This window comes from Pseudomonas sp. SDO5532_S415 (assembly GCF_054071155.1).
In genome coordinates this window covers 1-55,421 of record NZ_JBSVWS010000018.1, presented here as the reverse complement: position 1 = coordinate 55,421, position 55,421 = coordinate 1, and the positions used below count along the sequence as shown (strand labels likewise).

At 59.3% G+C, this 55,421-nt stretch carries 43 protein-coding genes and 1 tRNA gene; 16 read left to right on the top strand and 28 right to left on the bottom strand.

Going from position 1 to position 55,421, the window contains the following annotated elements; genetic code table 11:
• Positions 1-67 precede the first annotated feature (67 nt).
• From ACW9HW_RS07800 to ACW9HW_RS07750, 11 genes are all read right to left on the bottom strand, one after another.
• Positions 68-1,564, bottom strand: a complete 1,497-nt coding sequence (locus ACW9HW_RS07800) for an aldehyde dehydrogenase (protein ID WP_457399256.1) — start codon at positions 1,562-1,564, stop codon at positions 68-70.
• On the bottom strand, positions 1,557-2,468 hold the full coding sequence (locus tag ACW9HW_RS07795) for a dihydrodipicolinate synthase family protein (protein ID WP_457399254.1): 912 nt from the start codon (positions 2,466-2,468) through the stop codon (positions 1,557-1,559). The genes ACW9HW_RS07800 and ACW9HW_RS07795 overlap by 8 nt, the downstream gene beginning before the upstream one ends.
• 31 nt (positions 2,469-2,499) lie before the next feature.
• The gene (locus ACW9HW_RS07790; RefSeq protein WP_457399252.1) at positions 2,500-3,828 is read right to left on the bottom strand and encodes an MFS transporter; all 1,329 of its coding nucleotides are present in this window, start codon (positions 3,826-3,828) and stop codon (positions 2,500-2,502) included.
• Positions 3,829-3,998: 170 nt separating this feature from the next.
• Entirely contained in the window at positions 3,999-5,318 is a 1,320-nt protein-coding gene (locus ACW9HW_RS07785) for an NAD(P)/FAD-dependent oxidoreductase (protein WP_457399251.1), read from the bottom strand.
• A gap of 107 nt (positions 5,319-5,425) precedes the next feature.
• Positions 5,426-6,148: a GntR family transcriptional regulator gene (locus ACW9HW_RS07780; RefSeq protein ID WP_095195229.1), complete on the bottom strand. Its 723-nt coding sequence runs from the start codon at positions 6,146-6,148 to the stop codon at positions 5,426-5,428.
• Between the two features lie 300 nt (positions 6,149-6,448).
• Entirely contained in the window at positions 6,449-7,459 is a 1,011-nt protein-coding gene (locus ACW9HW_RS07775) for a GlxA family transcriptional regulator (RefSeq protein ID WP_170948686.1), read from the bottom strand.
• A 293-nt stretch (positions 7,460-7,752) separates the two neighbouring features.
• A complete protein-coding gene (locus ACW9HW_RS07770; RefSeq protein ID WP_095195227.1) occupies positions 7,753-8,604 on the bottom strand; it encodes an ABC transporter permease in 852 nt (283 codons plus the stop codon).
• The gene (locus ACW9HW_RS07765; RefSeq protein ID WP_095195226.1) at positions 8,601-9,449 is read right to left on the bottom strand and encodes an ABC transporter permease; all 849 of its coding nucleotides are present in this window, start codon (positions 9,447-9,449) and stop codon (positions 8,601-8,603) included. Before ACW9HW_RS07765 ends, ACW9HW_RS07770 begins: the two co-directional genes overlap by 4 nt.
• A complete protein-coding gene (locus ACW9HW_RS07760) occupies positions 9,446-10,564 on the bottom strand; it encodes a quaternary amine ABC transporter ATP-binding protein (RefSeq protein WP_457399248.1) in 1,119 nt (372 codons plus the stop codon). The genes ACW9HW_RS07765 and ACW9HW_RS07760 overlap by 4 nt, the downstream gene beginning before the upstream one ends.
• Positions 10,565-10,733: 169 nt before the next feature.
• Entirely contained in the window at positions 10,734-11,585 is an 852-nt protein-coding gene (locus ACW9HW_RS07755) for a glycine betaine ABC transporter substrate-binding protein (protein ID WP_457399246.1), read from the bottom strand.
• 184 nt (positions 11,586-11,769) lie between these two features.
• Complete coding sequence (locus tag ACW9HW_RS07750; protein ID WP_095195223.1) at positions 11,770-12,456, bottom strand: GntR family transcriptional regulator; 687 nt, start codon at positions 12,454-12,456, stop codon at positions 11,770-11,772.
• 449 nt (positions 12,457-12,905) lie between these two features.
• On the opposite strand from ACW9HW_RS07750, the gene leuC reads away from it, so the two are divergent.
• Positions 12,906-14,327: a 3-isopropylmalate dehydratase large subunit gene (gene leuC / locus ACW9HW_RS07745; protein ID WP_457399244.1), complete on the top strand. Its 1,422-nt coding sequence runs from the start codon at positions 12,906-12,908 to the stop codon at positions 14,325-14,327.
• A 3-nt stretch (positions 14,328-14,330) separates the two neighbouring features.
• The gene (gene leuD, locus ACW9HW_RS07740; RefSeq protein WP_457399242.1) at positions 14,331-14,939 is read left to right on the top strand and encodes a 3-isopropylmalate dehydratase small subunit; all 609 of its coding nucleotides are present in this window, start codon (positions 14,331-14,333) and stop codon (positions 14,937-14,939) included.
• A gap of 116 nt (positions 14,940-15,055) precedes the next feature.
• On the opposite strand, the gene ACW9HW_RS07735 is transcribed toward leuD, so the two are convergent.
• On the bottom strand, positions 15,056-15,973 hold the full coding sequence (locus ACW9HW_RS07735; RefSeq protein ID WP_095195220.1) for a LysR substrate-binding domain-containing protein: 918 nt from the start codon (positions 15,971-15,973) through the stop codon (positions 15,056-15,058).
• Positions 15,974-16,160: 187 nt separating this feature from the next.
• On the opposite strand from ACW9HW_RS07735, the gene ACW9HW_RS07730 reads away from it, so the two are divergent.
• Both ACW9HW_RS07730 and ACW9HW_RS07725 read left to right on the top strand, forming a co-directional pair.
• Positions 16,161-16,973, top strand: coding sequence for an AraC family transcriptional regulator (locus ACW9HW_RS07730; protein WP_457399239.1), 813 nt, complete (start codon positions 16,161-16,163; stop codon positions 16,971-16,973).
• Positions 16,974-17,070: 97 nt separating this feature from the next.
• A complete protein-coding gene (locus tag ACW9HW_RS07725) occupies positions 17,071-17,457 on the top strand; it encodes a cupin domain-containing protein (protein WP_457399237.1) in 387 nt (128 codons plus the stop codon).
• A 138-nt stretch (positions 17,458-17,595) separates the two neighbouring features.
• Here ACW9HW_RS07725 and ACW9HW_RS07720 read toward each other — a convergent pair whose 3' ends face one another.
• The 6 genes from ACW9HW_RS07720 to ACW9HW_RS07695 all read right to left on the bottom strand — a co-directional run bounded on the left by ACW9HW_RS07720 (position 17,596) and on the right by ACW9HW_RS07695 (position 34,207).
• Positions 17,596-18,147, bottom strand: a complete 552-nt coding sequence (locus ACW9HW_RS07720) for a DUF6990 domain-containing protein (protein ID WP_457399236.1) — start codon at positions 18,145-18,147, stop codon at positions 17,596-17,598.
• A 2-nt stretch (positions 18,148-18,149) separates the two neighbouring features.
• Positions 18,150-29,552, bottom strand: a complete 11,403-nt coding sequence (locus ACW9HW_RS07715; protein WP_457399235.1) for a two-partner secretion domain-containing protein — start codon at positions 29,550-29,552, stop codon at positions 18,150-18,152.
• A gap of 24 nt (positions 29,553-29,576) precedes the next feature.
• Positions 29,577-31,283 (bottom strand): ShlB/FhaC/HecB family hemolysin secretion/activation protein, encoded by a 1,707-nt coding sequence (locus ACW9HW_RS07710; RefSeq protein WP_457399233.1) that lies wholly within the window; start codon positions 31,281-31,283, stop codon positions 29,577-29,579.
• 270 nt (positions 31,284-31,553) lie between these two features.
• Positions 31,554-32,186: a Vgb family protein gene (locus ACW9HW_RS07705; RefSeq protein ID WP_457399231.1), complete on the bottom strand. Its 633-nt coding sequence runs from the start codon at positions 32,184-32,186 to the stop codon at positions 31,554-31,556.
• A gap of 36 nt (positions 32,187-32,222) precedes the next feature.
• Entirely contained in the window at positions 32,223-33,443 is a 1,221-nt protein-coding gene (locus tag ACW9HW_RS07700; RefSeq protein ID WP_457399229.1) for a helix-turn-helix domain-containing protein, read from the bottom strand.
• Between the two features lie 200 nt (positions 33,444-33,643).
• Entirely contained in the window at positions 33,644-34,207 is a 564-nt protein-coding gene (locus tag ACW9HW_RS07695) for a MarR family winged helix-turn-helix transcriptional regulator (RefSeq protein ID WP_457399228.1), read from the bottom strand.
• Between the two features lie 125 nt (positions 34,208-34,332).
• Here ACW9HW_RS07695 and ACW9HW_RS07690 point away from each other — a divergent pair, with 125 nt between their 5' ends.
• Genes ACW9HW_RS07690 through ACW9HW_RS07680 form a run of 3 tightly spaced genes read left to right on the top strand, consistent with a single transcriptional unit; the run spans position 34,333 to position 35,616 of the window.
• Entirely contained in the window at positions 34,333-35,073 is a 741-nt protein-coding gene (locus ACW9HW_RS07690; RefSeq protein ID WP_457399226.1) for a hypothetical protein, read from the top strand.
• On the top strand, positions 35,073-35,333 hold the full coding sequence (locus tag ACW9HW_RS07685) for a DUF2024 family protein (RefSeq protein WP_095195214.1): 261 nt from the start codon (positions 35,073-35,075) through the stop codon (positions 35,331-35,333). Before ACW9HW_RS07690 ends, ACW9HW_RS07685 begins: the two co-directional genes overlap by 1 nt.
• A 4-nt stretch (positions 35,334-35,337) precedes the next feature.
• On the top strand, positions 35,338-35,616 hold the full coding sequence (locus ACW9HW_RS07680; RefSeq protein ID WP_137805181.1) for a Rho-binding antiterminator: 279 nt from the start codon (positions 35,338-35,340) through the stop codon (positions 35,614-35,616).
• 8 nt (positions 35,617-35,624) lie between these two features.
• Here ACW9HW_RS07680 and ACW9HW_RS07675 read toward each other — a convergent pair whose 3' ends face one another.
• Positions 35,625-36,374, bottom strand: coding sequence for an SDR family oxidoreductase (locus tag ACW9HW_RS07675; protein ID WP_457399224.1), 750 nt, complete (start codon positions 36,372-36,374; stop codon positions 35,625-35,627).
• Positions 36,375-36,473: 99 nt separating this feature from the next.
• Between ACW9HW_RS07675 and ACW9HW_RS07670 the strand changes: the two genes are divergently transcribed.
• The 7 genes from ACW9HW_RS07670 to ACW9HW_RS07640 all read left to right on the top strand — a co-directional run bounded on the left by ACW9HW_RS07670 (position 36,474) and on the right by ACW9HW_RS07640 (position 43,466).
• Positions 36,474-37,430: a LysR family transcriptional regulator gene (locus ACW9HW_RS07670; protein WP_457399222.1), complete on the top strand. Its 957-nt coding sequence runs from the start codon at positions 36,474-36,476 to the stop codon at positions 37,428-37,430.
• Positions 37,431-37,632: 202 nt separating this feature from the next.
• The gene (locus tag ACW9HW_RS07665) at positions 37,633-38,085 is read left to right on the top strand and encodes an Ohr family peroxiredoxin (RefSeq protein WP_095195211.1); all 453 of its coding nucleotides are present in this window, start codon (positions 37,633-37,635) and stop codon (positions 38,083-38,085) included.
• A 79-nt stretch (positions 38,086-38,164) separates the two neighbouring features.
• The gene (locus ACW9HW_RS07660; RefSeq protein ID WP_095195210.1) at positions 38,165-38,617 is read left to right on the top strand and encodes an Ohr family peroxiredoxin; all 453 of its coding nucleotides are present in this window, start codon (positions 38,165-38,167) and stop codon (positions 38,615-38,617) included.
• Between the two features lie 152 nt (positions 38,618-38,769).
• Positions 38,770-39,228, top strand: coding sequence for a MarR family winged helix-turn-helix transcriptional regulator (locus ACW9HW_RS07655; RefSeq protein WP_457399220.1), 459 nt, complete (start codon positions 38,770-38,772; stop codon positions 39,226-39,228).
• Positions 39,229-39,454: 226 nt separating this feature from the next.
• Positions 39,455-39,961 carry a sigma-70 family RNA polymerase sigma factor gene (locus ACW9HW_RS07650; RefSeq protein WP_457399218.1) on the top strand — a complete coding sequence of 169 codons (507 nt, stop codon included), beginning with the start codon at positions 39,455-39,457 and terminating at the stop codon, positions 39,959-39,961.
• Positions 39,958-40,938 (top strand): FecR domain-containing protein, encoded by a 981-nt coding sequence (locus ACW9HW_RS07645; protein WP_457399216.1) that lies wholly within the window; start codon positions 39,958-39,960, stop codon positions 40,936-40,938. The genes ACW9HW_RS07650 and ACW9HW_RS07645 overlap by 4 nt, the downstream gene beginning before the upstream one ends.
• 86 nt (positions 40,939-41,024) lie before the next feature.
• Complete coding sequence (locus ACW9HW_RS07640; RefSeq protein ID WP_457399214.1) at positions 41,025-43,466, top strand: TonB-dependent siderophore receptor; 2,442 nt, start codon at positions 41,025-41,027, stop codon at positions 43,464-43,466.
• 128 nt (positions 43,467-43,594) lie between these two features.
• Here ACW9HW_RS07640 and ACW9HW_RS07635 read toward each other — a convergent pair whose 3' ends face one another.
• Together ACW9HW_RS07635 and ACW9HW_RS07630 are read right to left on the bottom strand one after the other, a co-directional pair.
• A complete protein-coding gene (locus tag ACW9HW_RS07635) occupies positions 43,595-44,695 on the bottom strand; it encodes a polyamine ABC transporter substrate-binding protein (protein WP_095195205.1) in 1,101 nt (366 codons plus the stop codon).
• A gap of 569 nt (positions 44,696-45,264) precedes the next feature.
• Positions 45,265-45,339: transfer RNA gene (locus ACW9HW_RS07630), tRNA-Gln, on the bottom strand.
• A gap of 334 nt (positions 45,340-45,673) precedes the next feature.
• Between ACW9HW_RS07630 and ACW9HW_RS07625 the strand changes: the two genes are divergently transcribed.
• Entirely contained in the window at positions 45,674-47,386 is a 1,713-nt protein-coding gene (locus tag ACW9HW_RS07625) for an amidase (protein WP_457399212.1), read from the top strand.
• Between the two features lie 117 nt (positions 47,387-47,503).
• On the opposite strand, the gene ACW9HW_RS07620 is transcribed toward ACW9HW_RS07625, so the two are convergent.
• From ACW9HW_RS07620 to ACW9HW_RS07590, 7 genes are all read right to left on the bottom strand, one after another.
• Positions 47,504-48,394, bottom strand: coding sequence for a SphA family protein (locus tag ACW9HW_RS07620; RefSeq protein WP_457399211.1), 891 nt, complete (start codon positions 48,392-48,394; stop codon positions 47,504-47,506).
• Between the two features lie 155 nt (positions 48,395-48,549).
• A complete protein-coding gene (locus ACW9HW_RS07615) occupies positions 48,550-49,611 on the bottom strand; it encodes a 2Fe-2S iron-sulfur cluster-binding protein (RefSeq protein ID WP_457399209.1) in 1,062 nt (353 codons plus the stop codon).
• A gap of 10 nt (positions 49,612-49,621) precedes the next feature.
• A complete protein-coding gene (locus ACW9HW_RS07610) occupies positions 49,622-49,981 on the bottom strand; it encodes a phenol hydroxylase subunit P4 (RefSeq protein ID WP_457399207.1) in 360 nt (119 codons plus the stop codon).
• Between the two features lie 135 nt (positions 49,982-50,116).
• A complete protein-coding gene (locus tag ACW9HW_RS07605) occupies positions 50,117-51,649 on the bottom strand; it encodes an aromatic/alkene/methane monooxygenase hydroxylase/oxygenase subunit alpha (protein WP_137805192.1) in 1,533 nt (510 codons plus the stop codon).
• Between the two features lie 47 nt (positions 51,650-51,696).
• A complete protein-coding gene (locus ACW9HW_RS07600; protein ID WP_130210668.1) occupies positions 51,697-51,969 on the bottom strand; it encodes an MmoB/DmpM family protein in 273 nt (90 codons plus the stop codon).
• Positions 51,966-52,961, bottom strand: a complete 996-nt coding sequence (locus tag ACW9HW_RS07595; RefSeq protein ID WP_457399205.1) for an aromatic/alkene monooxygenase hydroxylase subunit beta — start codon at positions 52,959-52,961, stop codon at positions 51,966-51,968. The genes ACW9HW_RS07600 and ACW9HW_RS07595 overlap by 4 nt, the downstream gene beginning before the upstream one ends.
• A gap of 42 nt (positions 52,962-53,003) precedes the next feature.
• Positions 53,004-53,258, bottom strand: coding sequence for a phenol hydroxylase subunit (locus tag ACW9HW_RS07590; RefSeq protein ID WP_095195197.1), 255 nt, complete (start codon positions 53,256-53,258; stop codon positions 53,004-53,006).
• A 384-nt stretch (positions 53,259-53,642) separates the two neighbouring features.
• On the opposite strand from ACW9HW_RS07590, the gene ACW9HW_RS07585 reads away from it, so the two are divergent.
• On the top strand, positions 53,643-55,325 hold the full coding sequence (locus tag ACW9HW_RS07585; protein ID WP_457399203.1) for a sigma 54-interacting transcriptional regulator: 1,683 nt from the start codon (positions 53,643-53,645) through the stop codon (positions 55,323-55,325).
• Positions 55,326-55,421: the final 96 nt, after the last annotated feature.

The following is a 55,421-nucleotide window of genomic DNA, read 5'->3' as shown; positions in this document are numbered from 1 at the left end:
AATGCGCACACAGATGTTGTGGCCGCAAAAGTCCCCTGTGGGAGCGAGCCTGCTCGCGAAGAGTCAGTCAACGCTCGGAAACGTCGATCCAGATCGTCTTGATCTCGGTGTACTGATCATGCGCCCAGATCGACTTGTCACGCCCGCCGAAGCCGGATTCCTTGTAGCCACCGAACGGCGTTGATGCGTCACCCTCACCGAAGCAGTTGACCGTCACGATCCCTGCGCGGATTTCCCGCGACAGCTTGATCGCATTGCGCAGGTTATCGGTGTAGACCGACGCCGCCAGGCCATATACCGAGTCATTGGCCAGGGCGATGGCCTGGTCAATGGTGGTGAAGGTGGTCACGGCGAGTACCGGGCCGAAGATTTCTTCCTGGAACAGGCGGCTTTCAGCGCCCACACCGTCGACCACGGTCGGCTCGACGAAAATGTCGCTCTCGGTGTTGCCACCGAACACCACGTTGAGCTTCTCGACAGCAGCGTGTTCGAGGTAAGAGCGGACTTTCTCGAAGTGCGCCTTGCTGACCATCGACCCGATGCGATTTTCCGGGTCCAGCGGGCTGCCCATTTTCCACTCGCGCATTTGCACGCCGATGCGTTTGAGCAACTCGTCCTTGATGTCGGCATGGACAATCAGCCGCGACGACGCCGAGCAGTTTTCCCCCATGTTCCAGAACGCGCCGTTGACCACATGGCTCGCCACCAGATCCAGATCTTCGACGTCGTTCATCACCACCGCCGGGTTCTTGCCCCCGCACTCCAGCACGATGCGCTTGAGGTTCGAATCGGCCGCGTAGTTGAGGAAGCGGCGACCGGTCGCCGTCGACCCGGTGAAGCTGACCATGGACACGTCCATGTGCCGTCCCAATGGCTCCCCGACTTCACTGCCACCACCCGACAGCACGTTGAACACACCGGCCGGCACGCCCGCTTCATGGGCCAGTTCGGCGACACGCAATGCCGTCAGCGTGGTTTCCTTGGCCGGCTTGACGATGATCGAGCAACCGGCGGCCAGGGACGGGCCGATTTTCCACGCCAGCATCAACAGCGGAAAATTCCATGGCAATACCAGACCGACCACACCAATGGCTTCACGCACCACCAGGGTCATCGCACCGGAACCGACCGGGGCGGTGTTGTCGTAGATCTTGTCGATCAGCTCGGCATGCCAGCGCAGGGTGTGAATGGTTTCGGGAATATCGGTGAGCTGGCACTCGCGAATCGGCTTGCCGCTGTCCAGGCTTTCCATGACCGACAGTTCGTGGGCGTTCTGCTCCAGCAGATCGGCAAAGCGCAGCAGCACTTTCTTGCGCTCGCCGGGGCTGAGCTTGTGCCAACGACCGTCGTCGAAAGCCTCCTTGGCCTTGGCCACGGCGAAATCGACGTCCTTGGCATCGCATGCGGTGATCTCGGCCAGCACTTCGTTAGTGGCCGGGTTGGTGGTGGTGAAGGTCTTGCCTGAACCCGAGGTGTACGGCGCGCCGTTGACGAAGGATTCAGTGGGAAACTTCAGTGTTTGCGCGATGGCGGCATATTCAGCCGCGCTGAGAAGATCAGCCATTGTTCGAACTCCCGATCACTTGAACAACTTCACGCTTGAGGGTGGCGATGACGTCCTTCAGGGCCTGTTTTTCGTGCTCGTACAGCGGTTGCAGCGGCGAACGCACACTGCCGGTGCGCAGCCCGTTGAGTTCGCAGCCGTATTTGATCGACTGCACGAATTTTCCGCTTTCCAGGAAGTCCATCAGCGGCATGAACGCGCTCATGATCTTGCGCCCTTTTTCGAAATCCTTTTCGACCACGCAGGCTTCATAGAGCGCAACGTGTTCGCGGGGGATGAAGTTGGAACCGGCACACACCCAGCTGCGCGCGCCCCAGGCAAAGAACTCCAGTGCCTGGTCGTCCCAACCGCAGGACAAGGCAATGTTCGGGTGGTTGCGCGCCAGGCGATGGACTTGCGCCATGTCGCCGGAGCTTTCCTTGATGGCGACGATGTTTTTCGATTCGGCCACCGCCGCGAAGTACTCCTCGCCCATGCTGACGCCCATGCGCGCCGGGTAGTTGTAGAGCATGATCGGCAGGTCGGCGGCGCGGTCGACGGTCAACGCATGGATGGCGTTTTCCTTCTCGGTCGGCAGTGCATAGGGTGGCGAGCCGACCAGTATCGCATCGGCCTTGATGGCGCGGGCAGCCGTGGCGTATTCCACCGAATCTTCGGTGCGGATGGCGCCGGTGCCGATGACCAGCGGCAAGCGCCCGCCGATCACGTCCTTGGCCTGGGTCGCCAGTGCGATGCGTTCTTGCGCGGTGTGGGCGTAGTACTCACCGGTCGAACCGCCAATGATGATGCCGTGCACTTTGGATTCGATCAGGTACTCGAGCACGTCGGCGAAGGCCGATTTGTCGATCTCGCCATTGGCCGTCAAGGGAGTGATTGCCGGGGTATAGATGCCTTCGAACTTCATGATTGCCTCTCCATCAGTAAGGGATGTTTTTTCAACTCAGTGCCGCCGCATCGCGCAAGTTCAGCGAGCGTGTTTCAGGTGCCATGGCCCAGGCCGCCGTCAACCCGATAAAGGTGACGCCTGCTGCCACATACATGGTGTTGCCGATACCCAGTGTCTGCAGTGAAACCGGCACCAGGTAAGTACCGACCGCCGCCCCGACACGGGACAGCGAAGTGCCGATGCCGACGGCAAAGGCGCGGATTTCCGTGGGGAATAGTTCGTTCGGGTAGACCAGTTGCAGCACCTGCGCGCCACCGATAAACACCGCGTAGGCACCGAACAGAAAGAGCACGAGTAATTCGTTGCCGTTGGAAAACATTGCCAACAGCAACAACGAAACACCCGACCAGAGAAAACTATGAATCAACATGCTGCGCCGACCGATCGTATTGATCAGCCTGGTTGCAAGTACACAACCAACGACAAACAACAACGTAATGGCCATGGAGCCATAGGAAGCCCACTCGCCTTTCAGATTAAGTGCCAACAAAACTTTGGGCGCGAAGGCATAAACCGCAAATACCGGAATAATCGAACACGACCAGAATACCGAGACAAAGAACAAGCGCTTGCCATAACCGGAATGCAGCAAGTCCATGAAAGTCATCTTCTTTTCATCGGGTTGCTCGGGCAGGTCCCGCAATGAATAGTGCGAGCCATACACCTGCTTGATCACCCGCTCGGCCTCGCGGTCACGCCCCTTGCTCAACAGCCAGCGCGCGGATTCCGGTGTGCCGACACGCAGCAACAGCAGCACTGCGCCGATGACCGATGCGCTCGCCAATGCATAACGCCAGGCATCGTCGCCCCCTGCATTGAGGATGGCGTTACCCACTACGTAAGCAAATGCCGCACCGGCAAACCACAGAATGGTCAATGCCGCGAGTCGCGGGCCACGTTGTTTCTTGGGCAGGAACTCCACCAGCAACGACGTGGCCACTGGATATTCGATGCCCACGGCCAGCCCAATGATGAACCTGAAGGCAAACAGCGCCGCTGCCGACTCCACCCAGAATTGCGCCAGCGAACAGATGATGAACAGTGAAGGGCCGATAAAATAAACGGTCTTGCGGCCCAGCTTGTCCGTCAGCCAGCCACCGATAAAACCGCCAAAAAACACACCCATCAAGGCCGATGCCGCGATCATGCCTTGCCAGAATTCACTCAGGTTCAGCGCCGACGTTACTTGCAACATGGCGATGCCGATAATGCTCAACACATAACCGTCGACAAACGACCCGCCTCCCGAACGGGCCGTCAACAACCGGTGGAAGTTATTGAGAGGAACATCCTCAATGGATGTATTAGGACTTGTCATTATTGTCTCCTATTACGTCTCGGTCATTCGAAGGGCTCAAAGACCTGAATTCCAGGTAAACGAAAGCCGTCTCGATCAAAAACAGTCAGCCGCCATGGACGCGCCAATAGCACTAACAACTTCCAATCAATCGTTTAAATTCGAACTTATCTAACTTACGTGTTGCTTGATCAGCTTTCCTTTCCTGCGCGGCACTGACCCCATAGAAGGTTCATGTTCACGCCTGCGGACAGTATCGGCTCAGGTGGATTTCTGTTCGGTCCCGGGGAGGACAACAAAAAGTCGATCAGGTGATTGCTTTTGCCCGCCAGCCAGTCGGCCAGCAGCGTGCCTGTCACTGTGCCCCGCGTGACGCCGAGTCCGTTGCAGCACAGTGCGCCGTAGACGTTGTTGCTCAACTGGCCGAAGTGCGCCATGTGATTCCTCGACATGGCCAGCGAGCCGCCCCAGGTGTACTCGAAGTCCACCTCCGGGAGCATGGGGAATCGGCGCTCGAACGATTCCTTGTGTCGCTGATGGAACCGTTGCAGGTACTTGGGATGGCTGCGCCCATCGGCATTGAAGCTGAAGCTGTTGCGCACCAACAGGCGATCATCCATGGTCCGGCGCAGCGTGGTGCCGAAAGGGTCGGCGGGTATCACGCCCCAATAAGGCCGGCCACCCAGGCGTGCCTGCTCTTGCTCCGTCAACGGCCGGGTCAGGCTCGCGTAGGTGAAGATGGGCAACATGCGCCCTTTCAAGAAGCCAAAACTCATGGCGAACGCGTTGTTGGTCAGCAGCAATTTGTCAGCAACGATACGGCCGAACTTATGGGTAAGGATGGTCTTGTCGCCATACTCCACTTCGGTAATCGGGGTGTTTTCGTAAAGCGTCACGTTGCTCGGCAGACTGTCGGCCAGGCCTTTTACCAGGGCAGCCGGCTGGACCAGTGCCGTGCCAGGGGTAAACAGCGCCTTTCGATAGAAGCCGGTGCCGATGTGCTTGGGCAAGTCCTTCTCTTCGATCATCTCGTAAGGTTGACCGAGCTTGTCCAAACCACGGCGGTAGGCATCCAGCACCGCGATACCCCGGTCTTCAATGGCCGCCTGGTACTTGCCGCACAGGCTGAACTGACACTGGATGCCGTGCTTCTCCACCAGGCTTTTCAAGATCGATTGCCCGGTCAGGTTCAACTCCATGCTGATCCTGGCGGTCTTGATGTCGCCGATATAGTCATCGGCGCCAATATCGTGTGGCAGGTCGATGGCGAATCCGGCGTTTCTACCGGAAGCGCCATACCCGACCTCCTGTGCCTCGATCAATACGATCTCATCATCCGGAAAGTTCAGCGCCAGTTGCCGGGCCGCTGCCAGCCCGGTGAACCCGGCACCCACCACCACCCAGCGGGCCGAGCGGATGCCTGAGTGAGACGCACGCGCCACTCTGGGTTGACTCAGGTGGAACCAGCCACAAGTGGAGTCGTCTGCCGGTGTGTATCTGATCTTTGCCATTTTCGCGACCTGGGCTCTTTTATAGTTGTGAGTACTAAAAGCTTCCCTTCTGCACGATCTCATCACGGTGTAAGTGGTGGTTATGCCAGTGCAACCGGTACTGCTTGTTAGAAGGTAAGTGCCACTTCCAGTCCTTCGGGCGCGGCGTATTCGGACATCCGTCGACGGGACAGCTCCAGGTGCGCGCGCACGATATCCCCGGCCAGAACCGGGTCATGGTTTTCAATGGCACTGATCATTTCGTCATGCTGCCCCGCCGCCACTTCCAGGTCTTCCTGCATGTCGGCGGTGGTCGGGTGGCGATAGAAAATCTTGCCCAGCCGCGCATGGTCGATCAGCAGGCGCTGCAGGCTCGGCATCAGGTAGGCGTTGTGTGCCATCTTGCCGATCTGCAGGTGGAATTCGTCGTTGTAGAGCACGCGCTTCTCGACATCTTTTTCTTCGATGGCGGTGCGGAACAGTGCCTGGATACGTTTGAGCTCGACAAGCTCGGCAGCCGTGGCGTGGGTCGCGGCCAGTTGGGTGGTGGCGATGTAGATCAGCGGTGCGGCAAGGAAAAAGCTGCGCAGCGATTGATAGTTCATCGAGGAAACCCGCGCGGCGCGGTTCGCTTCCAGATCAATGTAACCCTCGGCTGCCATTTGCCGCATGAGCTCACGCACCGGTGGCCGGGATAGCCCGAACTCGTCGCACAAGGCCAGTTCATCCACCACTGCGCCAGGTGCCAGTTCCATGCTCAGGATCCGCCGCCGCAGCGCTTCGCCCAACACAGCTTTACGGTCAACAGGCAGATCGGTGGAAGCCTGCAGATCGAGTTCTTTTATGGCCATCTTCAGAAACCTTCGTACGGGTGAGTGAGCATTGTCTACTACCTGTATTCTCACTATAAAACAACGTTATTCTTTGTGTCTACAATTAAAATACACAAAAGAAACAGAGGCCAATGGCAGGTGATGGGTGGTGAATGGGGAATGAATTCGAGTTGAAAAACGACGGTATTAACGCGGGCGTTCTGTAGGAGCGAGCTTGCTCGCGATGGTCGTTAACGATGACGTGTGCTTACGGGTTACACGCGGCGCTCTCGAGCCCATCGCGAGCAAGCTCGCTCCTATAAAACCGCGGTGCGGCGGTCATTTGACCAACCGCGTTTCCTTGGATGGGCGATAGCCGAAATACGAGCTGTAGCACTTGCTGAAGTGGCTGGGCGAAACGAAACCACAAGCCACCGACACTTCGACGATGGTCAACGAGGTGTGCTGCAGCAAACGACGCGCCTCGGTGATGCGCAGGTCCATGTAATAACGCTGCGGCGTGGTGCCCAGTTGCTCCTTGAACAGCCGCTCGATCTGTCGCCGGGAGCGGCCCGCGTACTCACAGAGCGCTTCCATCTCCAGCGGTTCTTCGAGGTTGGCGTCCATCAGGTTGACCACCTCGCGCAACGGGCCGCAGACCGAAGCGTTCAGCGAGGGTTTGATGCGCCGGTAACGTGAGGCCTCGAACGCCAGAATATCTTCAATGCCATCGGTCAACGCCTTGTCATGCAGACCCCTGATCCACTCCAGCGCCATATAGAAGGTGCCGTTTGGACTCGAGGCGGTCAGACGGTCGCGGTCCACCACGTAGGCTTCGCTGGTGACTTGCGTCAACTTGGCGATTTCCGCCAGTGCCGGGCGATGTTCGGGGTGAATCGCGCAGCGATAACCGTCCAGCAATCCCGCGCGCCCGAGAAACCAGGCGCCGTTCCAGATGCCCGCCAGGGTCACACCCAGTTCGGCCGCACCGTGCAACAGGGTGGTCAACGCCTCATCGGCCTTGAGCGCGGTACGATAACCGCCACACACCACCAGCAAATCCAGGGCCTGGATTTCGGCGTGGCTGAGACAGGCATCGGGTCGAATCACCAACCCCAGATCGCTGATCACTTCCCCTTCGGTCAAGCCAAAGGTTTTCGTTGAAAACAACTCAGGTCGCAGCAAATTGGCGGTGATGACTGTGTCGAGCGCCTGGGTGAACGCCGGCAAGGAAAAATGCTCCAGCAACAGAAATCCCGCCCGCGCCCGGACCGACTGGCCTTCGTGCTCATTGAGGTAGCGCAGGTTCTTGCCCTTCATGCCACCGCTGAACTGACGTCGCTCTACCAACGCACGCCTCGCTTCGTCGTGTTGACGAACATGTGAATTAACGCCTTGATACCTGATACTCCTGAGCAGGCTCGGTGAGTGGCCTGTTTACGCAAATTGAACGCCGTGGGCAAGAGGGATTTACCGCTCTGCTCAGGAGTACACAATGTGGGAGCGAGCCTGCTCGCGAATACGTCGGCACAGCCAACATCAATGTGTCAGACCCACCGCTTTCGTCGGAACGCCGCCCGGAGCGGGCTCGCTCCCACAGGGATTGTGCTGCCCCCTACCCTTAAGTGATGGGTACAACGGTCTTAAACCATCTGCCGTGGCGAATGACGTTGCAAGGCGCCGCGTGACAAGCGGTCGAGCAGCAAGGCAACCGCAACGATCGCCAGACCCGCACGAAGCCCCAGGCCCATTTCCATCCGGGTCAGGCCACGGGTGACTTCCGCGCCCAGACCGCCGGCACCCACCAGCCCCGCCAACACCACCATCGCCAGGGACAGCAAGATGCATTGGTTCAATCCGACCAGCAGCGTCGGTGCAGCGGTGGGCAATTCGATCTTGAATAGAATCGACCGCGGAGAAGCACCCAGCGCCTGGCCAAGTTCCAGCAGATCCTTGGGCAACTGTTTGAACGCCAGGGTGGTCAATCGCAGCATCGGCGGGATGCCATACACAATGGTTGCGATGATGGCCGGTACGCGACCGAGGCTGAACAACATCACTGCCGGGATCAGGTAGACCCACGGCGGTACGGTTTGCATCACGTTGAGAATTGGCAGAAACGCCGCATCGACGCGCTTGACCCGTGCCGCCAGCACGCCAAGGGGGAAGGCAATCGATACCGAGATCAGCACCGACACCGAGACCAGGGCAATGGTCTGCATCGACGCCACCCACAGCCCGGAGAACAGACAGAAGGCCAACATCAGCCCGGCAAAAATCGCCACCCGCAGGTTGGCGAAAATGAACGCCAGGACCACCACCACCGCGATCGACACATAAGGCGACGGCGCCAGCAATGCGCTTTCAATACCGCCCAGGCTGGTTTCGATCACTTTACTGATCAGCACGAACAGACCGTGCAGATTGGCATTCATCCAATCAATAGCGGGGGCGAGAAACGCACCGGGCGAGAAACGCAGATCGAGGAGGCTCATTGGTTGTCTCCCATCCGCGACCGCGCCGCACTCTGTGCGAGCCGATCGAGGATCATGGTCAGAATCACGATGGCAATCGCCGCGTTGATCGACTTGGCAATATCCAGCGTTCGCACGGCACCGTAGATCGATTCACCGAGACCGCCGGAGCCGACAATCCCGGCGATCACCACCATGCCGAAGGCCATCATCAGGCTCTGGTTGACCCCGGCCATGATGCTGGGCATGGCGAACGGCAGGCGAATCTTGAAGAACATCTGCAACCCGGTGACCCCGCTGGCCTCGCCCAACTCGATGAACTCTTTGGGCGTCATGCGAATACCCAGGGAAGTCAGGCGCAGCGCGGGTGGCACCGCCACAATAAAGGTCGCCAACAAGGCCGTGGCCGGACCGTAGCCGAGCAATGCAATGGCCGGCAGCAGGTAGATGTAGGGCGGCATGGTCTGGACCAGGTCGAGGCAAGGATCGACCACGCGATCGAATACCGGCGCCAGCCCCGCCAACACGCCCAAAGGAACGGCGACCATCAAGGCCAATACCGTGGCCGTGAGCACCAATGCCAGCGTACTCACCGTCTCCGGCCACAGGCCGATCATGGCACAGGCGAGCAACGCCAGGGCCGACAGTACGGCAAAGCGAAGCCCCACCATGCGCCAGCCGATCAGGCCAAAGAGAATCGCAATCACGTAATACGGTGGGTAGGCCAGGCACCACAACACGCCTTTGAAAATACCTTCCAATACCGTATTGAAGGTCTCGAATACGAACTCGCCGTTCTCGGAAAGCCACTCCAGGCCGGAGTCGACAGCCGAGTCGAATTGCGAGGAAAAATCGGGCGTACTCATGTCGACGCCTCCAGGACGGTGGCCGCGTGTTCCGCCGCGACTTCATTCGGCAGACCCTGCACGCCTCGCAGCAGATCGCGCGGGGTGATCACCCCCACCACCACACCGTTTTTCACGACGGTGATGGCTTCAAGGCTGGATTGCGTGGTCAGGCCGATCAGTTCGTCGAGATCGGCTTCCGCCGAGGCTTTCGGCAGCCGCGTGAGATCACAGGATGGATTGGCCGCCTGGAATGCCGCCACCGGGGTCATGACCGAATGGGCCTTGACCAGGTGCAAGCGGGAAATGCCGGCAACAAACTCAGCCACGTAGTCATCCGCCGGATTGAGGACAATCTCTTCGGCGGTGCCGACCTGGATGATCACCCCATCTTTCATGATCGCGATGCGATCGCCGATGCGGATTGCCTCTTCCAGGTCGTGGGTAATGAACACCGCGGACTTGCCAAGGTCCTTGGTCAACTGGCGGAATTCATCCTGCAACTGCCGACGAATCAGCGGATCCAGCGCACTGAAGGGTTCGTCCATCAGGATGACTTCAGGGTCTGCGGTAATGGCCCGCGCCAGACCGACCCGTTGCTGCATCCCGCCGGACAGTTCACTGGGGTAACGCGAAGACCAGTCGGTCAAGCCGACCTTGGCCAATGCCCGCTCCGCCACCTGATAGCGCTCGGCTTTACCGACGCCCTGCACTTCCAGGCCAAACGCGGTGTTTTCCAGCACCGTGCGATTGGGCAGCAAGGCGACACTCTGGAACACCATGCCGATGTTGCGTGCCCTGACTTCCCGCAGTTTCGCGGGAGACAGGGCGGCAAGGTCATTGCCTTTGACCAGAACCTTGCCGGAACTGGGGGTGATCAGCTTGTTGAGTAGCCTGATGAGGGTGGACTTGCCACTGCCGGACAGTCCCATGATGCAAAAGATCTCGCCACGACGGACCTGGAGACTGACATCAGAGACCCCGACCACGCAGCCATAATCCTGCAGGATCTGGGTTTTACTGAGTCCCTTTTGCACCACAGCATCCATCGCCGCCTTGGCGTTCTGACCGAAGATTTTCCAGACTGACTGACAATCCACGAGCACTTCGTTAGTGTCTATTTTGACCGTATTCATTTTTTTGCCTATTGAACCAGTTTTGCTGGTTTTTCTAATTGATCAAAACTCGGCAGTGGCATGATTTGTAGGAGCGAGCTTGCTCGCGATGGGCGTTAACGATAACGAGGGGCGCCTGATTGAACGCGTCGCCCTTAAGTCCATCGCGAGCAAGCTCGCTCCTACATGATTATGGCTTCTTGATATTTTCCCAACGCTTCAACAGGTCGGCATTTTTGGTAGTCCAGTCGTTAACCGCCTGCTCCATGCTTTTTCCGTCTTTAACCTGGCCATTTATATTTGTGATATCGCCCAGTGGAACATAAACACTGGCAATGACTTCACGGGCATGCGGGTATTCCTGGGTAAAACCCTTATGTCCGATCCAGTAGTAGCCTTGTGGCGGCGGAAATACGCCTTTTGGATCCTTGAGGAACTTCAGATCAAACTTCTGCGCCATCCAGGACGGTTCCCAGACAGTCACCGCCACCCACTCTTTACGATCGACCGCCGACTTCAGCGCAGCGGTCATGGCAGCGGTACTGCCTTCAAGCAGTTGCAGCTTGATGCCGTAGTCCTTGACCGCCTTGGTGGCATCACTCATCAGGCCGGAGCCCGGTTCGATACCGATGATTTTCCCGCCAAACTTGTCGGCGTTGTCATTGAGCTGTTCGAGCGAGTCGATGTCGACGTACTTGGGCACCGCGATTGCCTGGTAGAGGCCGTAAGACACCGGCGACAGTTTTTCCAGGCGGTTCTTGTTCTTGTTCCAGTAATCGTGCGCCGCATAGTCGGTCTGCGAAGCCAGCACCTGGATATCGCCTTTGGTCAGTGCCGCGTAGGCGATGCCCCACTCGGAGAACTCGATGACCTTTACGGTATAACCGGAGTCTTCAAGTACTTTTTTGGTAATACCGGTAATGGGCGTCAAATCCTCCCATGACAAAGTTCCCACCGTAATGGTCTTCTCTTGCGCGTGAACAGGCAGTATTGCCATGCCCATGAGCGCGACCGCGCAGACTGCCTTAAAAAACTTGTTCATGGCGTTCCTCGATCTTCGATGAAATCTGTTTTTATCAGCCTCTAAACAATAGAAGCCCGTGGTGTGAAACGTTAAGTCCACCATCCGGTTCAGCGTTTATTGCCTGTCAACTCACACTTGAATTGACACTCAATGCAGTCTGCCGCTGGGGCAGAAACTTATATTGATCGGGCCGGGATCAATATTATTTAAATGCAAACGGAAGGTCCGCTTTCATCCCTTGAGGCGCTATAAACATTTCCATGTTTTCGCGGGAAAGCTCCCAATGCTCAAACACCAGGTCCACCACGGCGCTCTCGTCACGATTTTCGATAGCGACAATAAATGAATCGTGATGCTCGGCTGAAAGTTCAAGGCGTCGTTCCGTGTCCTCGTCGCGAGGACGGAAAAACGTATGGCCGATACGTGCGTGATCAATCAGCAATCGCTCCAGGCTGGGCTCCAGATACTGGTTGCCGGCCATTTCACCCATGATCGCGTGAAAGCGATTGTTCTCCACCACCATCATCAGCGCATCGCGGGACACCGTCGCAGCGCGGAAACGGCGCTGGGTTTCCTTGAGGTCGACCAGTTGGTGGGCCTTGAAGTTTTGCACCGCCAGGCGACCGATCGCCGCGTAGACCATCGGTGCGACCAGGAAGAAGTTGCGCAACGTCGAATGGTTCATCGGAATCACCCGCGCGCCCCGGTTTTCCCGGATATCGATGTAGCCCTCACCGGCCAGGCGCCGGAACACCTCGCGCACCGGGGTCCGTGACAGGCCGTAGCGCTCGCTGATCGCCACCTCGTCCAGCGCCTCGTCAGGGTCGAGTTCCATGGTGAGGATCTGACGCTTGAGGTCGTCGTAAAGAGTGCTCTTGCCGTTTTTCACAAAAGACCTCCAGGGCAGTCGAATCAGCGCTTATGACATGTTGTTGAAATCAGATTCGCACGGGTTTCGGGTACCGTCAATGCTTTGTATTTTTTATGTATACACAAAAAATACTGTAAGAACACACATGCAAAATTGCTCAAGCCCTTGAAAAACAGGGGCTTGAATTTAAGTGCGTGAATTGAGGTGGTCGCTAACAGGAATGTTTTCTGTCGCGAATTGAATGGCCTGTCTGGCGGGAATTGAGTCACGCCACAAAAGGGGTTGCCCTGGCGCGACATCTGCTAGAGCGCCAACGCCATGTTCACTATCAGATCGAGGCGCTGATTATTCACAAACCGTGCGCAACGCCATCACTTATTGAGTCTTGATGCAAGATCCGCGACGAATATTCTATCCATGCGTCAGAACCCGTGATCTCGCACATGACCGATTAGAGAGCCCATTCCATGCCCCGTCCAAGAACGCTCTACCAGAAGCACATCGACAGTCACACCGTTTGCGAACTCGACGACCAGGGCCATGTGCTGTTGTACATCGATCGCCAGGTCGCCAACGAATACACCAGTCCGCAGGCCTTCAGCGGCCTGCGCGAGTCGAGGCGCAGCGTCTGGCGTCCGGGCGCGACGCTGGCCGTGGTCGACCATGTGAACCCCACGACCCCGACACGCATTGCCACGATGGCGGATGCCGGGGGTGCACGTCAGGTTTCGTACTTCGAAGAAAACTGCCGTGATTTCGGCATCGAGTTGTTCGACGTGCTGGATACACGCCAGGGGATCGAACATGTGGTGGCCCCGGAACAAGGTTTTATCCTGCCAGGCATGGTCGTCGCTGCCGGCGACAGCCACACCACCACCTACGGCGCCCTGGGTGGGTTCGGGTTTGGTATCGGCACCTCTGAAATCGAACACCTGCTGGCCTCGCAAACCTTGGTCTACAAACGCCTGAAGACCATGCGCGTGACAGTCAACGGCTTGCTCGGCAGCGGGCTGACGTCCAAGGACATTATCATGGCCCTGATCGAAAAAATCGGAGCCTCGGGGGCCACGGGTTATGCGATTGAATTCGCCGGGCCAGCGATCGCCGAACTCAGCGTGGAAGCGCGCATGACCATTTGCAACATGGCCGTCGAGGCTGGCGCCCGGGGTGCGTTCATGGCGCCGGATGACAAGGTGTTTGCCTACCTGCGAAACAAACCGCGCGCGCCCCGGGACGAGTTGTGGGAACAGGCTGTCGCCACATGGAGAGGTCTTCACAGTGATGAAGGCGCCCTGTTCGATCGCGAGGTGACCCTTGATGTCAGTGCCTTGGAGCCCATGGTCACCTGGGGCACCAGCCCCGATCAGGCCGCACCGGTCGGTAGCCGTGTCCCGGACCCCGCCAGCCAGCCGGACCTGATCCTGCGCCAGGGCATGCAGCGCGCGCTCGACTACATGGGCCTGAAGCCCGGCATGCCGCTCAGCGACGTGATGATCAGCCATGCCTTCATCGGTTCCTGCACCAACGCGCGCATCGAGGATCTGCGTGACGTCGCCCGTGTCGTACGTGGCAAACGCGTGGCCGCTCATGTACGGGCGATGATCGTTCCCGGCTCGACACTGGTTCGCAATCAGGCTGAAAGCGAGGGGCTGGCGCAGGTCTTCCTCGATGCCGGTTTCGAGTGGCGGCAATCCGGTTGCTCGATGTGCCTGGCCATGAATGACGATGTACTCGCGCCGGGCGACCGCTGCGCCTCCAGTACCAATCGCAACTTTGAAGGCCGTCAGGGTGCCGGTGCGCGCACGCACCTGATGAGCCCGGCGATGGTCGCGGCCGCCGCGATCACCGGGCATTTGACCGACGTCCGCTCATTCGCTCTGGAGGCTTGAACCATGCAACCTTTCACTACGGTCAGCGGCAGTGCCGCGCCACTGCTGGCAGCCAACATCGACACCGATGTGATCATGCCCAAGCAGTTTCTCAAGGGCATCGATCGCCAGGGGCTGGAACAGGGATTGTTCTTCGATCTGCGCTTCCTGCAATCGGGCGAGCCCAATCCTGAGTTCATCCTCAACCAACCCGCCTGGAACGATGCAGCCTTTCTGGTCGTCGGCCCCAACTTCGGCTGCGGCTCCAGTCGCGAGCACGCAGTCTGGGGCTTGAAGCAAGTGGGCATCCGGGCCTTGATCGGCACGAGTTTCGCCGGGATTTTCTATGACAACTGCCAGCGCAACGGGGTGTTGGCGATCCAGCTTTGCGAGGTTCGACTGAAGCAGATTGCCGAGGTGACCAGCGTCGCAGCGACGGCGCGGATCAGCGTCAACCTGCCGGAGCAAACCATCGCGCTGGCTGACGGCGACGTGATCCCGTTCGAGATAGATCAGCTGCGCAAACAATCACTGCTATCGGGGTTGGATGCCATCGGCACGACGCTGCAGCGTGCCGAGCAGATTCGCCGTTTTGAGGTGCAGCATCTGGCGGACAACCCTTGGCTAGCCTGACGGAAGTACGCTGTACCTGTGGGAGCGAGCCTGCTCGCGAATAGGCTGTATCAGTTGACGTTAATGCCGCCTGATACACCGCTTTCGCGAGCAGGCTCGCTCCCACAGAGGGCTCTTCATTCGACTGACAGATCGCGAAAGTAATCTTCCAGAAACTCGACGCAAACCCGCAATTTCGCCGACTGGCTGAGCCGGGTCGGATAGACCGCCCAGACATTGGCGCTCTGGGTGTAGTCATGCAGCACTTGCACCAGTCGCCCCTGCTCCAGCATCGGTTTGACGTCCCACATCGAACGCAGCAGGATCCCTCCGCCGCTCAAGGCCCACTCCAGAACGATCTCGCCGCTGTTGGAGGACAACGGGCCGCTGACACGTACCGATTCCTCTTGCCCATTCCGGGTCAGGTTCCACACGCCAAAAGCATAGTTGCGCTCTTTCAACACCAGGCAATCATGGTCTTTCAAGTCCGCCAGCGAGTGTGGCATTCCGCGCCGCGCCAGGTACTCCGGCGTCGCACACAGCACGCGCCGATTGCTCACCAGCTTGCGACCCAGGTGCTGACCCGGCAGGTCATCGCCGACACGAATCTCCAGGTCGAAACCCTCGCCAACGATATCCACCACGCGATCGAACACATCGAGACGAATCTCCAGTTTCGGGTAGGTCTGCGACAACTTGCAGATGGCCGGGGCGACATGATTACGGCCAAAACCAAAGCTGCTGCAGATGTGCAACGAGCCCATGGGCTGCTGCCGGGCCTCGGAAATTTCACCGACAAAATCGTCAAAGTCGCCCAGCAGTTTCTCGGCCCACACCCGCACCCGTTCGCCGTCGTCGGTCAGTGCGATACGTCGGGTGGTGCGGTGCAACAGCCGTGTCGACAGCGTGGTTTCCAGCACGGAAATGCGTTTGCTGATGTAGGCCGGCGAGTAGCCCAGCTCTTCAGCGGCGCTGGCGAAGCCATTTTTACGCACCACGGTGAGGAAAACCTTGAGGTCTTCAGGCAAAGGAAATTGATCACGATTCGTGTTCATATGCCTCATACTTACACTATTTAACAATCTATTTGCGAAGAATAACATCGATCCATGGGCTAGCAACTCGCTCCTGGCGTGGTGATGCTGACGACGGTGTTGTTGCGGTCATTGGTCTGAACCCGAGTGCCTGAAGGCATTTGTGGAGTCTGGTACTGTGTAACCATCATCGCCTTGGTGCTGCACTATGTCGGATCACATTCCTGCTGGCGACTGGGTCAAATACTCGCCCGAACTCCAAAAAATGGAACGCATCGAAGCCTTCTTTAACGGGCATGGCTTCACCCCCCACCGTCACGACACTTATGCCATCGGCACAACCCTGTCCGGCGTTCAAAGCTTTCAGTACCGTCGCTGCCAACGTCACAGTCTGCCTGGCAATATCCTGGTGCTGCATCCTGATGAGGTGCATGACGGTCAAGCAGGTACTGAGGAAGGGTTTCGTTATCGGATGGTGTACATCCAGCCCGCTTTGATTCAGCAGATATTGGGTGGCAAGCCGCTGCCGTTTATTGAAGGGGGGTTATCTGATGACCCTCGTTTGTATCGCGCTACTCGGGCGTTGTTGTGCAACCTGGACTCCGCGATGGAGCCGCTTGAGGAAGACGACGTGCTTTATGACCTGGCGCAAGCGCTGGATCAGGTATCAGGGCGGAGGGTGGCCCGCAAGGCACTGGACTTTGTCGCTGCGGAGCGGGCACGGGCGTTTATTCATTCTGCACTGGATCGTGTGGTAACACTGGATGAACTGTCACAGGCGAGTGGTCGGGATCGGTGGAGCCTCAGCAGAGACTTCCGTGCGCTGTACGGTACGAGCCCCTATCGGTACATGACTCAGCGACGACTCGATCTCGCCAGGGCCCTGCTGAAGTCGGGCTATCCGTTGGCAGAAACAGCCCTATCGGCGGGATTCTTCGACCAAAGCCATTTGACTCGTCAGTTTATCCAGACCTATGGCGTGCCGCCCGGACGCTGGCTGACGCGTCTGAAACAGTTTTGACCAGACTGCCGTCCTTGACCTGCACAATCGTGCAATACGCCGCTTCGCTTCCCGCTTAAGGTCAGGTTTCGATTTCTTGATAATTTGAGAGACTCAAATGCCTGATACATCCGTTGTGGCGCACTACTCTGCAATCAACTTCTCGAAGAAATACGCCCTCTTCAGTGAACAATGGGCACCCAAAGTCATCGCAAAAATGAACGACTACCAGTTCAAAATTGTGAAGCTCGAAGGAGATTTCATCTGGCATTGCCATGCTGACACGGATGAAGCTTTTATCGTATTGGAAGGACAGCTTCGCATTGATTTCAGGGATGGAGCGGTGCTGATCGAGCAAGGTGAAATGTATGTAGTGCCTAAGGGCACAGAGCACAAACCGTACGCGGAACGCGAGGTGAAGTTGTTGCTGATCGAGCCTAGCGGTGTATTGAATACAGGCGATGAGGCAGGAGATAAAACAGCAGAGAATGACGTCTGGATTTAGGGCAGGAGGGACAGTCCACGTTTTTCATCCAGGAAAAACGTGGTTTGTCCCCTTTTTCGCTTTTCGTTTGAAAAATAAATCTGTCCCCTTTACCGTCCCCTTTACCCGTGTCAAAGGTGGGGAGTATTCAAGAGTACTCTATTTTGCAATTTTGGCTTTCAAGATTGCTCGATCAATCATGCTAGCAGTAATGTAAGGTACAAACCCAAGCCTATCTCCCATGTCAAAGCTCTTCTTGTAACCTTCCAATCGTTCAACGTCACCAGCTACTGCCAATGCAGCCAAGTGCCGAAGCGGCATCGCACCTTTAGCGTCAGTCGGCAGATTTCTATAACCCATCAGGCCAGATTCAATATTCTGAGAGCGAGCCCAAGATATGGCTTTCTCAGACATCCTAAGAACATCATCACCAGAAAAGTCGGGTAACTTCTCCGGGGGCTCATTACTAACTATGACCGGCGAATAGCCGCTTCCCTCTCCCTGTACAAAAGCAACAGTCTCCGAGAACTCCTCGGTCGAAACCGAGGGTATAAGCGACACTCGAAAATGGTCCGGGCGTTCCCCTACAGACGGGATTACTTGAACTTTAACCCCACCAATATCTGTCACGCAAAAATAATTCCCAACCTCATCTTTGCTACAAACCCAGCCCTGCGCCTTCAAGATTGAAACCACATCTTTTTCTTTCATTACTAAGCACCAGGAAAATTCATTATCTCAATAGGGATACCGTTAGGATAACCTTGATCCTTTAACGGCACGCCGGGTATCAAGCCAAAACTTTCGGCAACCTTCCCTCTTGGAATTGAACTCCCGTCTTTTATTTGAGGGAAAATTTCGGACTGGCGAATACTCAGGTCCGCGCCTCCCGTCTTAACCTCAATAATTCTAAGGGTTCCATCAGGCGCTTCGGCCACGATGTCTGGCCTACAACGACCAGTGCCACAGGAGCTGCCAAATGATATTTCCTTTTCGCTGACTCTGAACCCTTGAGACGAAAGTTGATCCTTGATGTCATCCACCATATTCAGGTGGTGATCATAGTGATCTTTGATGGTGACTTTCGGAGCTATTGCAGCCTCTTTAGCACCAACCGCTCCACTACTGGAGATATTAGAGTCCACCGGCAAGCCTGAAGCAACCCCCTTGGTTGACTCATTGCCGCCCCGCGCAATCCGAACAGCAGCCAACCCGCTTGCAAGCGTTATGGCACCAACCATAACAGCAGCCGCATGCTCCGGACTCATCCCCCATTTTTCAACAAGGATGTCCGCAACCGCCTTGGCCGAGTGCTCAGTGGTCGCACTCGCCAGTAGGTTCTGGAAGCCATCGTTTTCTGCAATCAGCAGGTTATAAGCCTGACGGGCTTCGGGTGACGCAGAGGTACTCAGGTCTCGGAAATGTTCAGTATCCGCTTGTGTCTTGGCCACCAGATTTGCGATGCGTCCACAGCTCTTTGGATCCTGCCCACATTGGATCAGTGCTTCCTGTTCCTGTTGCTGGCTCAACTCGCGATACGAGGTATATGCCTTAGTGATGCATTGGGTGTCTTTACCGCAACCCACCAACTCGTTTGCTGCCCGATCAAGATCTGAATGATTCAGGTAGTTGTACTGAGTGGCATTGGCGGCAATGTTCGCGGCAATAGAAGGATCGCTACCGGAAAGTACCGCTGTGAGTACACCAAGCAACTGCGACATCGCTAACAAGTTGGCTTTAGCCTGGTCGCCCCCCGGCGCGTACGGATCGTAGCCTTCGGGCAACACCAAGTCCGCCAGGTACTGCACCAGAAGTTCGTTAGCCCCTCCTGCCAATGCTCCCGTCTTGAAGTCCCCCCCCATGGCCATCGACTTCAAACCACCGACCAGCGCATGGGCCGCGATCTTGGTCGGACTGCCTTCGACCAGAGCCAGGTTGCCGACTTTATTGGCCGCAATAGCACCGCCAATATTAACGACGGCACCCAGCAGATTATTGACGAAGTTGTCGCCCAGGCTGCCGCCCTGCAGGACGGTTTGGGCTATGGTGTCAGCACCGGTCTTAAGAACGACTTGGCCAAGACTGTCCAGGTCAAAACCAATTTTGCTTGGGTCATAACCCAGGCTGCTGCTGCCAATTCCGCCCAACACTCCAGAGAGCACATAACCTTTAAGGCTTTCACTGCTAAAGGTGTCTTTTAAAACTGCACCCAAGTCGCCTTTGTTACTGATGGCGCTGTTGGCAGCCGTGGTCTCCACCGCGATCAACACTGCGTTGGCAAAGCCTGCGGAAAAGGTACCTGCCGTGGCACCGACCAATCCGGCTCCTGCCCCACCCGTCACCGCTGCCAGCAAGATCGCCAAGGCCAGTTGTGCAGCGACGCCCAGTCCCGAGCTTGAGTATTTGAAGCTTTTGTGGATTTCTTCCACGCGGCGCCAGTCGACATCACCTCGCTGCTCAGCCTCCTTGAGCCACGCCAGTTGCGGATCAGCCTGCACCATGGCATCAATGGTCTGGCTCACCGACTTCTCGTCGATCCGTTTGATGTCGATCTTCAGACCATCGACCGCCTTGATTGCCAACTCACCCTGCGCCACAAGCTGACTCTGACGCAAAGTCTCATCGGTATTGCCCTTACCCTTGGCACTGGTCCACGCGAGGCTATTGCTGCTCTTCTCATGACTCTCCTGATGCAGGTCCTTCACCGCTTCAAACGTGATGCTGCCACCACTGTCCAGTGTCAGGTCTCCACCACTGTTGAGCTTGGCCACCTGATAGCGCTGATCCCCGCCGCTGACCAGCGTCAAATCGCCGCCTGATGTGATCTCGCTTCCGACATGAGTCACTTTCGTGACTTCATCCCGTCGGGTTTCCTTTTGGCCGAAGCTGCCTTTTTTCTTTTTGTCGTACAGCGAATAGTCCGTGTCTTGAGCGGCCAAGAGTTCGAGGTTGTTGCCCGCGACCAGGTAGGCCTCGTCACCCGCCGTGATGCGGCTGGAGATGACCGCCATGTCGTTGCCCGCGCTCATCGCGACGTTGCCGCCAGCCGTGATCGCACTGGCGACTTGTTTGACGTGATCTTCCTGCGCGGTGACTTTCTTGGTTTTGTAGTAGGAATGGGTTTCGTCGGCACCGGAGGCGATGGTCATGTCGCCTTCGGTCGCCAGGTCGATGTTGCGTTTGGCGGTGATCTCGCTCGCGACGATGTTCATGTCGCGGCCAGCACTCATGGTGATGTCGCGTCCAGCGTTCATGCTTGAACCGAACTGAGTGACCGAGCTTTTCTGTTTGCCTCCGGTGTCGCTGCTTTGCTGTTCAACGGAGACGATGCCGATGTCGCGCCCGGCCTCGATGTCGGTGTCACGACCGCTGGTGATGACGCCGCCCGTGTTCAGCACGTCCCTGCCCGCGCCAATGGTCAGGTCGTTGGCCGCTTCGATCCGCGCGGCGCTGTCCAGGTAGTCGCGCTGCTGGGTGTAGCCTTTGTTGCTGAAGTCAGCGGTGGTGACGGTTCGCTCGTTGATGACATCACCGGTCACGGCTTTGAGGGTGACATCGCGCCCGGCAATGACGCCGCCCGATTTATTGATGATGTTGTTGCCCGCCAGTAAATCGAGTCGGTTGCCGGCTTCGATCAGGCCACTGTTGGTCAGGTCTTGCGTGGCGGACGCTGACAGGTTGTGGGTGGCGCGCAAGGTCCCCGCGTTGTTCAGATCCTGCCCGGCAATCAGGGTCACGTCGCCGCCCTGGATCAACGCCCCGTTCGGCGCCAGGCGATTGTCGGCCTGGGCCAGGTACAGCACCGGCACCAGGACCTTTTCGCCGTTCACTTCATGCTCTTCGAGCCAGACGATGTCGTGGGTCAGGGCCGCCACTTGCTGGGCGGTCAGGGTCACGCCCACGGACAGGTTCAGTTCGTCCTTGCTGGCGATGGCGTTGTTCATCAGGTACTTGAACATGGCCTCGTCGGAGGTCTGGCCATCGATGAAGCGCTGACCGGTGCGTTCGACCACGGCTTGCTGAATCATCCGTTGTTCAAAGAAACCGTCGCCCAGGCGTTTGGCGCTGGTGTCGGGGTCATAGCCGAGGTTGGCCAAGAGGTAGTCCGAACTCATGAATTGCTTGAGATCGGTGAGTACCGGGTTGGTCTCGATCAGGTACTTGTTCGGGTTGCGGCGCACACTGGTGTCGGGCACTCCCTGTACGCGGGGCACATAGATCAACGCATTGCCGCGATTAGGCAATTGCACCCCGACTGCCCCGTCACCGACAGCCGCGTTGACGTTGACCTGAGCGGCCTTGTCGTTGAGGTTCAGGGACGGACTACCGGCCAATGCCAGCTCGCGGTTTTTCACCGAGACCGGGTCGTTCTCGTCGAATTGCAACTCAGTGGCTTGCCTGACAGGCATGCCGTCCGAGCGCTGGGTCGTGCCGCCGGTAGCGGAACCGATGGTCCGTGGCGGGCTTGTGACGATCGTTGGATCTGTGCCGTTTTTGCCGCTCAGACGGAACATTCCGTTGTCGCCCACCGGCAGGCTGAAGCCGGGCAATGTCAGAGGATTGACCTGTTGCTGGGCCAGGTCCGGCGGCAGTTGGCTGTTGAGGCTGATGACTGTGGGTTTGCCGGTGCCGGTCGCTCCGGTGCCGGTGTTGCGCGAAGTGCCGGAAACGCCCGGACTGTAGGCTTTTTCTACGCCGTTGTTGATCTTGTTGGTTGCGTTGATGGTGACGTTGCCGGCGGCCTGGATGATCGCCGATGCAAAACCTGAAGGATCTGCGGCAATGATTTTTTCACTGAAGACGGCGTTTTTTATGAAGCTGGGGGCGTCGATTCTAATGCCGGTTGAATACTGAGACGCATCAAATTTAACCGCGGGTAGTACATTGCCGGTGTAACTCCCTAAATAAAGAACGATAGGGCCGAGATCCTGATAATAGTCATATTCGTTCTTCGCACCTTGCTTCACTTGTCGAGGGGTCGTTCTCGACTCAACTTCATTGACGTTCCAGAAACGCAGATCCTGGTTGTAGTCCGCATCGTTGTACATGTTGTACAGGGCGATCTCACGCCATTGATCGAGGGATTGCCCGCCAGTGACGTATTTACGAGAAACGTAATCCCCCGTAGCGGTACCGGAGTTCTCAAAGTTGCTCACGTTGATACCGATGTCCCCTGAAGCCGCGACAGACGAGTTCGAGTTCAGGAACGAACCACCGGAGACATCAAGATTGCGTCCGGAAGTAATAGTGGCTGCCTTGGAGCTTTCCCCCTCCAGAATAGTGACTCGGAATTTCTGCTCCCATACCAGATGACTGGGTAGTCCATCGTCACGAACGTCCGTCCAGAAACGTGGCAGTTCAGTACATTCATAACAACGAACACCAATATCCGCCGAATACATCTCGGACACGGTCTTGAACTGATCCCGGCGATTGACGATCGAATCCGCCTTGATCGAGAAGTTGCCGATGCTCTCCATCGTCCCGGAAAGGTTCTCCACCAACGCCGCACGGTTACCCGCATCGTCCCGCGCAATGTCGATAGCCCCCAAACTGTACACATCGGATTTTTTGTTGGTGAAACTTCCTACCCGCAGCTGCATGTTGCCGCCACTGAACAAGAACCCGCCTTGATCATTCATCAGTGATGACGCGGCGAGTTTCATCCCCGTCCCGCCCGCGAGTGTGCCGTAGTTGTTAACGGCGCCCGCATTCAGGTTGAGGTTATTGGTCGCGGTGAGGCGACCGTAGTTGTTCAACACCGACAAACCGCCACGACCGCCCACCGTGACGTTGCCGCCGCCGGCAATGCTCGCCGCGCTGTTGAGGTTGAGGGTGGATGCATCGACCTGCATGTCACCCAGGCTGCTCATGCGACCATTGCCGCCATAGCCGCCGCTCAACTGAATATCCAGGCTGCCATCGCTGGCAATCAATCCGTCGTTGTTCCAGTTCCCACCGCGCCCCACGAGCTGATTCGAGGCGAGCAACTGGCCGCTCGCGGTCTGGTTGAAATTGTTGACGTTGACCGTCAGACGCCCGGCCTGAATCACGCTGCTGTTGGTCCAGCTGACGGCGTTCAGGTTCAGGTCGCCACGGGTAACCAGCGTGCCGCCGGCGTTCATGACATTGGTGGTCGAGATGTCGAACAGACCGGTGCCGACGTGGGTCACGTTGCCACCGGCGTTGAGCAAGCCCGGTGTTGCCAGGGTCAGCTGCTGGTTGGCGGTCTCCAACAGTCCATTGCGGTTATCGAACTGGCTGCCGATCTGGAAATCGGTTTTACCGCTGCTGCCCAGGGCACGCAGTTTGCCGCCCTGGTTGTCGAGGTTGGCGGCACGCACGGTCAGGGTGTCGGCGCTTTCGATCAGGCCGCCACGGTTGGAGAGATTGCCGTCGACGCCGAGGTCGATCCCGTTGCCGCTGACTTGCCCGCCATTGTTATTCATCGAGCCCGCGATGACGTTCACCAGGCCCTTCGCGTAAATCCCCCCGTTGCTGTTGTCGACGGCATGGCTACCGGCATCGAGCAGGATGTCGCCAGTGTTGGCCGCGATACGGCCGCCGTCACTGTAGATACCGCCCAGCGCTCGCAAATCGAGGCGACTGCCTTCGAGCTTCCCGCCCTGGCCGTTTTTCAACACACCGGTCAACCGGGTTTGCAGCAAGCCTTTTAGGCTCGACAGCACACCGCCGCGGCTGTCGAGACTGGCGGCGGTGAGGTTGAGATCACCGGTCTGCGCGATGAGTTTGCCGCCCTGGTTGTCGATCGCGCCATTACCCGCCTCCACGGTCAGCGCACCGTAGCTCTGCACGGCCCCCTTGGCATTGTTCAGGGCTGACGCCGTAAGGGTCACACCCGCGTCACGGCTCGAAATCAAACCGTCAGCGTCGTTATGAACGGTACCGGTGGCAGTCAGATCCAGTTGTCCGTTGGCCGACAAGGTGCCGCGCTGACTGTTGTTCAGATCACCGGAGGTCAACAGACTCAACAAACTCTGGCTGATCAACTGGCCGCCTCGGTTATCGATGCTGCTGGAGCGATTGACCATCAACGATCCGCTGCTGCCAAGCGCGCCATTGACGTTGGTCAGGGCTCCGAGCAAATCGAGGGTGACGCTGCCTTCACTAACCAGGCTGCCACCGGTGTTGTCCAGTTGCGTGCCGGTGAAGGTCAAGGCTTTGCCGGCAGAGACACTGCCGGACGTGTTGTCCAGCGTTGCGCCGTGGATATCCAGGGTGTCACTGCTTTCGATCAAGCCACCCGAGGAGTTGTTGATCTCGCCGCCGGAGATCGTCAGCGTCTGCTTCCCGCCGCTGGTGACGATGCCGTTGCTGTTATCGAGACTGGCCGCCGTGATGCTCACCTCGCCCTTGCCGGCCAGCCCGCCTTTAGAGTGATTGATCAGCGCCCCGCTCAGGTCAATGCTCAGGTTGCCGAGCAGGCTGGAGAGTGTGCCTTCCTGGCTGTTATCCAGCGAGGCGCCGGAGACGGTCAGCCCATTCCAGCCCGATACCAAACCACCCTGGTTTTTCACTTCGGCGGCGGTGAGGGTCAATTGATCGTTGCTGATCAGGTTGCCACCCCGGTTGTCCAGGGTGTTGCCGGTCAGGCTGAAACTGTGGACGCTGGAGATTTCGCCCTTCTGGTTATTGAGGTCACGCAGGTGGGCGACGGTCAGCACACCTTTGGTGTTGATCAAGCCATCCTGGTTGTTCAGATCCGCCGGTGTCGTGCCCAGATCGAGGGTGACGGCCGAACCGCCGAGCAGCGTTCCGCCCTGGTTGTTCAAACCGTTGCTGTTGAGGGTCAGCTGTTGCGCAGCCTTGATGATGCCTTTGTCCTGGTTGATCAACAGACCCTCGACGGTCACGCCCAGATCGCTGTCACTGAGCAGGACACCGGCGCTGTTATCCAGACTGGCCGCACGAACCTGCAACGCTGCCGCGGCGATCTTGCCCTTGATCGAGGTCAGTGCGTTGTCGATTTGCAGAGTGAGTTTCTGGTTGCTCAGCAGTTGTCCACCGCTGTTGTCCAGTTGACTGGCAATCAGGTCGAAAGCCTGTTCGCTGGAAATCTCGCCGTTGCGGTTGTTCACGTCAGCAAGGTTTTTCAGCAACAACTGACCCGGCGCATTGATGAAACCGTCCTGGTTGTTCAACGCCCCACCGTTCAGATCCAGGCTCAGGTTGCCTTGGCTGAACAGCTTGCCGCCTTGCTGATCGAGGCCACTGACATTGGCCACCAGCGAAGTACCTGCACCCAGGCTGCCGCCGGTGTTGATGACTTGACCGGCACTCAAATCCAGCTGATTGGCGGAGTAGATACTGGCCAGGCTGTTGTTGAGTGCACCGGTGGTGATGCTCAGGTTGCCTTTGCTGCTGAGGATGCCGTTCTGCTGGTTATCCAGAGCGCGGCTGTCGAGCGTGAGTGTCGAGTCGGTCAGCAGTTTGCCGCCCTGGTTGCTGACATCGCCCCGTGTATCGACGGTCAAAGCCTTGGCACTGGATACCGTACCGCCATTGTTACTGAGGCTCTCGGCGCTGATTGCCAGTGCACCTTCGCTGACCAGACTGCCTTGGTTGTTGTTCAGATCGGATGAAAGCGTGATCGCCAGGTTGTTCTGCGTGATCAGGCGGCCGCTATTCTCCAGGGTTCGCCCGGTCACCGTCAGCCCGGTGTCACCGGACAGCAGGCCTTTGTTGCGGTTGATCACCTGATCCACCGTCAGCGCAAGATTGCCGCCGGCCAGGATGTAACCACTGTCGCTGTTGTCGAGGTACGCACCGATCAGGTCCACGTCGGCCTTGCTCGACAGTTCGCCATTGCGGTTATCGAGGTGATCGACCGTGAGCTTCAGCGCTTTTGTGGCGCCTACCAGGCCTTCCCCCCGGTTATCGAGACGCGCGGCTTTGACGGTCAAGCCATTGTCGGCAATGACCACGCCGGCCTGGTTGTCGAAGTCATCGGTGACGGTGATGTCTACATCCCCACGACCACGAATATCACCCCCGGCGTTGTTCAGGCTGGCGCTGTGACTTTCGATGCCTGCCGCGGCGATCAGACCTTTGACGTTACTCAGTACCCGGTCGATGACGAGGGTGAGCTTTTCATTGCCGAGCAGTTTGCCGTCATCGTTGGTCAGGCTTTGCGCATTCATGCTCCAGGCCTTGGCCCCGGAGATTTCGCCAGCGCTGTTGTTGACCTCATTGAGATTCTTCAACAGCAACTGACCCGGCGTATGAATATTGCCGCGCTGGTTGTTCAGCAGGCCATTGTTCAGATCCAGGGTCAGGTCGGTGTTGCTGAACAGCTCACCGCCGTCCTGATCAAGGGACGTGACCGAAACCTCAAGCCGCTGCTGGCTGCCGATTTGCCCCGTGGAGTTATCCAGATGCCCTGCCGTGACAACCAGGGTGCCATCGGTCGCCAGACTGCCGCCGTGACTGTTGTTGAACTCACCGGTGGTCACCGTTGAATCGGCTTTGGCGCTGATCACACCGTAACTGCTGCTGTCGAGACTACCGCTGTTCAGCGTCAGGCCTTTCTGCGAAGCAATCAGACCGCCCTGATTCAACGCTGCGCCGATAGAAGTCAGTGCCATCGCCTCAAGGCTCGACAGTTTACCCAGACGATTATCGAGGCTGCCGGCATTGAGGGTCAGTTGGCCTTCGCTGCTGATCAGGCCTTGCTGGTTGTCCAGGGCGGCATCCAAGGCCAGCTTCAGCTCACCCTGACTGACGATACGGCCGCCGATGTTACTCAAGCCTATGCCCGTCAGCGTGGTCGCACCTTTGCTGAAAATCAGGCCGGCGGTCGCATTGATGATCTGGTCGACTTTCAAGCCCAGCGTGGTGTCCGACAGCACCTTGCCGCCATCACTGTTATCCAGGCGTGTACCTTTGACTTGCAAATCCAGTTGGCTGGACAACGAGCCGCCACGGTTATCGATCCGGTCGACATTCATGGTCAATGTCTTGAGCGACGCAACCAGACCGTCCTGACGGTTATCCAGCGCCTTGCCGGTCAGTTTCAGATTGCCTTCGGCAACCAGTTCGCCACCCTGCTGGTTCAGGGTGTCGATGTTCGCGTCGATATCGCCCTTGCCGGACAGGCGCCCGGCGACGTTGGCAACCTCATTGGCCGTGAGGGTCATCAATCCCGTCGAGGTGATCAGGCCGCCATTGCTGTTGTCCAGCTTGCCGCCGTCGAAGGTCAGCGCGGCCTTGCTTTCAAGCCGGCCCTTGTCGCGATTGTCCAGTTCACTGACCAGCAACTTCACCGCCTGATCCGCGCGAATGACCCCGCCACGATTGTCGGTGTGGGTGCTGCTGACAGTCAGGTTGTCGAGGCTGGAAATCTTGCCGGTGCGGTTGTCCAGTCGTGTGGCCTGCACATCCATTGCACCGTTGGCCTGGATCAGGCCTTTTTGGTTATTCAGCTGTGCACTGACCCGGGTGGTCAGCGTGCCTTCACTGGTCAACTGGCCAAGCTGGCTGTTGTCGAGATCTTGCGCCTTGACGGTCAGGGTCTGTTTCGACCCGATCTTGCCTTCGCGGTTATCGATCGTGCCGAGTGCCGTGATGTCCAGCAAGCGACCGGCCATCATCAGACCGGCGACGTTATCCAGCGACGTGACCGTCAATACGGTATCCATCTGACTGGTCAGCTCGCCATCACTGTTGATCAGTCGACCGACGTTGCCGGTAAGTTTCCCGGTGCTGTTGATGACTCCGTTGCTGTTCAACACCTGACCGGCATTGAGGCTCAGCAAGCCGTTGCTCAACACGTGACCGCTGTTGCGGTTGTCGAGCGAACCGGCAGTGATCGCGGTGTTTTGCCCACTGAGCGTACCGTTCTGGTTGTTCAGGGTCTGGCGGGTGTTGACCGTCAGGTTGCGGCTGGCGACCACGCTCTTGCCGATATTGTTGAGGTTCTGCGCCGTCAGGTTCACATCGCCGTTGGCATTGCGGCTGGTGTCGGCATTGACTCCCGCTTCGATGATGCCGTTGTTGGTCAACTGACCGCCGGCACTCAGGGTGATGCTGTCCCGAGCCGCGAGGGTTTGCTGGACTGTCAGGTAGCCTTGGGTTTGCACGTTGACGGCAGTGCCTGCGTACACCTGTCCTTGGGCGTCAAGACTGGCGGCTTTAACGTTCACCGCCCCTGTGGCAGATATTTGCGCCAGGCTCAAATGACCATTGGCGTCGAGCTGGATGTCGCCGCCGCTGGCGATCAGTTTGCCGTCGAGCTTCACCCCCACCCCAGCCTCGGTGCCCACCAACTTGATCGCCCCGGCGTACATGCCACCCAGCGCCGAGGAGTCGATGGCCAGCTGCGGCTTGGTGCTGCCGTCATCGGCACGCGCCGTGGCGTTGAGGCTGTCAGCGTTGACGTCGTTGCGACCGGCGATGAGGGTCAGGTTTTTCGCCTGGATCTCGGCATTGATTTTCGCGCTGCGGGTGATGATTTCAAAGCGGTCGACCTGGCTGGCATCCAGGCCGGTGCCGTCGATGGACACGCTGCCTTGATCGACCTCAAAGCGATCCAGCCGTCCGCTGCCGTCGAGCACAGGCTTGCCGGTGGTCAGGGTCACACGCGGGGTATTGATGAAGCCGCAACCGTTGCAGCTGATGCCATAGGGGTTGGCAACGATGACCCGCGCCGACTGCCCCGCCACTTCGGTGTAACCGCGCAGTTGGCTCGGGCTGCCACCGACCACTTCGTTGAGGATGGTTTGCGCCGAGCCGCTGTTTTTCAGGTGCGGGTTGCCGATGATGATCCCGCCCAGTTGCGTGGCACCGGTCTGGTTGGCGACGTTGTTGAGGATCACCCCCTGGTTGCCGACGTTGTAATCGACGAACTGGTTATGCGACAGGCCGCTGCCATTGGGCGTGGCGATGTTGACGATCGGCACGCCGTTGCCCGCCTGACCGAGACCGGTGCCGGGGTTGGCCACCACGATACCGTCCGCCTGCGCCCAGATCGGTTGCCAGAACATGACGTTGGCCAACAGGAACGCCAGCCCGCGCTTGGGCATGCCCCAGAAACGTTCGCGGGTGTTCAGCACGGCTGAAGGCTGGCGGGCGAGGAAGGCGTAGTGGCGAACGTCCATGTCGTTGATCTCGAAGAAACGTAATTAGAGGAAGAGGTCCACGCGAAAATAGATCGGGGCTTCACGTTCGGTCAGGGCGTCGGGGCGTTCCAGGGAGTGGGCAAACGTCACGCTGGCGGCCAGGTGCTGACCCCGGGCAAACAACTCCAGCGAGTTGCTCGACATCCTCCCGTGCTGATCGCCGTTGTAGCGATCGCCGCGAATCACGCCCTGGTCGTAACCCAGGCCGGTGCCGTATTCGGCGAACAGCGGGCGCAACCACTCCAGCGTCACCTGACGGCTCCAGCGCAGGTCGTTGCGCCAGTAGCCGCCGCTGTCGCCGGCCAACGATTGATCCTTGTAACCACGAATCGAAGATTGCCCGCCAAGGCTGGTGCGTTGCGGGCTGAACAGCACGTCTTCACTGCGCTGGCCGGTCATCAGGCTGGTGAAGCTGAAGGATTCGCCCCACAGCTTGAACGGCTGCAGCCAGGTCGCCGTGGCGGTGTATTTGCGGTAGCGCGCGTTCGGCTCCCCTGCCCCCGGATGGTCATTGCCCTGGGCGTCGAACGCACCGATGCCTTGCTGCAGGCCGAGGTCGAGGTTGACGAACGCGCTGCCCACCCGCCGTCCATGGTTGATGCCGTACTGCAACTCGCTGATGCGGTTGCTGCTCAATTTGAGCTTGCTGTCTTCGATGAAGTTGTTGGTGCGCAGATGGGAGAGCCCGACGTTGAGCGAGGTCTTGCTCACCGCATTACGGTGGATCACCCGCTCGGCACGCAACTGATGGTTTTCGCTGTCGCCGGTCTGCTTGAAGTTGTACCCGTTGGCCGCGATCTGCGAGCGGTACTCGCTCTGGTTGTAGGTGTAACTGAAGTTCCACCAGCCCCACGGCAGGTTGTAGTAGAGCAACGCGTTGTTGGAGGTGTGCTGGTGATCGGTCATTGCGTCGTGACCGCCGCGCAGCATCAACTGATCGGCCAGGCCCAGTGGGCTGTCCCAGTCAAACGTCGTGCCCCACTGCTGTTCACCGGTGCTGCGCTGGCCGTCATTGTTGCGCGACAGCCCGATCCGCCAGGGTTTCTGCGGGCTGTTGGTCACCAGCACCTCGCTGCCGCCGACATTCTGGCCGGGGGCCAACTCCATCCTGGCCTGGTTCGAGGGCAGGCGATTGAGCTGATCGACCAGTTGTTCGATCTCGCGCAGGTTGACCAGATCACCGACCTGCCCAGGAAACGCCATGGCCAGCTCACGCTCGGACAATTGGCTGTCCGGCGCGCCCTTCAAGCCTTCGAGCCGGCCCTCGACCACCAGCACCTTCAAATGCCCGCCCGACAAATCCTGTTGCGGCAGGTAGGCGCGGCTGGTGACCAGGCCTTTTTCGATGTAGTGGTCGGTGATGACCTTGAGCAGTTCATTGAGGTGTGTCACGCCCAGGCACTGACCGATGTAAGGCTTGAGCAGGCTTTCTTTCTCGCGGTCCGAGAGACTGTCGGCACCCTTGAGTTCAATGTCCTGGATCGGGAAGCAACGGGTATCGGCCGGGGCTGGCGGCTGCGTCGGCTGGACCGGCTTGCCGGGCAAGTCCTTGAGTTCTTCGAGACGCCGGCGCTGTTCTTCGAGCAAGCGGTCCTGGCGTTCGCGGATCAGGTCGGTGTCACCGGGAGTAGGAGCGGCGTGAACAGGACTCAGTGGAGAAAGGCACAGCAAAGCCAGGCACAACCTCGCCACGAGGGCGGGTGGGTACATGTTCGATCCCTCGAAAGCAGAAGTGGTGGCACAGTGATGGCGTGATATTAGAGAGCCACTATTCTGACGTCAATCAAGACTCGCCTGTGAAAACGACAAGCTGATGGACGGTGACGATGGAATCAGACGGCTCAGAAAAAGACTGAGCGATGGGCGCTCATCGCTAAAACCAGACAGTTCCTGTGTGCAGGCGGGAAACCTCTTGGAGCCATGGCGGAAGAATCGCCTGATGGTTGGACGTTGTTAAACATCCAACCACCGCCAGGTGCGTTATGAGGGACGACGCACCACCCTCACCCGCCCACTGTTGCCACCGCCACAGAAAAACCGCTCGCCACCATCAGACTCAAGCCCCGAAACGCCGATACCGGCCGGCATCTTCAGGCTTTCCAGCACCTCGCCGGTGTTCGAATCGATCCGGCGCAGTTCGCCTTCATCGCCTTCCCACGTGCCATGCCACAGCGCACCCTCGACCCAGGTCACGCCGGTGACAAAGCGGTTGGATTCGAGGGTGCGCAGGATCGCGCCACTCTCGGGGTCGATCTGGTGGATTTTGCGTTCGCGGTACTGCCCGACCCACAACGAGCCTTCGGCCCAGGTCAGGCCCGAATCGTTGCCACCACCGGGGGCCGGAATAGTGGAGAGTACGCGGCCGGTCTGGGGGTCGATTTTCTGGATACGGTCCTCGGCGATCTGGTACAGATGCTTGCCATCGAAGGCAGTGCCGGCGTGGGCGGCGACATCGATCGAGCGCAACGTGCGGCCGCTGTCGGGGTCCAGGGCCTGGAGCTTGTCGGTGGCGGCGAACCATACCTGGTGCCCGTCCCAGGTAAGGCCGTGCACGGTTTCGACGCCTTCAAAGGGGCCATACTCGCGGAGAATTTCGGCTGCTGACTGTTTCATTTCGCGGTTCCTCGAAAGGGGGTGGTGGCGTTCATCCTAGCCACCGGGCAGCGGAACCGGGAGTAACAAGGTCGTCGCGAAACCGGGGACCGGCGGGGTCAGCCAGCGTCGTGCCCGCCCCTGCCCGAACGACTGCACCTTGCCCGCCTCGGCCAAGGTATCGAGCATGCGCTGCGCAGTGCGCTGACTGATACCCAACGCCAGCGACAGCGCCGAGCTCGACCATGCTTCACCGTCGTTGAGCAAGGCGAACAGCGCTGCATGTTTTTCCTCAACCGGTGGTATGAGCAGCACAACCTCGGCTGAAACCTGTGGGACCAGTGCAAAGCCGCGCTTGGTGGCAATCACACCGGCCAGGGGTTTGAGCGCCGCACGCAGTCGACCGATTTCGACCCGCAACCGGGCGCGATGGGATTCATCGCTGAGCTTCAGGTGAAAGGCCCGGGTGATCAGGATTTCCCGCGGCACATCGCCCGGCCAGGCTTCGGCCAATGTTCGCGCGAGGGTAAACAGGATCGGCCGCGTCGATAACGACACCGACATGCCCGCGCCACGCACAACGTATCGACAGGCGTCCACCACCAGCGATGTCGAGGCGAGAAGCGCTTCTACTTCGTCGAGCAACAATGTCCGTTCTTCACCCTGGGCCAGCAAGCGTGCGGCGGGACTGTCGAGCAGCCGAACGGCACTGGCGACTTCCGCCTCCAGCGCCGGGATGGCGGATTGCCGCGCGGCGAGTTCAGCCCTGACGAGGGCCGCACGCGCCGTGTGTGAATGCAGATGCCGCATGGCGATCCCCGCCGTCACCAGTTCATGGGTGGCTCGCAAGGGTGGCGGCAGGGTGGCGGGGTCAAGTCGGATGAGTTTTTCCTGCGCCTCATCCAGCTGCCCGATGAGCACCAGGCGGCGGATGTCCAGATACCGCGCATGGGCAGCGTTGACCCAGTCGTCATGAGCCTCCAGCGTGAGCCGCGCGGCATCGAGTGCTTTCACGGGCCAGCCAAGGTCCCGGGACGCCAATGCGATTTCGGCTTCGGCGACAACGCATCGCGCCCGGGCTACCGCCTCTTTCGGCCCGAACGCCCGCGCGGCCCGGCGCACCAGCACCTTGGCCCGCACCAGATCCCCCAGTTGCGCCATGGCGATCCCGCGCAGCGCCAGCGCGGGGGCGTCTTCGCGCAAGGCAATCCGATCGAGCGCGCCAAGGGGATCACCGGCGGCCAGCGCCTGGGCGGCGGCGGTGATCAGCGAGTCCATTGCAGGCTTGCCATGGCGACGCTCCAGAGTCGAATAGTCGCTGTGAGTCTATCTCAGACTTTCTGTGCTTGTGCTGACCCCATCGCTGGCAAGCCAGCTCCCACAGGTTTTTTCCGTTCACAAATTTTGTGGTCGACACATAACCGTGGGTGCGGGCTTGCTCGCGAAGGGGCCTTCGAAAACAGCGAAGATAGCCCTGCCTATACCGGCTCGGGCACTTGATGCTCCCGACAAATCAGCTCGATTTCCCGTGGCTCCAGCGACTCCTGGGTCAATCCACAAAACGCCCCGCCCACCACGGTCTGATGGAAACGGCAGGTTCGGCATAAGCCGAAGCCCGGCACGTCTTCGCCCTGTTGAATATTGCGCAGCAGCTCCAGCAACAACCCTTCCAGCACCACCGCATCAGCCCCCATGCGCCCGGCGGCGGCCACCAGAAAATCCGGTGGCGTCACGGCGTCCAGCAGCGCCTGGGCGGGTTCGGTCAGCACCAGGTGCACGCTGCGCTTGTCCCGGGCATCCGGCCGTTTGACCAGCAGGCCTTTGCTTTCCAGGGCCTTGAGCGATTGCGACACCGTACCTTTGGTCAGCCCCAGATACTCGGTCACCGCCAAGGGTGTATCGGAGTAGCGATTGCAGCGGCCCAGGTACATCAGCGCACTCAACTGAATCGGTTGCAGGTCCGTCAGTAGCGGGTGCTCGCGAAACCAGACGCGCGTCAGGCTCGACAACCTTTCCAGCAGATCAAACAACACGGGGGCCATTCCTGATTAAAAATGTTGATAAATAGTATCGGATAAAAACCATATTGACAAAAGCATGCCTTGTCGTAGGCTTTATGGTGTCGATTCGAAACAGTTATCCAGCCAAATTTGAAAGGGAGGCACCCATGAAAACCGCACTGGCATTGAGCCTTGGCGCCCTGCTGGCGTCACAAGCCTGGGCCCATGACTCGCAAGGCATCCAAAGCGACAAAGGCAAGACCGACGCAGCGTTCGACCTGGTCAATACCCGCGTCTCCAAGGAAGGCAGCGACCTGGTGTTCGAGCAATTGGTCGACGGCAAGGCCGGCAGTCGCGTGCCGACCGCCAAAGGCTCGTTCGCCGGCGCCGAGGTGTACAGCTATGTCTGGCCGACCAGCCTCGACAGTTCCGCCGTCGGCTTTGAAGCCAAGTCCGGCATCCTCGCCCTGGCGCTGACGTCGCACCCGGACTTCGATGACACCCCGCAACTGGATGAAAACAAGGACGGCAAGAAAGACAACGATGGCGGTCTGTGGCACGCCCACTGGGTGGTGCTGACCAAGGATGAAAGCTGCGGGCCTGGCGGTTTGAAAGTCCGCGACATTCCCAAGGATGCCAAGCCCAAATTGCCGGCGACCTGGCCGGGTGCGCCCATCTACATCGACTCCCCCGGCTACGATCTGAGCATCGAGAAAAACGCGGCGAAAATCCGGGTGCCGCTGGCGGCGGTCGGGTTCCCGGAAAGCTTTAATTACGACGGCGTCACCGCTGCACTGAAGGTCAATGCCGACCTGCACAACCCGTTGCTGTGCGTCAGCAGCGTCTATGACATTGCCTCGGGCGATCTGTCGCTGCCGGGCACCTGGAAACTGAAGGAGAGCAAATGATGAGCATCAAGGTCTTCGATACCCACGTACGCACCAAAGACGGCCGCTACCTGCACTTCGATGTGTTGATCGAGGATAACAATCCCGAACTGGCGAAAACCTATGCGCGTCGTTTCCTTGATGAACAAGGCGTTCAGGATCAGGATATTGCCCAGGACCGCTGCCAGTTCTGCCACGTCGAACCGTCCAATCCACAAGTGGCCGCGGCGATCGCCGAGCAGGGTTACTTCATCCTCAAACTGCAAGGTTGCCGGGAGTAAAGCCATGAACACCTATCAGCCCTTGAACTGCGACCTGCATGACTATCTGGAAATCGCCTGTCTGCGCGGTTACCGACTGGATGTGGAATTGAAGGATGGCGCGCGCTTGCAAGCCAAGGCGCTGACCACCCGAACCGCCAGCAGCAAGGAAGAATTTCTCTGCCTGGAAACGGCCGACGGCCAGCAGGAGGTCCGCCTGGACCAACTGTTGGCCATCACGCCGCTGGACGCCAATGCGCAGTTCGGGCGGGTGGTTTTTTCGGATGCTGTCTGCACCTTCTAGCTACGATCTCAGACCAGCGACATGCCACCGTCCACGTGCAACTCGATGCCGTTGACGTATGAGCTGTCGCTGGACGCCAAGTAGAGCGCCGCTTGCGCCAACTCATCGGCCTCACCCACGCGACCGGCGGGAATCATGTCCGCCAGCATCTGCATGAAGCCTGGACGCTGTTCCTCTGAAACCCCCAGTTTGCCGATGATCGCCGTGTCGACCGGGCCCGGGCTCAGCACATTGACGCGTATCCGCCGCGCTCGCAGTTCCAGCGCCCAATTGCGCGCAAATGCCGCGATGGCCGCTTTGGACCCTGCATACACAGCATGCCCCTCGAACACTTTTGTTGCGGCCAGGGAGCTGGTCAAAATGATGCTGCCACCGTCACGCAACAACGGCACGATCGACTGCACACCGAAAAACACACCACGGGTATTGATGTTGAATTGCGCGTCGAACTGTTCTGGCGTGACCTGCTGCGAAGGCGTCGAGGTGACGACCCCGGAGTTGGCCATGTAGATATCCAGCGCCCCGAATCGCTCGCGGACTTGCGCGGCCACCTCGGCATGATGCTCAAGACTGGCGACATCGCCCTTGATGCCGATGGCGCCATGACCGATCTGGCGAACGGCGTCGTCCAGTACCGCTTGCCGACGGGCCGTGACAATCACTTGTGCGCCCTCTTTGGCAAACAGGCACGCCGAGGCCAAACCGATACCGCTGTTGCCGCCGGTGATCACCGCGACCTTACCTTGAAGACGTTGCATTTGCTGACTCCGCTTGTTGAAGAAGCGCAGTATCATGGCGCGCGCATCCAGCCAACCAGTCCAGCAAAAGGCACATCTGTTGTGCTGCGGAGTCACAAGATGTCGAGTCTGTTGAATCAATCCGCCAGCCTGATTGCCTTCGTCCGTGCCGTCGAAGCCGGCTCGTTCAGCGCTGCCGCGCGCAACGCCGGGACCACACCTTCGGCCATCTCCAAAAGCATTGCCCGGCTGGAAACGGAGCTCAAGGCCAAGCTGTTCCGTCGCTCCACGCGGACGCTCAGCCTGACGCCCGAGGGCAAGGCCTTTTTCGAGCGTGTCGCGCCGCTACTGCAAGCCATCGATGACTCCGCCGACGCCCTGCGAGACAGCGGCGATGCACGCGGTCACCTGCGGGTCAGCATGCCGAGCGAACTCGGGCGATTGCTGATGCCGCGGATCAGCTCGGTGTTCCTCGCCGATCACCCCGACCTGGAGCTGGACCTGACCTTGCTCGATCACCGTGTGGAGCTGATTCGCGAAGGTTACGACGTGATTTTCCGCGTCGGCACCCTCGCCGACAGCGACTTGAAAAGCCGCACCCTCGCCCAGCTCGACATGGCGCTGGTGGCGTCCCCGGCGTTCCTCGATGAATGGGGTAACCCGACCTCTATCGAAGCTCTGCGTGCCCTGCCCTTCGTACGCTATCAGTTGAACGGTCAGACCCTGCCCATCGTTTTTGCCAACGGTGAAACCCTGGTCCCGCGTGGCCGCATTGGCCTGGACTCGGGGTTCGGCCTGCGCGCCGCGGTACTCGGCGGCATGGGGGTGGCCTACCTGATGAAATGCACGGTGCAGCAAGACCTGGATTCAGGCGCCTTGATGCAGGTGCTGGCCGATCACCCGCTGCCAACCCGGGCGATTCATTCGCTGCACGCTTTTGGCACGCTGACGCCGATCCGGATCAAGCTGTTTGCCGATTTTGTGCAGCGGGAGCTGCAGCGGTTGAGTTCCCCGATTACCGGTGGGAGCGAGCCTGCTCGCGAAGAGGCCATCACATCCAACCTCCCCATTGACTGACCTGCCGCTTTCGCGAGCAGGCTCGCTCCCACATTTGGATCGCTAACAGGCCGTTACGCACCCGCCTCCGACCATTCGTCGCCAAGACATAAAAATACCCCTTGACGTCGATTGGGTTCTGCGGGAGTATCACTTCCATCGGATGCGATCTAAACGCACACGACACTAAATCAAACCTGATTGCACCAACGAGGATTCAACCATGAGCAAGATCGAAAAAGTCCTGGCCACCGGCAAGACCCACACCACCCTCAGCAGCGCTGACAACACCTTGCGCGGCCATAACGGCAACCTCGACATCGAGCTGTCGTCGCCCGGTTCCGCCAAGCCGGATCACGTGTTCGCCGCCACCCAGCCACACCCGAAAGCCGAACAACTGTTCGCCGGCGCCTGGTCGGCCTGCTACACCGCCGCGGTCGGTCTGGTGGCCCAGGAACGCAACATCGTCTTGCCAGCTGATCTGGCCGTCGACATCGAAGTCGACCTGGGCCAGACTGGTCCGGCCTACTTCCTTCAGGCCCGACTGACCCTGCGTGTGCCGGGGCTGGCACAGGATGTCGCGACCGAGTTGGCGCACATCGCCGATTCCATCTGCCCTTACTCCAAAGCAACACGCGGCAATATCGACGTTGCCCTGAACGTAATCACGGCGTAAATGTTTTGTTGCGGCATTAATATCGCATGCGATGCAAGCGCACACGAACAATACAGACTGTTAACCCGAGGGAATTATCATGAGCAAAATCGAAAAAGTACTGGCCAGCGGCAAAACCCATACCACCCACAGCAGCGCCGGCACCACCTCGCGCGGCCATAACGGCAGCCTCGACATCGAACTTTCGTCGCCCGGCAGCGCCACTCCGGCACACGTGTTCAGCGGCGTCCAGCCGCACCCGAAAGCCGAGCAACTGTTCGCTGGCGCATGGTCGGCCTGCTACATCGCCGCCGTGGGTCTGGCCGCCCAGCAAGCGAAGGTGACACTGCCGGCGGATCTGGCGGTCGATATCGAAGTCGATCTGGGCCAGACCGGTGCGGAGTACTTCCTCCAGGCTCGCCTGACCTTGCGTGCACCTGGCCTGGACCATGGCGTCGCCACCGAACTGGCGCACAAGGCGGACACCATCTGCCCGTACTCCAAGGCAACCCGCGGCAACATCGACGTCACCCTGAATGTCGTCACCGCGTAACGCACCCTACGGTCGGTTTGCCAGGTATTTCCCTGGTGAACCGGCCGTCGGCCTTTACGCGGCTTGAGGCGACCGACGGGTTCGAGCACTTCCGACTCCATCGCATCCGACGTATAGTTTCAGCCTGTCAAGATCGGCCAAAGAGATCACCCATGAAAACCACCGACAAGCCATCCGCCCTGGATCTCAAGCTTTCCGACTTCCTGTGTTTTGCGGTCTATTCCACCAACCTCGCCTTCGGCAAGGCCTACAAGCCGATGCTCGAACGGCTCGGCCTGACCTACACGCAATACATCACCCTGGTTGCGCTGTGGGAGGAAGACAACCAGACCGTTGGCAGCCTCGGTGAAAAACTGTTTCTCGAATCCAACACCCTGACGCCGATCCTGAAAAAGCTTGAGGCGATGGGGTATCTGCTGCGCCAGCGCGACCCGGAAGATGAACGCCAGGTGCGCATCAGCCTGACCAAAGAAGGCCGAAAGCTGCGCGAAGGCCTGACCGAAGACGGCTTCCCGCAGACCGGCCTTGATCCCGATGACTTCGTGCAGATGCAGAAGGCTGTCGTGGCGTTGCGCAACAACCTCATTCGCACGACGAATGCCGATAAATGAACACCTGTAGGAGCGAGCTTGCTCGCGATGGACTCGAAAGCACCGCGTTTAGACAGTTAACACGCGTTATCGTTGACGACCATCGCGAGCAATCGAGCGTCGACCGGCTGCTCCTACAGGCACCTCCGTCGCATCATCCAGATTCCACGCAGCCAAAGATTGCGGCGCCTCTCATCGCACAGGTAATATTGAGAACGATTTACACTAACATCTGGAAAGACGACCGGTGCAACCTCCTTCGACCCGCAAGCTGAGCTATTTTTTCAGCGACCACCACCGTTGGCTGCTGCAATATATTCAGCGACGGCTGCACAATCACGCGGACGCCGAGGACACCGCCGCCGATACGTTTTGCCAGATGCTGATGGCCCGCGTCGATCCCGACAGCATCGAACAGCCTCGCGCCTACCTCTCGACCATCGCCCGAAGGCTTGTTTTCGACCGCTATCGCCGGCGCAAGCTGGAACTGGCTTATCTGGAACGCCTGTCCACCGTGCCCGAGTTGCTGGCGCCCTCGCCGGAAGAACAACTGTTGCTGATCGAAGCCCTGGTGGCCATTGACCGCGCGCTGGATGGCTTGCCCATGGTGGTCAAGGCAACTTTCCTCTATAGCCAGCTGGACGGTCTGAGTTACGTGGCGATCGCAGACAAGCTGGGCCTGTCGGAACGCACCGTCAGCCGCTACATGAAACAAGCGTTGCGCCAGTGCTATCTGAGCGAGTCGGCATCATGAGCAAGCCGCGCCTCGATCCTGTCAGCGAGCAGGCCATCGACTGGATGGTGCGCCTGCGCGCCGATACACCCACGGCCGCACTACAGGAACGTTTCAATGCCTGGCTGAGCATGGACCCTGCACACGCCCAGGCCTGGGCACAATTACAGGAGCGTCTGGGTGGCTCGTTCAATACGGTGCGTGCCCTTGATCGACGTTTGCCCGGCCAGACCGAACATGCCCGCCAACTGCTATTGCAGCCTCATCGTTCACGGCGTGATGCCCTGCGTGTGATCGCCGGCCTGGGCCTGATCGGTGGCGGATTATGGCTGGGTGCGCGCAGCCCGCTGGGCGATTCCTTGTTCGCTGATCTGCACACCGGGCGCGGGCAGCGCAAGGCGTTCAACCTGGCGGACGGCAGTCGCTTGAGCCTCAACGCCGACAGTGCGGTGGATCTGCAGTTCGACGACCAACAGCGGTTGATCATCCTGCGTCATGGCGAACTGGTCATTCAGGTGGCGGCCGATCCTCAGCGTCCCTTGCGCGTGCGCACCGCACAAGGCGAAGTGCGGGCGTTGGGTACACGCTTCCTGGTCGCCCAGGAACAAGACGCCAGTCGAGTGGTGGTGCTGGAGCATTCAGTCCAGGCCAGTCTCTTCGATGGCACCCGGCGAAACGTGCAGGAGGGAGAATCCGCCCTGCTCTACGCGCGGCGCATCGAACCTGTCGCCGGTGATCAGCGCTATCGTGCCGACTGGCTCAGCGGACGACTGAACGTTCTGGACGAACCACTGGAAAAGGTCGTCAACGCCCTGCGGCCCTACAGCCGTGGATTTGTCCGCGTATCACCCGAGATTCGCGACTTGCGGGTCCAGGGCGTGTTTCCGCTCAACGACCCCGACCGGGCCTTCAACGCCCTGGCTGAAACCCTGCCGATCCGGGTGGACCACTACAGCCCTTGGCTGACGCTGATCCGTGCAAAATCATCCAGACAATAATTTTTATGAAAATAACTCTTATTCGTGTCTGGTTTTCATTTCTCATCCCACCTATCTCCTGACACTTACACCTTCAGGAGAATGCTGTGTTCAACCCGTGGTCCCACTCGCTTTCCGTAGCCGTTGCCCTGGCAAGCCTGGCAGGTCCTGGCCTGGTACAGGCCCAGACCCTGCCCTTCAATCTGCCCGCCGGCCCCCTGGCCAGCACGCTGAACGCGATCGCCAGCCAGAGCGGGCAGATCGTCTCGCTGGAGCCATCGCTGGTGCAGGGCAAACAGGCGCCTGCCGTCATCGGCCAGATGTCACCTGAGCAGGCCATGCGAACGGCACTGTCAGGCAGCGGCCTGCAGTTGCGAGTGACCGAACAGGGCAACTTCAGCGTCGAGCCCGCCGCGAGCAGCAGCACGGCGCTGCAATTGGGGGCGACCAACATCGTCGAGCGCAGCGCCGACGCCACCACCGAAGGCTCGGGTTCCTATGCCGCGCGGGCGGTGACCATCGGCAAGGGCACCCACACGCTCAAGGAAATTCCGCAGTCGATCACCGTGATGACCCGCAAACAAATGGACGATCAAGACCTGACCGACCTCAAGGATGCGGCCAACAAGACCACCGGGCTGGTCGGCGTTCAAGGCGTGGGCAAGGGCATGGTCCTGACCTCCCGCGGCTTCCAGATTGATGACTGGCAGTACGACGGTGTGCCGATCCTGCGTAACTCCTATGCACTGGGCAACTGGGCCACCCAGGACCTGATTTTCTTCGATCGCATGGAAGTATTGCGTGGTGCGTCCGGCCTGCTTCAAGGCACCGGCAGCCCCGGCGGCGCCATCAACCTGGTGCGCAAGCGCGGCCAGAGCACACCGACCGTGACCGTCACCGGCAAGGCCGGTTCCTGGGATCACTACGGCCTGCAACTGGACGCTGGCGGACCGCTGAACCAGAGCGGCACGATACGTGGGCGTTTCGTGGCCGACGAGGATCAGAGCGACTCCTTCATCGACTATGAGTGGAGCAAGACTCACTCGCTCTACGGCGCGCTGGACTTTGATCTGCGCGAGGACACCACGCTAGGCCTGGCAGTCAGCCACTCCGATGGCGAGTCACGACCCATGATCCGCGGCTTGCCACGCTACGCCAATGGCAAAACCGTCGACTTGTCGCGCTCAACCTACACCGGCGCGCGCTGGAACCACTCGGACATCGATGTCACCACCGTCTACACCGATCTGGAGCATCGCTTCAACGAAGACTGGGCATTCAAGGTCGGCGCAGTGCGCATGACGGAAGACAACAAGGCGAAAAACCAGCGCGTGCAAAGTATCGACGATGGCCTGGAACCCGATGGCAGCGGCGTGCAGTACGCCGATTTCGTGACGGATTTCGATTCGACCAAAATCGGTCTGGACATGAATCTCATCGGCCACTTCGACGCCCTGTCCATGCAGCATGAAGTCATGGTGGGTGGCAACTATGAAAAGTTGACGTCGGACGACCGCTTCGCCCGAACCTTCAATGACAGCACCGACACCCTCTTCGGCATTAATCACAACCGTCCCGAAATCAGCTACGACAGTTTGATCAATACCGCCGGTGGCCGAGGTACACCGAGCAAATACGACATTCGCCAGAAAGGCCTGTATGGCAGCTGGCGTGTCAAGCCGATCGAACCGCTGACATTGGTGCTCGGTTCACGGGTCAGCTGGTACGACTACAGCTACAAATCGTGGACCCAGGCCGCGTTCAGCGACGTTGCCACCCCCAACCCTGAAAGCACCGCGAATGAAACCGGGGAAGTCACACCCTACGCCGGCATCATCTATGACCTGAACCGCGAATGGGCGGTCTATGCCAGCTACACCGATGTGTTCGAGCCACAAACCGTGCGCGACGCGAGCGGTTCTGTGCTCAAACCGGTAAGCGGTAGCAACTACGAAGTCGGCCTCAAGGGCGAGCTGATGGATGGCCGGGTCAACACCTCCCTGGCCGTGTTCCGTTATAACCAGGAAAACCGTGCCCTCAACGACCTGGCTTCGGGCTTTGCGTGCGACGGCTGGTACTGCTCGACGGCAGCGGGGAAAGTCCGCAGCCAGGGGATCGACGCAGAGATCAGCGGCGAAGTACTCACCGGCCTGCAACTGTTTGCCGGTTACACCTACAACACGACCAAGTACCTCAAGGACCCGGACAACGAAGGCAAAGTCTTCAGCACATGGACGCCTAAACATATGCTGCGGGTCTGGAGCGATTACCAGTTCAGTGGCGACTGGAACCGTGTCAGCACCGGCCTGGGCTTCACCACCCAAAGCCAGACGCTGGCCTACGACAACAGCTTCGAGGTACCGGGTTACACTGTTTGGAGTGCCCGTGTCGGCTACCAGCTGACACCGGAGATCGGACTGGCATTGAATGCCAACAACCTGTTCGACAAGCATTACTACACCGCCGGATACAGCCAAACCAATGGCAACAACAACTTCGGTGATCCGCGCAATGTGATGTTCAGCGTGAAGTACACCCCGACCTTCTGACGCTGATCGCACATTCAGTGTGGGAGCGAGCCTGCTCGCGAAAGCGATGTGCCAGACAACATCAAAGTTGAATGTGGCGCAGCCATCGCGGGCAAGCCCGCTCCCACAGGGTTTGGTGCAGTACGAAATTATTTATCGGACTTGATCGCCGTCCAGACCCGCGTACGCACCCGCTCCATCTTCTGCGGCAACGGCTGCACGACATACAGGGTTTTCAGCGCCTCGGGGGTCGGTGTCAGGTTCGGGTTACCGGTGATCTCCTTGTTGATCAGCGCCAGCGAATCCTTGTTGGCATTCGGGTAACCGAGGAAGTCGCTGATCGGCGCAATGACTTTCGGATCGAGCAAGGTGTTGAGAAACTCGTGGGCTTCTTCAACGTTTTTCGCGCTTTTGGGAATGGCGAAGGTGTCAAACCAGATCGGTGCGCCCTCCTTCGGCAAACGCCAGTCGACCACCACGCCGTTGCCCGCTTCTTTGGCGCGGTTGCCGAACTGGTAGAAGCTGCCGGAGTAACCGATGGCCACGCAAATGTCACCGTTGGCGATGTCGGTCATGTACTTGGCGGAGTTGAAGTAGGTGACGTAAGGGCGAACCTTCAGCATCAGCGCCTTGGCTTTTTCGTAGTCCTCCGGTTTCTGGCTGTTCGGGTCCAGTCCCAGGTAATGCAGGGCCAACGGCAGGATCTCCGAAGGCGAGTCGAGCATCGCCACGCCACAGGCCTTGAGCTTCTGCATGTTTTCCGGCTTGAACACCAGATCCCAGCTATCGACCGGCGCATTCTCGCCCAGCGCCGCCTTGACCTTGGCCGGGTTGAAGCCGATCAGCACGGTGCCGTACATGTAAGGCACGCCGTATTGGTTGCCGGGATCGTTGGCGTCGAGCAGCTTGAGCAGTGCCGGGTCCTGATGCTGCCAGTTGGGCAGCTTCGACTTGTCGAGTTTCTGGAACACGCCGGCCTTGATCTGGGTTTCGATGAACTGGTTCGATGGCACCACCAGGTCGTATCCGGAGTTGCCGGTCAGCAGCTTGGCTTCCAGTGACTCGTTGGTGTCGAAAGTGTCCCAGGTCACTTTGATGCCGGTCTTCTCGGCGAAATCCTTGGGTACGGACGGCAGGATGTAGTCCGCCCAGTTATAAACCCTCAACTCGCGCTGTTCGGCGTGCACCGCGCTGGCCAGCAGCGTCAGCCCACAAACCGTGGCGCCCAGGATGCGTTTCATGGTTTCCATGGATCAGTTCCCCAATGTCAGCTCGTTGGTTTTTGTTTTTCGTAAACGGCAGCGGCCTAAAGAATAGCCAAGGGCAAAGATGATCAAGATTCTGGTTATGGATTCAGGCGGTACTGCTGAGTCAGCGGCCCGTTTCGATTCTTGCTGACAGCCTGGACGGTTCACAGCGTGAGGCAGGCCAAAAGGAGATCGAAATGGCCAATATCCGTGTCCGGATGGATCTGGAGGAGCCGTACACCTCCACAGCCAAAGCGAGGCGGCCTTAAAGCCGACCTGATTTTTGTAGATACCCGTGTTCCCCTGTGGGAGCGAGCCTGCTCGCGATGAGCGTCCAGGCAACGCGATCATCCAGTCAGGGCGCGTAATCGTTGACGTCCTTCGCGAGCAGGCTCGCTCCCACAGTGAAATGAATACATCCGCCAAAACCAGGTCGGCTTTAAGGCCGCCTCGCTTTTGCTTTTGATCCAGACGCCCCGTTAAACCACGATGGCGGGAGTGAGGGCATGCCGAGCCAAGTATGCGGGCATAAAAAAACGCCAGTCCCTGTCGGAACTGGCGTTTCTTGAAGATGGCAGGGGCGGCTGGATTCGAACCAACGCATGGCAGGATCAAAACCTGCTGCCTTACCGCTTGGCGACGCCCCTGCAGATACTGCGATGAGTGCCTGGCACTCGATTCCTTTTTCACCGCCTGTTTAACGGGCTGTGCTGGAATGCGCGGAAATTTACCAACTTTTACTTCAACTGGGAAGCCCCATCGATCACAATTTTTCTTTTAAAACAGCTACTTGTTAATCGAGCCCACCACGGCTTGGTGCAAAATAGAACGCCAAGGGTTGAAATCCCGATGCCGCCGCGTAAGGCTGTGCAACCCGTACCGTCTTGAAAACCCTTTTCAGAGAAGTGATGTCCCTGTGCTCAAGTTTCCCCCTGAGGCAAACACTCACCGCAATCCACATCAGCAGCCGGTGGTAACCGCATGATCGAAGTCACCGAAGTTTCCATTGCCCAATTGCGTACTGCACTCGAGTCAGGTCAAACCACGGCTGTCGAGTTGGTTGAGGCTTACCTCGCCCGCATCGACGCCTACGACGGCCCCGCTACCCCGACCGCGCTCAATGCCGTGGTAGTCCGCAACCCGGATGCACTCCAGGAAGCGCAGGCGTCCGATGCCCGTCGGGCCAAGGGCCAGACGCTGGGTCCGCTCGACGGCATTCCTTACACGGCCAAGGACAGTTACCTGGTCAAAGGCTTGACTGCCGCTTCAGGCAGCCCCGCCTTCAAGGACCTGATTGCCCACCGCGATGCATTCACCATCGAACGGCTGCGCGGCGCCGGGGCGATCTGCCTGGGCAAGACCAACATGCCGCCGATGGCCAATGGCGGCATGCAGCGTGGGGTCTACGGTCGTGCCGAGAGCCCGTACAACGCTGCCTACCTCACGGCTCCGTTCGCTTCGGGTTCGTCGAACGGGGCCGGCACGGCCACCGCCGCCAGTTTCGCTGCCTTCGGCCTGGCCGAAGAAACCTGGTCGAGCGGACGCGGCCCGGCGTCGAACAACGGTTTGTGCGCCTACACGCCTTCGCGCGGGGTGATCTCGGTGCGTGGCAACTGGCCGCTGACGCCGACCATGGACGTGGTCGTGCCGTTCGCCAGGACCATGGCCGACCTGCTCGAAATCCTCGACGTGGTGGTGGCCGAGGACCCGGATTCCCGTGGCGACCTGTGGCGCCTGCAACCCTGGGTGCCGATTCCGAGCGTTGATTCGGTGCGTCCCGCCTCCTATCAGGAACTGGCCGTGAAGTCCGATGCCCTCGCTGGCAAGCGCTTCGGTGTGCCAAAGATGTACATCAACGCCGACCCTGAAGCGGGCACCAGCGAAGCACCGGGTATCGGTGGCCCGACTGGTCAGCGCATCAACACCCGTGACTCGGTGATCGGCCTTTGGCAATCCGCACGCCAGGCCCTGGAAGCCGCCGGTGCCGAAGTGCTCGAAGTGGATTTCCCGCTGGTATCCAACTGCGAGGGCGATCGTCCTGGCGCGCCGACCGTGTTCAACCGCGGGATCGTGTCCAAGGAGTTCTTGCATCACGAACTGTGGGACCTGACGGCATGGGCCTTCGATGACTTCCTGCAAGCCAACGGCGATCCGAAGTTGAATCGCCTGGTGGACGTCAACGGTCCGCTGATTTTCCCCCACGACCCGGGAACCCTGCCCAACCGCGAGGGCGACCTGGCGGCCGGTATGGACGAGTACGTGAAGATGGCCGAACGCGGTATTACCCCGTGGGACCGGATCAGCACAGTGCCTGACGGACTGCGCGGGCTTGAAAAGACCCGCAAGATCGATCTCGAGCAATGGATGGATCGGCTGGGCCTGGACGCGGTGCTGTTCCCGACGGTGGCCGACGTCGGCCCGGCGGATGCCGATGTCAATCCGGCGTCCGCGGATATCGCCTGGAGCAACGGTATCTGGGTGGCCAACGGCAACCTCGCGATCCGCCACCTGGGCGTGCCCACGGTGACCGTGCCCATGGGCGTCATGCCGGACATCGGCATGCCGGTCGGGCTGACCTTTGCCGGCCGGGCCTATGACGACTCGGCACTGCTGCGCTTTGCGGCGGCGTTCGAATCGACCGGCAGCAAGCGCCAGATTCCGCCGCGCACCCCGCCGCTGTCTGCCGGCAAATAAATAGCATGTGGGAGCGAGCCTGCTCGCGAAGGTGTCGGCACATCCAATATTGATGTGTCTGATACGCCGCTTTCGCGAGCAGGCTCGCTCCCACAGGGTTCTGCAGTGGTCACACGCTCAAAACGGCACGGTCAGCTTCATCCAGTACGCATTGCCCTGCGCCCGGTTACGCACGCCGGTTTCCTGCTCCCACTTCCCCGTGACAATCCACCCCGCCTTGCTGGTGTATTTGATCGACGGCCCGATGGCCAGCGAGCGCCCCTTGTTGTTTTCAATTGTCTCGCCGTTCTGGCGGTCGTCGGTGACCTGTCGATAGTAGTAGCCGCCGACGCCCAGTACCCAACCATTGCCCAGCCCCCAGCCAACGGCATAGTCGACATGAAATTCCTGCCCCGAGCGGTAGTCGGTCGCCGGGTTTTCGCGGTTGAAGTCATACATGATCTTGGCATCGAGGTTGAGCCCGTTCGGGTCGATGTACGACAGGGCGTAGACCGGCTCGATGACCCAGTAATTGCGCCCGGTGTTGGCCAGGTCGCCACGGTCGTAGCGACCGGTCGGAGCGATCATGTCCAGGGCGAGGATGCTGTGGAACTTTTCGCTGTGGTGAAAGCCCAGCGCCGGGCCGAAGATCACATCGCCCAAGCCTTGTTTGCTTTGCGACTGGCCGTTGAGTTCAACCTTGAGATCCACCAGCGGCACGATCGCGTGAAGCGCCACGCTGGCGCCGAACAAGGTGTAGTCGCTGACCCAGATCAGCCGCGCGGTGATGGCGTTGGCGCGTACGCGAAAATCCACCGGCAGTTTACGGCCGTCGTTGCCGCGCAGGTTATCGGCCTCATAGTGAGTGACGAACAATTGCCCGTAGAAACCCGGTGGCGGCATCGCCCCGGACAGGTAGTTTTCCGCACCCAACGGGTAGGAAGTGCCGCCACCTTCAGTGGCGTGGGCTGCCAGAGGCAAGGCCGTCAGTGCAGCGGTCACGATCAGTTTTGTTGCTGTGCGAGTCATGCAGTTCAACCTTTATTGTTGTTATTGGCTTCTGTGGGAGCGAGCCTGCTCGCGAATGCGTACTGGCCTGCGACACTGATGTTGGATGTGCCGGCCCCTTCGCGAGCAGGCTCGCTCCCACAGGGAAGCTGTGCAGGTCTCAGGTTTGTATGTACTCAGATTCTTTTGAACAGTGCCGAACGCTGGGTCGATTCGCCTCCGTCGGCGGCGCTGTAGAAGCGCTCCATGAAGATGTCGCGTTCGAACAGCCGGCCCTGCATCAGGCAGGTGATGGCTGAATCGATCATCACCGGCGGCCCGCACAGGTAGGCCTTGCGGTTGCTGAAGCGACCGTCGAAATGATGCCGGGCGGCGTCGTGCACATAGCCCTTGAACCCCGTCCATTCAGGATCCTCGACCGCCTGGCTGAGCGCCGGCACATAGGTGAAGTTGGCGTGATCCCGGGCCAGTGCCTCGAACAGTTCGCAGTTGTACAGTTCGGCGCGATTGCGCGCGCCCTGGAACAGCACGATCTGGCGGGTATCGCCGGCTTCCAGCAGGTCGAGGATCATCGACTGCGGGCTCGACAACCCGGAGCCGCCAGCGATGAAAATCAAGTCGCCACCTTGCGAAGTGCGTACGAAAAACTGCCCGTAGGGTCCGGACAGGTCAACCGCATCGCCGACCTTCAACTCATCGTGAATCTTGCCGGTGGCCAGCCCGCCTTCGACCCGTCGCACATGCAGCTCGACTTCATCGGCACGGCTTGGTGGATTGGCCAGTGAGAACGCCCGGGTGCCTTCGATCCCCGGCAATTGCAGGTTGATGTACTGACCGGCCTGGAACGCCATCGGCCGGTCGAGCTTGAGGTGCACACCCTTGATGGTGGGTGACAGGTCCACCAGCGCGCTGACCACCGCGCGATAGTCCTCGACCGGATGCCCGAGGAAATCCGGGTCCGCATCGATATCGGCCTCGATCACCATGTCGCTTTGCGGGATCGCACAGCACGCCAACACTTTGCCCTCATCGCGCTCCATGTCCATCAGCGCAAAGGACGACGCCGCGCCCAGGTCCGCTTCGCCTTCCAGCACCTGGACCTTGCAGGTGGCGCAAGTGCCATGGCCGCAGGCAAACGGCAGCCACACGCCTTGGCGCAATGCGGCCTGGAGGATGGTCTGCCCCTCTTCCACTTCAATCTGTTCGCCAGTGGGTTCGATCGTGACTTGGTAACTCATGGCCGTGTCCTCAGTTGAAGCTGCCGGCTATGCCGTGCAAGCCAGGGGTGTCGAGGTGCAGCAGGCTCTTGTGGTCGATGCCGTTGGCGATCAGGCTCGCCACGTTATCGGGGGTGAACGGCCGATCGTTGAGGCGCCACAGCGCCTGGCTGAAATCAACCCGCGCCGCGTCCGGGTGCCGGGCAATCGAGGGCTTGACCACCTGTTCGATGAAGTCGCTGAACGGCATGGCCGGTGGCAGCGGAAAGGTAAACGGGGAGCAGAACATCAGGTGTTTTTCCCAGCACAGGTACACCAGTTGCAGGCCGTTGAAATTCTCCTGGCGGTCCAGGGGTTGGGCGTTGTAGGCGCCGATGGCTGTCACGGGCATGATCTTTTCCTTATTTTTGTGAGGTTGAATGTGGGAGCGAGCCTGCTCGCGAAAGCGGTGTGTCATTCAGCACACATGTCGACTGACATGGCCCCTTCGCGAGCAGGCTCGCTCCCACAGTGGATCTTGGTTGTGTCAGCCGGCCTTGGCCGGCGCGCTGTTGCGATCGTTGGGGTGCCAGTCCTGCCAGCGTCGATGCTCGGTCGAGCCCAGGTATTCGAAGTTGTCCTGGCCGGGGTTGATGTTGTAGTAGTCGCGTACCACCGACTCCACGTCGCCGCCACCGCAATTGCCCTGCAGGATCTGGTGCACCGGCAACCAGGCCTGGATGTACTTGGTCGGCTCGTATTCGAAGATGTCGCAGCAGCCCTGGGAGCAGAAGTGATAGCGCTCGCCTTCGTGTTCGGCGCTGCGATGGCTGAGGGTGGTCGGGTCATCCGGTTCGCCGAACGCCAGCGGGATCTGGCAGATCTGGCAAAGCATCGGCAGGGTCGGGTTGTAGAAGCGCTCGCCCTTCTCTTGCAGCGCCCGCCAGTGCTCGAAGCGTGGGCGGTAGATCTTGTCGAAGGTGTCTGGATATTTGGAAGACAGCCAATCCAGCTCTTCGTCAGTCGGCATCCAGGTGTGGAAGTTGGTCGCCTGGCTGTACTGGTAAAAGATCGACCAGGCCTGGTGGCTGACGTGGTCCTTACCGATATTCGCCTCTTCGACATGCTTGGGCGGACGGATGCCGTAGCGTTCCAGGTCCTTGAACAGCGCACCGCCGGCCTCTTCGAAGTACACGCCCCAGGCTTCGGACCAGGACATGACTTTGTTGGGCAGCATGTAGTCCATCATCATCCCCACCAGCGTCAGCAGGCGGTAACCGCGCCAGAACCACTTGTCGATCCAGCGCTGGATGATCGGCACGTTGTCTTCGTGCTGCTCCAGCAGGAATTTGATCACTTCCAGGCCCAGGGTCATGTGCCGGGCTTCGTCGGACTGCGCGGAGAAACCGAAGGTGACCGTGGCCATGTCGCCGTTGAATGCCGCGCCGGACATGAAGGGCACGAACAACAGGTTGGTCAGTACGTACTCGAACGAAAACGAAATCGCCGTGAGGAATTCGAACGGGCCAGCGGTACGCGCATCCTCGAAGAACGACTTGGGCACCGAGAGGAACCACACGCGGTCGTGCATGTGGGCAAAATCATGCAGGCCATTGAAGTGCTTGTTGTAGTGACTCATGGCATGGATCTGGGTCTGCACGTGGCGCAGTTCGTCGATGGCCTGCATCTGGCAGGCGATCCGCGCACCGGCGCCGCTGAACTGCCGGCCGACCCGGGCGAAGCCTTGATAGGCCTGGTACTCCAGCGGCGTCACGCCCGAGAGGAACAGCTTCAGCGCGTTGACATAACGGGCGTCCGACAGCGTGGTATGGCCGTTGTTCTGCGAGAACGCATCGAAGATCGCGTAGAGCTTTTTCTCTTTCTCGGCCTGGTATTTCCAGTAGGTGTCCATGGTCAGGCGGAACGGGTCTTCCCACTTGTCCCAATCGGTGATCTTGATCCCCTCGAAACGCTCGTGAGGGTAGATGTCCTCATGGGTCTGGTAGCTCGGCTCCCAGTCCAGGTCACGGGTCATGCAGCGGTATTTTTCTTTGGCATTGAGGCGTTTTTTCACGGCCATGATGGCGCTCCCGAATTCTTGTTATGGATCAGTGGCTACAGGCGTGATCAGCTGTTCCAGTACAGGGAAAAGCTGTCGTCCTCTTCCACGACGTTGCCGCCGAGGGTGATCACGTACATCAGCATTTCCTGGATATCCCAGGGGCTGCCGGTGAGCTGTTCCACCGTGTCGCGCCGAATGTCCAGGCGGCCCTCGGCTTCGATGCGGATCATCGAAGGCTGGTGCTGGATCTCGGCATGGGGGTTGTCCTGCACGATCGCGTCGACGATCGAGCGCGCGTAGTCGGTGTCCTGCAGGTTCATGTAAACCAGTGAAGTCATGGGCGGGCTCCTGTGAGGCCGAGTTTTTTCAAGCGAGCGCTGAACTCGCTGCACACGGCGTCCAGCGCCGACTCATCGAGACCGAGCCCCACCAGCGGTTGCAGTGCATTAACCGAACGCTGGCTCCAGTGATCGACCCAGCCCTGGACCAGGTCCTTGTTGGCCGGGCTTTCGTTGATCACCGTCTTGAGCAGCGCATCGACCCAGCGCTGGCTTTCGGCGAACCACAGGCGCATGAACTCAGTCAGCATGCCGACTTGCCCGGCGCCATTGGCCGTCAGTTGTTCGTCGAGTTTGTGGAACAGCAGCGGGTAAACCAGGCCGTCGCTGATCAGGTTCTGTGCCACGGTCAATTCGAACCAGTCACGCACCACCAGGGTGTCCTCGACGTAGCGGCGCATGCCCTGCCACGCCGGATCGTTGAGCCACTGCTGCTTGGCCTGGGCCAGCAGCAGGACGTCGCCGTCATCGAGCATCAGGCCGATCCGCGACAGGTACTGGGCGATGCCCAGGCGATCCATGGCCTGGAACATGTGCATCTGCGTCACGCTGGTACCGAAGCCATCGGCGGCGATGTTGCTGTTGTTCATGTTCGCGCCCATTTCGGCGTGCCGCAGGGGCAACAGCAGCTTGCTGATCAGCTGGATGTTGGCGCTGGACAGGCTGGCGAGCATGTCGCGTTTTTCGCAGAAGGCGTAATCGTGCTCGGCGTTTTCCTGCATCTTGGCCCGGGCCTGGACGTAAGCGCCGTAGTAGTACTGGCGCGGGTCACTGACGGCATACCAGTCGGCCATCACCACCGCGGTGCGGGTGGCATCGTTGAGCAGCTTGTCCGGCTGCCACAGCGGCCGGTAGTGGAAATTGGTCGCCGATTCCAGGTCGAAACTGGCTTCCTGATAACGACTGGCGACCTTGTCGCCAAACCGGCGACGGGTGTGGCTGAAGGTGTTGCGGATCGTCTCGACGGTGGTCGTCTTGATCTCGACACTCATGGAGTGGACTCCTGTGGTTATTGTTTTTTTGGCAATGGGTGGCTAGTCAGCGTCGCGGGTTTCGCCGTAGCGCCACTTGCGCGCATCGGCGTCGAGGGCTTCGGACATCTGCGCATCCATGTGCTGCACGCGGTTGTTTTCGCAGAACTGGCGGAATGCCTGACGCGGCAGCACCAGCTCGACAAACAGGTCGGGAAAACCGATGGCGAAATCGAATTCGACGAAAGTGTCATCAGGCCCGCTGCGTACACGGATGTAGCGCGGCATCTGATCGAAAGTGCTGCCAGGTTGGCTCATGCTCGGGTACTCCCTTGTTATGTTCGGGGTACGGAGCAACAAGGGTGCCAGTGCGGGAAAATCGACTGAAACTGATTTTTTATTCGTTATAAAACAGATAGTTACTACTCACTTTCGAAGCACGCGAACCATCACTCCCCTGTGAAGAACCCCTCCCGTGAACCGGCAAATTGATCATTTGCTCAATCGTCTCCAGCGCTTTCGAGCAAATGAATCAATCACGCGGCGATTGACTTTTCACTCGCTTTCAGGCCGCTTAGAAAAAGAAAAAGCGACCTTGCCTTGCCTAAAAAAAACGGGCCGCTACGATGCGTAAAAAAAACCGCCATGGCCTGAGCGGAACGCGTCACCACCCCAATAACTACAACCCCAGGGGCGCACTGAATGATCACCACGTACAAGGCTTCCCAACATCCGCCGTCACTCAAGGACCTGAGCGACCAGGTTCGCTTTCACGGGAGCGAGGGCAAGATCTGGCTGAACGAGCAACGCATGCTGTTGATCCAGGTTTCGATGATGGCGTCGTGCAGGCGCGAGCTGATCGAGATGCTCGGCGTCGAGCGCGCCAAGGGATTTTTCCTGCGCCTGGGCTATCAGTCCGGGCTCAAGGACGCCGAGCTGGCGCGCAAGTTGCGGCCCCAGGGCAGCGACCTGGAAATGTTCTTCACCGGTCCGCAACTGCACTCGCTCAAGGGCATGGTCAATGTCATCCCGCAGACCATCGACATCGATCTGGCCAACGGTCAGTTCTACGCCGAGATCGAGTGGCAGGATTCCTTCGAAGTGGAAAATTGCCAGACCGAAAACCTTCACTCCGACCAGCCGGTGTGCTGGATGCTGCTCGGTTACGCCATCAGCTACAGCTCGTTTTTCGTCGGCCGGCAAATCATCTACAAGGAGGTCACCTGCCGCGGTTGCGGCGATGCCCATTGCCGGATCATCGGTAAGCCGGCCGAGCAATGGGAGGATGCCGAAGAGATCATGCGTTACTTCCAGAGCGACCCAATCATCGATGAACTGCAAGCGCTGCAGGTGCAAGTGGCGAACATGCGCCAGCGCCTGCAGATCGAGGCCGGCAAGTTCTACGGCATCGGCCAGTCGGCGATCTACCGCCGCACCTGCGCGCTGATCGACAAGGTGGCCCTGGGCAAGGCGTCGGTGTTGCTGCTGGGTGAGACCGGTGTCGGCAAGGAAGTCATCGCCCGCAGCCTGCATTTGCGCAGTGAACGCGCCGGTGGGCCGTTCATCGCACTGAACTGCGCCGCCATCCCGCCGGACCTGATCGAGGCTGAATTGTTCGGCGTGGAAAAAGGCGCCTACACCGGCGCCCAACAGTCGCGCATGGGCCGTTTCGAGCGGGCCAATGGCGGCACGCTGTTTCTCGATGAAATCGTCGAATTGACCCCGCGCGCGCAAGCCACGTTGCTGCGCGTGTTGCAGGAGCAGGAACTGGAACGGGTCGGTGACTCACAGACCCGCAAGGTCGACGTGCGGGTCATCACCGCGACCCACGAGGACCTCGAAGAAGCGGTCAGGCAAGGGCGTTTCCGCGCCGATCTGTTCTATCGCCTGAACGTATTCCCGGTGCGTATCCCGGCCTTGCGCGATCGTCGCGAAGACATCCCGCTGTTGATCGAACACTTCCTGGAAAAACTCCACGCCAGCTACCGGAAAAAGACCCTGGGCTTGTCTGACCGTGCCCTTCAGGTGTGCCTGAACCATGACTGGCCCGGCAACATCCGCGAGCTGGAAAACCTGATGGAACGGGGCGTGATCATCACTGACGAGAACCAGAGCATCACCGTCGACGCCCTCTTCCCGCATTCGCCGCAACTGGCCGAAAGCATTGGCCTGGCCAGTGACGGGCGGCTGGTCAAGACGGCTCCGTCGTGCAGCCAGGACTGGGTCGACAAGATCATCGACAGCGGTATCGCACTGGACTCGGTGGAAGACGCACTGATTCACGCGGCCATGGAGCGTAGCCAGCAAAACGTCTCGGAAGCGGCGCGTTTGCTGGGCATGACGCGTCCGGCGCTGGCCTATCGCCTGAAAAAATCGCCCGGTTGATGAAACCGAACGAACGATGATGACCTGTGGCGAGGGAGCTTGCTCCCGTTGGACTGCGCAGCAGTCCCTTTTTTGGGGCCGCTTCGCAGCCCAACG

Bases quoted from the DNA above. Each gene is read 5' to 3' on its own strand.
- ACW9HW_RS07780 (WP_095195229.1), bottom strand. From the start codon at position 6,148: ATGGCCATAAAAGAACTCGATCTGCAGGCTTCCACCGATCTGCCTGTT.
- ACW9HW_RS07625 (WP_457399212.1), top strand. From the start codon at position 45,674: ATGATCGAAGTCACCGAAGTTTCCATTGCCCAATTGCGTACTGCACTC.
- leuD (WP_457399242.1), top strand. From the start codon at position 14,331: ATGCAACCTTTCACTACGGTCAGCGGCAGTGCCGCGCCACTGCTGGCA.
- ACW9HW_RS07690 (WP_457399226.1), top strand. From the start codon at position 34,333: ATGAAAACCGCACTGGCATTGAGCCTTGGCGCCCTGCTGGCGTCACAA.
- ACW9HW_RS07675 (WP_457399224.1), bottom strand. From the start codon at position 36,374: ATGCAACGTCTTCAAGGTAAGGTCGCGGTGATCACCGGCGGCAACAGC.
- ACW9HW_RS07610 (WP_457399207.1), bottom strand. From the start codon at position 49,981: ATGCCCGTGACAGCCATCGGCGCCTACAACGCCCAACCCCTGGACCGC.
- ACW9HW_RS07655 (WP_457399220.1), top strand. From the start codon at position 38,770: ATGAAAACCACCGACAAGCCATCCGCCCTGGATCTCAAGCTTTCCGAC.
- ACW9HW_RS07590 (WP_095195197.1), bottom strand. From the start codon at position 53,258: ATGAGCCAACCTGGCAGCACTTTCGATCAGATGCCGCGCTACATCCGT.
- ACW9HW_RS07760 (WP_457399248.1), bottom strand. From the start codon at position 10,564: ATGAATACGGTCAAAATAGACACTAACGAAGTGCTCGTGGATTGTCAG.
- ACW9HW_RS07605 (WP_137805192.1), bottom strand. From the start codon at position 51,649: ATGGCCGTGAAAAAACGCCTCAATGCCAAAGAAAAATACCGCTGCATG.
- ACW9HW_RS07755 (WP_457399246.1), bottom strand. From the start codon at position 11,585: ATGAACAAGTTTTTTAAGGCAGTCTGCGCGGTCGCGCTCATGGGCATG.
- ACW9HW_RS07665 (WP_095195211.1), top strand. From the start codon at position 37,633: ATGAGCAAGATCGAAAAAGTCCTGGCCACCGGCAAGACCCACACCACC.
- ACW9HW_RS07600 (WP_130210668.1), bottom strand. From the start codon at position 51,969: ATGACTTCACTGGTTTACATGAACCTGCAGGACACCGACTACGCGCGC.
- ACW9HW_RS07770 (WP_095195227.1), bottom strand. From the start codon at position 8,604: ATGAGCCTCCTCGATCTGCGTTTCTCGCCCGGTGCGTTTCTCGCCCCC.
- ACW9HW_RS07700 (WP_457399229.1), bottom strand. From the start codon at position 33,443: ATGGACTCGCTGATCACCGCCGCCGCCCAGGCGCTGGCCGCCGGTGAT.
- ACW9HW_RS07800 (WP_457399256.1), bottom strand. From the start codon at position 1,564: ATGGCTGATCTTCTCAGCGCGGCTGAATATGCCGCCATCGCGCAAACA.
- ACW9HW_RS07635 (WP_095195205.1), bottom strand. From the start codon at position 44,695: ATGGAAACCATGAAACGCATCCTGGGCGCCACGGTTTGTGGGCTGACG.
- ACW9HW_RS07585 (WP_457399203.1), top strand. From the start codon at position 53,643: ATGATCACCACGTACAAGGCTTCCCAACATCCGCCGTCACTCAAGGAC.
- ACW9HW_RS07725 (WP_457399237.1), top strand. From the start codon at position 17,071: ATGCCTGATACATCCGTTGTGGCGCACTACTCTGCAATCAACTTCTCG.
- ACW9HW_RS07620 (WP_457399211.1), bottom strand. From the start codon at position 48,394: ATGACTCGCACAGCAACAAAACTGATCGTGACCGCTGCACTGACGGCC.
- ACW9HW_RS07715 (WP_457399235.1), bottom strand. From the start codon at position 29,552: ATGGACGTTCGCCACTACGCCTTCCTCGCCCGCCAGCCTTCAGCCGTG.
- ACW9HW_RS07695 (WP_457399228.1), bottom strand. From the start codon at position 34,207: ATGGCCCCCGTGTTGTTTGATCTGCTGGAAAGGTTGTCGAGCCTGACG.
- ACW9HW_RS07730 (WP_457399239.1), top strand. From the start codon at position 16,161: ATGTCGGATCACATTCCTGCTGGCGACTGGGTCAAATACTCGCCCGAA.
- ACW9HW_RS07595 (WP_457399205.1), bottom strand. From the start codon at position 52,961: ATGAGTGTCGAGATCAAGACGACCACCGTCGAGACGATCCGCAACACC.
- ACW9HW_RS07705 (WP_457399231.1), bottom strand. From the start codon at position 32,186: ATGAAACAGTCAGCAGCCGAAATTCTCCGCGAGTATGGCCCCTTTGAA.
- ACW9HW_RS07685 (WP_095195214.1), top strand. From the start codon at position 35,073: ATGAGCATCAAGGTCTTCGATACCCACGTACGCACCAAAGACGGCCGC.
- ACW9HW_RS07710 (WP_457399233.1), bottom strand. From the start codon at position 31,283: ATGTACCCACCCGCCCTCGTGGCGAGGTTGTGCCTGGCTTTGCTGTGC.
- ACW9HW_RS07615 (WP_457399209.1), bottom strand. From the start codon at position 49,611: ATGAGTTACCAAGTCACGATCGAACCCACTGGCGAACAGATTGAAGTG.
- ACW9HW_RS07680 (WP_137805181.1), top strand. From the start codon at position 35,338: ATGAACACCTATCAGCCCTTGAACTGCGACCTGCATGACTATCTGGAA.
- ACW9HW_RS07660 (WP_095195210.1), top strand. From the start codon at position 38,165: ATGAGCAAAATCGAAAAAGTACTGGCCAGCGGCAAAACCCATACCACC.
- leuC (WP_457399244.1), top strand. From the start codon at position 12,906: ATGCCCCGTCCAAGAACGCTCTACCAGAAGCACATCGACAGTCACACC.
- ACW9HW_RS07645 (WP_457399216.1), top strand. From the start codon at position 39,958: ATGAGCAAGCCGCGCCTCGATCCTGTCAGCGAGCAGGCCATCGACTGG.
- ACW9HW_RS07735 (WP_095195220.1), bottom strand. From the start codon at position 15,973: ATGAACACGAATCGTGATCAATTTCCTTTGCCTGAAGACCTCAAGGTT.
- ACW9HW_RS07765 (WP_095195226.1), bottom strand. From the start codon at position 9,449: ATGAGTACGCCCGATTTTTCCTCGCAATTCGACTCGGCTGTCGACTCC.
- ACW9HW_RS07670 (WP_457399222.1), top strand. From the start codon at position 36,474: ATGTCGAGTCTGTTGAATCAATCCGCCAGCCTGATTGCCTTCGTCCGT.
- ACW9HW_RS07785 (WP_457399251.1), bottom strand. From the start codon at position 5,318: ATGGCAAAGATCAGATACACACCGGCAGACGACTCCACTTGTGGCTGG.
- ACW9HW_RS07720 (WP_457399236.1), bottom strand. From the start codon at position 18,147: ATGAAAGAAAAAGATGTGGTTTCAATCTTGAAGGCGCAGGGCTGGGTT.
- ACW9HW_RS07795 (WP_457399254.1), bottom strand. From the start codon at position 2,468: ATGAAGTTCGAAGGCATCTATACCCCGGCAATCACTCCCTTGACGGCC.
- ACW9HW_RS07790 (WP_457399252.1), bottom strand. From the start codon at position 3,828: ATGACAAGTCCTAATACATCCATTGAGGATGTTCCTCTCAATAACTTC.